This window comes from Roseovarius nanhaiticus, from assembly GCF_900156535.1.
In the GTDB taxonomy this organism is placed as follows: Bacteria; Pseudomonadota; Alphaproteobacteria; order Rhodobacterales; family Rhodobacteraceae; genus Roseovarius; species Roseovarius nanhaiticus.
Window position 1 is genome coordinate 1,798,792 of the sequence record NZ_FTNV01000001.1, and the last position, 56,256, is coordinate 1,855,047.

The 56,256-nt window shown below is 63.7% G+C and carries 54 protein-coding genes, 1 tRNA gene and 1 pseudogene (1 of these 56 only partly in view); 33 read left to right on the forward strand and 23 right to left on the reverse strand.

Going from position 1 to position 56,256, the window contains the following annotated elements:
- On the forward strand, positions 1 to 527 hold the 3' portion of the coding sequence (locus BW975_RS08715; RefSeq protein ID WP_076533574.1) for an enoyl-CoA hydratase-related protein. The gene continues 253 nt to the left of window position 1, outside the view; 527 of the gene's 780 nt are visible here — the last part of the coding sequence; its start codon lies off the left edge, out of view; its stop codon occupies positions 525 to 527.
- Positions 528 to 1,144: 617 nt separating this feature from the next.
- On the opposite strand, the gene gltA is transcribed toward BW975_RS08715, so the two are convergent.
- Together gltA and gltX are read right to left on the reverse strand one after the other, a co-directional pair.
- Positions 1,145 to 2,440 carry a citrate synthase gene (gene gltA, locus BW975_RS08725; RefSeq protein ID WP_076532726.1) on the reverse strand — a complete coding sequence of 432 codons (1,296 nt, stop codon included), beginning with the start codon at positions 2,438 to 2,440 and terminating at the stop codon, positions 1,145 to 1,147.
- 76 nt (positions 2,441 to 2,516) lie between these two features.
- Positions 2,517 to 3,926, reverse strand: coding sequence for a glutamate--tRNA ligase (gltX, locus tag BW975_RS08730; protein ID WP_076532728.1), 1,410 nt, complete (start codon positions 3,924 to 3,926; stop codon positions 2,517 to 2,519).
- Positions 3,927 to 4,003: 77 nt separating this feature from the next.
- Between gltX and BW975_RS08735 the strand changes: the two genes are divergently transcribed.
- Positions 4,004 to 6,085, forward strand: coding sequence for a ComEC/Rec2 family competence protein (locus tag BW975_RS08735; protein ID WP_076532730.1), 2,082 nt, complete (start codon positions 4,004 to 4,006; stop codon positions 6,083 to 6,085).
- Here BW975_RS08735 and lexA read toward each other — a convergent pair.
- The 6 genes from lexA to BW975_RS08765 all read right to left on the reverse strand — a co-directional run bounded on the left by lexA (position 6,079) and on the right by BW975_RS08765 (position 10,961).
- Complete coding sequence (gene lexA, locus BW975_RS08740) at positions 6,079 to 6,777, reverse strand: transcriptional repressor LexA (protein ID WP_076532732.1); 699 nt, start codon at positions 6,775 to 6,777, stop codon at positions 6,079 to 6,081. The genes BW975_RS08735 and lexA overlap by 7 nt on opposite strands.
- A 71-nt stretch (positions 6,778 to 6,848) precedes the next feature.
- Complete coding sequence (locus BW975_RS08745) at positions 6,849 to 8,021, reverse strand: molybdopterin molybdotransferase MoeA (RefSeq protein ID WP_076532734.1); 1,173 nt, start codon at positions 8,019 to 8,021, stop codon at positions 6,849 to 6,851.
- 38 nt (positions 8,022 to 8,059) lie between these two features.
- Positions 8,060 to 8,536 (reverse strand): cyclic pyranopterin monophosphate synthase MoaC, encoded by a 477-nt coding sequence (gene moaC, locus BW975_RS08750; RefSeq protein WP_076532736.1) that lies wholly within the window; start codon positions 8,534 to 8,536, stop codon positions 8,060 to 8,062.
- The gene (gene trpC, locus BW975_RS08755; protein ID WP_076532738.1) at positions 8,537 to 9,352 is read right to left on the reverse strand and encodes an indole-3-glycerol phosphate synthase TrpC; all 816 of its coding nucleotides are present in this window, start codon (positions 9,350 to 9,352) and stop codon (positions 8,537 to 8,539) included.
- Complete coding sequence (gene trpD, locus BW975_RS08760) at positions 9,349 to 10,371, reverse strand: anthranilate phosphoribosyltransferase (RefSeq protein WP_076532740.1); 1,023 nt, start codon at positions 10,369 to 10,371, stop codon at positions 9,349 to 9,351. The genes trpC and trpD overlap by 4 nt, the downstream gene beginning before the upstream one ends.
- Positions 10,368 to 10,961, reverse strand: a complete 594-nt coding sequence (locus tag BW975_RS08765; RefSeq protein ID WP_076532742.1) for an anthranilate synthase component II — start codon at positions 10,959 to 10,961, stop codon at positions 10,368 to 10,370. Before BW975_RS08765 ends, trpD begins: the two co-directional genes overlap by 4 nt.
- 179 nt (positions 10,962 to 11,140) lie before the next feature.
- Here BW975_RS08765 and BW975_RS08770 point away from each other — a divergent pair, with 179 nt between their 5' ends.
- Entirely contained in the window at positions 11,141 to 12,622 is a 1,482-nt protein-coding gene (locus BW975_RS08770; RefSeq protein WP_244512459.1) for a divergent polysaccharide deacteylase family protein, read from the forward strand.
- Here the strand turns inward: BW975_RS08770 and BW975_RS08775 are convergent.
- The 7 genes from BW975_RS08775 to fabI all read right to left on the reverse strand — a co-directional run bounded on the left by BW975_RS08775 (position 12,619) and on the right by fabI (position 19,791).
- Positions 12,619 to 13,155: an rRNA large subunit pseudouridine synthase E gene (locus BW975_RS08775; protein ID WP_076533576.1), complete on the reverse strand. Its 537-nt coding sequence runs from the start codon at positions 13,153 to 13,155 to the stop codon at positions 12,619 to 12,621. The two genes, BW975_RS08770 and BW975_RS08775, sit on opposite strands and share 4 nt — an antisense overlap.
- 64 nt (positions 13,156 to 13,219) lie before the next feature.
- Positions 13,220 to 14,728, reverse strand: coding sequence for an anthranilate synthase component I (gene trpE / locus BW975_RS08780; protein ID WP_076532744.1), 1,509 nt, complete (start codon positions 14,726 to 14,728; stop codon positions 13,220 to 13,222).
- A gap of 13 nt (positions 14,729 to 14,741) precedes the next feature.
- Entirely contained in the window at positions 14,742 to 16,583 is a 1,842-nt protein-coding gene (locus BW975_RS08785; RefSeq protein WP_076532746.1) for a peptidyl-prolyl cis-trans isomerase, read from the reverse strand.
- A 51-nt stretch (positions 16,584 to 16,634) separates the two neighbouring features.
- A complete protein-coding gene (locus BW975_RS08790) occupies positions 16,635 to 17,849 on the reverse strand; it encodes an aminotransferase (protein ID WP_076532749.1) in 1,215 nt (404 codons plus the stop codon).
- Positions 17,850 to 17,863: 14 nt separating this feature from the next.
- On the reverse strand, positions 17,864 to 18,364 hold the full coding sequence (gpt, locus tag BW975_RS08795; RefSeq protein ID WP_076532751.1) for a xanthine phosphoribosyltransferase: 501 nt from the start codon (positions 18,362 to 18,364) through the stop codon (positions 17,864 to 17,866).
- Positions 18,365 to 18,378: 14 nt separating this feature from the next.
- Entirely contained in the window at positions 18,379 to 18,978 is a 600-nt protein-coding gene (locus BW975_RS08800) for a LysE family translocator (RefSeq protein WP_076532753.1), read from the reverse strand.
- A gap of 6 nt (positions 18,979 to 18,984) precedes the next feature.
- The gene (fabI, locus tag BW975_RS08805; RefSeq protein ID WP_076532755.1) at positions 18,985 to 19,791 is read right to left on the reverse strand and encodes an enoyl-ACP reductase FabI; all 807 of its coding nucleotides are present in this window, start codon (positions 19,789 to 19,791) and stop codon (positions 18,985 to 18,987) included.
- A gap of 176 nt (positions 19,792 to 19,967) precedes the next feature.
- On the opposite strand from fabI, the gene pdxH reads away from it, so the two are divergent.
- From pdxH to BW975_RS08830, 5 genes are all read left to right on the forward strand, one after another.
- The gene (gene pdxH / locus BW975_RS08810; protein WP_076532757.1) at positions 19,968 to 20,573 is read left to right on the forward strand and encodes a pyridoxamine 5'-phosphate oxidase; all 606 of its coding nucleotides are present in this window, start codon (positions 19,968 to 19,970) and stop codon (positions 20,571 to 20,573) included.
- A gap of 217 nt (positions 20,574 to 20,790) precedes the next feature.
- On the forward strand, positions 20,791 to 21,366 hold the full coding sequence (locus BW975_RS08815) for a cold-shock protein (RefSeq protein WP_083687069.1): 576 nt from the start codon (positions 20,791 to 20,793) through the stop codon (positions 21,364 to 21,366).
- Complete coding sequence (locus BW975_RS08820) at positions 21,363 to 21,827, forward strand: DUF192 domain-containing protein (RefSeq protein WP_076532758.1); 465 nt, start codon at positions 21,363 to 21,365, stop codon at positions 21,825 to 21,827. The genes BW975_RS08815 and BW975_RS08820 overlap by 4 nt, the downstream gene beginning before the upstream one ends.
- A gap of 66 nt (positions 21,828 to 21,893) precedes the next feature.
- Positions 21,894 to 21,970, forward strand: a tRNA-Pro gene (locus tag BW975_RS08825).
- A 616-nt stretch (positions 21,971 to 22,586) separates the two neighbouring features.
- Positions 22,587 to 26,285, forward strand: coding sequence for a vitamin B12-dependent ribonucleotide reductase (locus BW975_RS08830; protein ID WP_076532760.1), 3,699 nt, complete (start codon positions 22,587 to 22,589; stop codon positions 26,283 to 26,285).
- Positions 26,286 to 26,474: 189 nt separating this feature from the next.
- Here BW975_RS08830 and BW975_RS08835 read toward each other — a convergent pair whose 3' ends face one another.
- Positions 26,475 to 26,891 carry a MerR family transcriptional regulator gene (locus tag BW975_RS08835; protein WP_076532762.1) on the reverse strand — a complete coding sequence of 139 codons (417 nt, stop codon included), beginning with the start codon at positions 26,889 to 26,891 and terminating at the stop codon, positions 26,475 to 26,477.
- Positions 26,892 to 27,209: 318 nt separating this feature from the next.
- Between BW975_RS08835 and BW975_RS08840 the strand changes: the two genes are divergently transcribed.
- On the forward strand, positions 27,210 to 28,388 hold the full coding sequence (locus tag BW975_RS08840) for a permease (protein ID WP_083687022.1): 1,179 nt from the start codon (positions 27,210 to 27,212) through the stop codon (positions 28,386 to 28,388).
- 31 nt (positions 28,389 to 28,419) lie between these two features.
- On the forward strand, positions 28,420 to 28,893 hold the full coding sequence (locus BW975_RS08845; RefSeq protein WP_076532765.1) for a DUF411 domain-containing protein: 474 nt from the start codon (positions 28,420 to 28,422) through the stop codon (positions 28,891 to 28,893).
- A gap of 95 nt (positions 28,894 to 28,988) precedes the next feature.
- Here BW975_RS08845 and BW975_RS08850 read toward each other — a convergent pair whose 3' ends face one another.
- On the reverse strand, positions 28,989 to 29,906 hold the full coding sequence (locus BW975_RS08850) for a LysR substrate-binding domain-containing protein (protein ID WP_076532767.1): 918 nt from the start codon (positions 29,904 to 29,906) through the stop codon (positions 28,989 to 28,991).
- A 92-nt stretch (positions 29,907 to 29,998) separates the two neighbouring features.
- Between BW975_RS08850 and BW975_RS08855 the strand changes: the two genes are divergently transcribed.
- The 9 genes from BW975_RS08855 to bktB all read left to right on the forward strand — a co-directional run bounded on the left by BW975_RS08855 (position 29,999) and on the right by bktB (position 37,751).
- On the forward strand, positions 29,999 to 31,138 hold the full coding sequence (locus BW975_RS08855) for an NAD(P)/FAD-dependent oxidoreductase (protein WP_076532769.1): 1,140 nt from the start codon (positions 29,999 to 30,001) through the stop codon (positions 31,136 to 31,138).
- Positions 31,104 to 31,421 carry a (2Fe-2S)-binding protein gene (locus BW975_RS08860; protein WP_076532770.1) on the forward strand — a complete coding sequence of 106 codons (318 nt, stop codon included), beginning with the start codon at positions 31,104 to 31,106 and terminating at the stop codon, positions 31,419 to 31,421. Before BW975_RS08855 ends, BW975_RS08860 begins: the two co-directional genes overlap by 35 nt.
- On the forward strand, positions 31,418 to 32,809 hold the full coding sequence (locus BW975_RS08865) for an FAD/NAD(P)-dependent oxidoreductase (protein WP_076532772.1): 1,392 nt from the start codon (positions 31,418 to 31,420) through the stop codon (positions 32,807 to 32,809). The genes BW975_RS08860 and BW975_RS08865 overlap by 4 nt, the downstream gene beginning before the upstream one ends.
- Positions 32,806 to 33,576, forward strand: coding sequence for an ABC transporter ATP-binding protein (locus BW975_RS08870; RefSeq protein WP_076532773.1), 771 nt, complete (start codon positions 32,806 to 32,808; stop codon positions 33,574 to 33,576). Before BW975_RS08865 ends, BW975_RS08870 begins: the two co-directional genes overlap by 4 nt.
- A gap of 30 nt (positions 33,577 to 33,606) precedes the next feature.
- A complete protein-coding gene (locus BW975_RS08875; RefSeq protein ID WP_076532774.1) occupies positions 33,607 to 34,398 on the forward strand; it encodes an ABC transporter substrate-binding protein in 792 nt (263 codons plus the stop codon).
- 60 nt (positions 34,399 to 34,458) lie between these two features.
- The gene (locus BW975_RS08880; RefSeq protein ID WP_076532775.1) at positions 34,459 to 35,148 is read left to right on the forward strand and encodes an ABC transporter permease; all 690 of its coding nucleotides are present in this window, start codon (positions 34,459 to 34,461) and stop codon (positions 35,146 to 35,148) included.
- 2 nt (positions 35,149 to 35,150) lie between these two features.
- Positions 35,151 to 35,903, forward strand: coding sequence for an ABC transporter permease (locus tag BW975_RS08885; RefSeq protein ID WP_076532776.1), 753 nt, complete (start codon positions 35,151 to 35,153; stop codon positions 35,901 to 35,903).
- Between the two features lie 18 nt (positions 35,904 to 35,921).
- Positions 35,922 to 36,266: a RidA family protein gene (locus BW975_RS08890; RefSeq protein WP_076532778.1), complete on the forward strand. Its 345-nt coding sequence runs from the start codon at positions 35,922 to 35,924 to the stop codon at positions 36,264 to 36,266.
- Positions 36,267 to 36,566: 300 nt separating this feature from the next.
- Positions 36,567 to 37,751: a beta-ketothiolase BktB gene (gene bktB, locus BW975_RS08895; RefSeq protein ID WP_076532779.1), complete on the forward strand. Its 1,185-nt coding sequence runs from the start codon at positions 36,567 to 36,569 to the stop codon at positions 37,749 to 37,751.
- Between the two features lie 19 nt (positions 37,752 to 37,770).
- Here the strand turns inward: bktB and BW975_RS08900 are convergent, their stop codons facing one another.
- Positions 37,771 to 38,661 carry a LysR family transcriptional regulator gene (locus tag BW975_RS08900; RefSeq protein ID WP_076532780.1) on the reverse strand — a complete coding sequence of 297 codons (891 nt, stop codon included), beginning with the start codon at positions 38,659 to 38,661 and terminating at the stop codon, positions 37,771 to 37,773.
- 160 nt (positions 38,662 to 38,821) lie between these two features.
- Positions 38,822 to 39,688 carry a dioxygenase family protein gene (locus BW975_RS08905; RefSeq protein WP_076532782.1) on the reverse strand — a complete coding sequence of 289 codons (867 nt, stop codon included), beginning with the start codon at positions 39,686 to 39,688 and terminating at the stop codon, positions 38,822 to 38,824.
- Positions 39,689 to 39,904: 216 nt separating this feature from the next.
- Here BW975_RS08905 and BW975_RS08910 point away from each other — a divergent pair, with 216 nt between their 5' ends.
- The 14 genes and pseudogenes from BW975_RS08910 to BW975_RS08975 all read left to right on the forward strand — a co-directional run bounded on the left by BW975_RS08910 (position 39,905) and on the right by BW975_RS08975 (position 52,963).
- Positions 39,905 to 40,285 (forward strand): hypothetical protein, encoded by a 381-nt coding sequence (locus tag BW975_RS08910; protein ID WP_076532783.1) that lies wholly within the window; start codon positions 39,905 to 39,907, stop codon positions 40,283 to 40,285.
- A complete protein-coding gene (locus BW975_RS08915; RefSeq protein WP_076532785.1) occupies positions 40,282 to 41,130 on the forward strand; it encodes an alpha/beta fold hydrolase in 849 nt (282 codons plus the stop codon). Before BW975_RS08910 ends, BW975_RS08915 begins: the two co-directional genes overlap by 4 nt.
- Positions 41,131 to 42,348 carry a benzoate/H(+) symporter BenE family transporter gene (locus BW975_RS08920; protein ID WP_244512457.1) on the forward strand — a complete coding sequence of 406 codons (1,218 nt, stop codon included), beginning with the start codon at positions 41,131 to 41,133 and terminating at the stop codon, positions 42,346 to 42,348.
- Between the two features lie 38 nt (positions 42,349 to 42,386).
- A complete protein-coding gene (locus BW975_RS08925; protein WP_076532786.1) occupies positions 42,387 to 43,232 on the forward strand; it encodes a 3-oxoadipate:acetyl-CoA acetyltransferase in 846 nt (281 codons plus the stop codon).
- Between the two features lie 125 nt (positions 43,233 to 43,357).
- On the forward strand, positions 43,358 to 44,518 hold the full coding sequence (locus BW975_RS08930) for a muconate cycloisomerase family protein (RefSeq protein ID WP_076532788.1): 1,161 nt from the start codon (positions 43,358 to 43,360) through the stop codon (positions 44,516 to 44,518).
- Positions 44,519 to 44,566: 48 nt separating this feature from the next.
- Entirely contained in the window at positions 44,567 to 45,961 is a 1,395-nt protein-coding gene (gene benA, locus BW975_RS08935; RefSeq protein WP_076532789.1) for a benzoate 1,2-dioxygenase large subunit, read from the forward strand.
- A gap of 5 nt (positions 45,962 to 45,966) precedes the next feature.
- Positions 45,967 to 46,497, forward strand: coding sequence for a benzoate 1,2-dioxygenase small subunit (gene benB / locus BW975_RS08940; RefSeq protein WP_076532791.1), 531 nt, complete (start codon positions 45,967 to 45,969; stop codon positions 46,495 to 46,497).
- Between the two features lie 92 nt (positions 46,498 to 46,589).
- A complete protein-coding gene (gene benC, locus BW975_RS08945) occupies positions 46,590 to 47,606 on the forward strand; it encodes a benzoate 1,2-dioxygenase electron transfer component BenC (protein WP_076532793.1) in 1,017 nt (338 codons plus the stop codon).
- Complete coding sequence (gene benD, locus BW975_RS08950; RefSeq protein WP_076532795.1) at positions 47,603 to 48,382, forward strand: benzoate diol dehydrogenase BenD; 780 nt, start codon at positions 47,603 to 47,605, stop codon at positions 48,380 to 48,382. Before benC ends, benD begins: the two co-directional genes overlap by 4 nt.
- A gap of 42 nt (positions 48,383 to 48,424) precedes the next feature.
- The gene (locus BW975_RS08955) at positions 48,425 to 49,600 is read left to right on the forward strand and encodes an ABC transporter substrate-binding protein (protein WP_076532797.1); all 1,176 of its coding nucleotides are present in this window, start codon (positions 48,425 to 48,427) and stop codon (positions 49,598 to 49,600) included.
- Positions 49,601 to 49,667: 67 nt separating this feature from the next.
- Positions 49,668 to 50,531 (forward strand): branched-chain amino acid ABC transporter permease, encoded by an 864-nt coding sequence (locus BW975_RS08960; protein ID WP_076532798.1) that lies wholly within the window; start codon positions 49,668 to 49,670, stop codon positions 50,529 to 50,531.
- A 3-nt stretch (positions 50,532 to 50,534) separates the two neighbouring features.
- Positions 50,535 to 51,539 carry a branched-chain amino acid ABC transporter permease gene (locus tag BW975_RS08965; protein ID WP_076532800.1) on the forward strand — a complete coding sequence of 335 codons (1,005 nt, stop codon included), beginning with the start codon at positions 50,535 to 50,537 and terminating at the stop codon, positions 51,537 to 51,539.
- A gap of 52 nt (positions 51,540 to 51,591) precedes the next feature.
- Positions 51,592 to 52,275 (forward strand): annotated as a pseudogene (locus tag BW975_RS08970) (ABC transporter ATP-binding protein); the annotation flags it as partial.
- Complete coding sequence (locus BW975_RS08975; protein WP_076532804.1) at positions 52,268 to 52,963, forward strand: ABC transporter ATP-binding protein; 696 nt, start codon at positions 52,268 to 52,270, stop codon at positions 52,961 to 52,963. The pseudogene BW975_RS08970 and the gene BW975_RS08975, both read left to right, overlap by 8 nt.
- Positions 52,964 to 53,049: 86 nt before the next feature.
- On the opposite strand, the gene BW975_RS08980 is transcribed toward BW975_RS08975, so the two are convergent.
- The 4 genes from BW975_RS08980 to BW975_RS08995 form a co-directional block, all read right to left on the reverse strand.
- The gene (locus tag BW975_RS08980) at positions 53,050 to 53,748 is read right to left on the reverse strand and encodes an RES family NAD+ phosphorylase (protein ID WP_076532806.1); all 699 of its coding nucleotides are present in this window, start codon (positions 53,746 to 53,748) and stop codon (positions 53,050 to 53,052) included.
- Positions 53,745 to 54,134 (reverse strand): antitoxin Xre-like helix-turn-helix domain-containing protein, encoded by a 390-nt coding sequence (locus BW975_RS08985; RefSeq protein ID WP_076532807.1) that lies wholly within the window; start codon positions 54,132 to 54,134, stop codon positions 53,745 to 53,747. The genes BW975_RS08980 and BW975_RS08985 overlap by 4 nt, the downstream gene beginning before the upstream one ends.
- Positions 54,135 to 54,232: 98 nt before the next feature.
- The gene (locus BW975_RS08990; protein WP_076533583.1) at positions 54,233 to 54,820 is read right to left on the reverse strand and encodes a VOC family protein; all 588 of its coding nucleotides are present in this window, start codon (positions 54,818 to 54,820) and stop codon (positions 54,233 to 54,235) included.
- Positions 54,821 to 55,006: 186 nt separating this feature from the next.
- Entirely contained in the window at positions 55,007 to 56,191 is a 1,185-nt protein-coding gene (locus BW975_RS08995; protein ID WP_076532809.1) for a LytS/YhcK type 5TM receptor domain-containing protein, read from the reverse strand.
- Between the last annotated feature and the right edge of the window lie 65 nt (positions 56,192 to 56,256).

Below are 56,256 nucleotides of genomic sequence, written 5' to 3' on the forward strand. Positions count from 1 at the left end.
ACGCGCCGATGCTGCGCATGATCTGGGACTGCCCCATTCCTACGGTTGCCGCCGTGAACGGCGTTGCTGCAGGGGCAGGGGCCAACCTGGCATTGGCCGCCGATGTCACCATCGCCGCCCAGAGTGCGAGGTTTATACAGGCTTTCACCCGGATCGGCCTGATGCCCGACGCGGGCGGCACCTATTGGCTGCCGCGCCAGATGGGCGCCGCTAAGGCGATGGGTGCGGCTCTCTTTGCCGAGCCGATCAGCGCGAAGGATGCCTCGGACTGGGGCATGATCTGGGAGGCGGTGCCGGATATAGACTTTAACGCGCATTGGCGCGCGCGCGCCGCGCATCTGGCAAACGGCCCAACCGAAGCGTACCGCCATCTGAAATCCGCGCTGCGCGGAAGCTGGAGCCAGAGTGCCGAAGCGCAACTGGATATAGAGGCGCGCTTGCAGGGCGCCTGCGCGCAGACCCGCGATTTTCAGGAGGGCGTCGTCGCCTTTCTAGCGAAGCGCAAGCCCGAATTCGAAGGCCGCTAAGCGGTTCGTCAGCGACGCCGCGCGCGACACGATCAACGCGGACACCAGTATCATTGCTCAGTCGATAAAGGGCCAGCGCGGTGAACCACTTCGGCGTATCTGCCTGCGGGGCAAGCGCCTCCTGCACAAGACGGGCACTGCGATGGGACAACTCTCTGCCGGGGTGCGGCCGGCTTGGTCGTGGCGTTCAGCGCGGAGGGCCAAAGCATGACAACAGCGCACGCCGCCCTCGCTTTCGGCCGGTTTGAAGCGCGTTTTCAAAGGTTTGGCATTCCCGCGCCGCATGGCGCTGGCCACGCGTCAATCCTGTCCGCATCTGACGAAAATCACAGCGATCGACATGGCACGATATGCCACCGCGCCCCCCGCCGCCGGAACTGGCGGTCACCGCAATAGGCATCGTCTCTTTGATCAGCTGCAAGCCGATGCCAAGGCGCAGGGGCGGCGCAATTGCGAAGCGCAGACCAAGGCCAAACCAACTGCGCGCCTGCAAGCCGAGGTGGATGCAAAGCTTGCGGGGCGACGGGGCGATTAAGCAGGCATGAAAATGGCGCAACCGATATCGATTGCGCCACTCTATCTCTGGATGGGGGAGATGTAGGCCCCGCCATCTGCGGTCAGCGGTTTTCGATATCGACGTAATCGCGCAAGGCAGAACCAGCGTAAAGCTGACGCGGGCGACCGATCTTCAGCTGCGGATCGGCGATCATCTCTTTCCACTGGGAAATCCAGCCGACCGTGCGCGACACGGCGAAGATCGCGGTGAACATCGAGGTAGGAAAGCCCATCGCTTCGAGGATGATCCCCGAGTAGAAATCGACATTGGGAAACAGCTTCTTGTCGGCGAAATAGGGATCCGCCAGTGCCTGCTTTTCCAGCTCCTTGGCGACTTGAAGGGTCGGATTGTCCTCAATGCCCATGAGGTCCAGAACCTCGTCCGCCGATTGCTTCATCACCTTCGCGCGTGGATCGAAATTCTTGTAGACGCGGTGGCCAAAGCCCATCAGGCGGAAGGGATCGTTCTTGTCCTTGGCGCGGGCGATGTATTCGGGGATGCGGTCCACTGTCCCGATCTCGCGCAGCATCTCGAGGCAGGCCTGATTGGCGCCGCCATGCGCCGGCCCCCAGAGGCAGGCGATGCCGGCCGCGATGCAGGCAAACGGGTTCGCGCCCGAGGACGAAGCAAGGCGCACCGTCGAGGTCGAGGCATTTTGCTCGTGATCTGCGTGGAGGGTAAAGATGCGATCCATCGCGCGGCTGAGGATCGGGTTTACTTCATAATCCTCGGACGGAACGGCAAAGCACATGCGCAGGAAGTTCGAGGCGTAATCAATATCGTTGCGGGGATAAACGAAAGGCTGGCCGATCGTGTACTTATAGGCCATTGCAGCGATTGTCGGCATCTTGGCAATCATGCGTACGGATGCCACTTCGCGCTGCCAAGGATCGTTGATATCGGTGCTGTCGTGATAGAATGCCGACAGCGCGCCGACTACACCCACCATGATCGCCATGGGCGGCGCATCGCGGCGGAAACCGCGGAAAAGAAACTGCATCTGCTCGTGCAGCATCGTGTGGTTTGTCACGCGATGCTCGAAATCCTCCAGCTGTGCAGCCGAGGGCAGTTCGCCGTAAAGGAGCAGGTAACAGACCTCGAGATAATGGGATTTTTCTGCCAATTGATCGATCGGATAGCCGCGGTGCAACAGCTCACCCTTCTCGCCGTCGATGAACGTGATCGTGCTGTCGCAGCTTGCCGTCGAGGTGAATCCGGGATCGTAGGTAAACACCCCAGCCTGGCCATATAGCTTGCGAATATCGATCACGTCGGGGCCCGCCGTCGGCGAATGCACCGGGAATTCATATTCCTTGCCGTCGATGCGGAGCGTTGCTGTCTTCTTGTCGTCGGCCATGAGGCATTCTCCCTTTTGCAGCACTCAAACCGGCGTTCCGGTCAGGGCTGGATAAACTAATGGCCTTAGGGCGAGGTTAATCGCCGCCCTGACCTGCATCCTCGAGGCGGGCGACCGTTTCGGCCTGTCCCAGCACCAGCATCATGTCAAAGACACTGGGCGTCGCGCTGCGCCCGGCCAGTGCGGCCCTCAATGGGCCCGCCATCTTGCCGAATTTCATATCCCGCGCGGCGGCAAAGTCATTCATGAACGCCTCAAGATCTGCCCGGTTCCACTTAGCATTTCGCAACTGCGGCGTCAATTCTAACAGCATACCACGGGATACCGAATCGAGTTGCGAGGCCGCCTTTTCGTCCATCTGGACAGGCCGGGACGCAAGAATAAATTGCGCTTTTTCAATAAGTTCCGGATAGGTTCTCGCGCGTTCTTTGAGATGCGGCATCGCCTCCAGAAACATCGCCGCCTGCTCGGGTGTGAGGCGCGGAGCGTCTGTGACGGCCAAGAAATCTTCAAGCTGATGCAGCAGTGCAGCATCTGGCGTGCTCGCCATATGTTGACCACAGATATTCTCGAGCTTCTTGAAGTCAAACCGCGCTGCGGATTTGCCAATTCCGTCCAGATCGAACCACTCCAGCGCTTCGTCATCGGTGAAGAATTCGGCATCCCCGTGGCTCCAGCCCAGACGCGCGAGGTAGTTGCGCATGCCCGCGGCAGGATAGCCCATCTGGCGGTATTCATTGGTCCCAAGCGCGCCATGACGCTTGCTCAGCTTCTTGCCGTCGGCGCCATGGATCAGGGGGATATGCGCATAGACGGGCAGGGGCCAGCCCATGGCGGTATAAATGAGCATCTGGCGCGCGGCGTTGTTGAGGTGATCGTCGCCCCTGATGACATGGGTGACGCCCATGTCATGGTCGTCCACCGCCACTGCCAGCATGTAAACCGGCGTGCCGTCCGAGCGCAGCAGTACCATATCGTCCAGCTGATCGTTACGAATGGTCACATCGCCCTGCACCGCATCATGAATGACCGTGCTGCCCTCAAGCGGAGCCTTGATGCGAATGACATAAGGCAGGTCGGGATGCGTCGCCGGATCCGCATCGCGCCACGGGCTGCGATAGAGGGTCGAGCGGCCCTCTTCCTTGGCCTTGTCGCGAAAAGCCTGGATCTCGTCCTGCGTGGCAAAGCATTTATAGGCTTGGCCCGCCTCCAGCATCTGGCGCGCGACCTCGGCATGGCGCGGCGCACGCTCGAACTGGCTGACGACCTCGCCATCATGATCGAGGCCCATCCACGCCATCCCGTCGAGGATCGCCTGCGTCGCCTCGGGGGTGGAGCGGGCGCGGTCCGTGTCCTCGATCCGCAGGAGGAACGTGCCGCCATTGGCCCGCGCATAAAGCCAATTGAAGAGCGCCGTCCGTGCGCCCCCGATATGCAGATAGCCAGTGGGCGAGGGGGCAAAACGGGTGACGGGCCGTTGGGACATGGGGCGCATTAACCTTTCGGTAACGATGTCGGGGATAGGTTCGGCGTCTGTCTACCTATCGGCGGGAAGGGAAACAAGTGGCGGCGCTTCGGCAGTCCTTTGCGCAGCTGCTGCTATTGCAGCGCGGGCACCTGATCGGCTGGGCGCCGGTTTGCCTTGCCACAGGCATCGGGCTCTACTTCTCGCTTCCGGTCGAGCCGGGCTGGCCCGCCTACGCGGCGCTGGCGACGCTTGGCCTGTCAATGCTGATGCTTTCGCGCTGGATCGGGCAGGCAGCGGCGCCGCTTGCCATCGGCGTGGCCCTCATCCTTGCAGGTGCGATTCTGGCAGGCGCGCGGGCGCATCACGTGGCGGGGCCGGTGCTGGGCTGGCGCTATTACGGGCCGATCGAGGGGCGCGTCGTCGGGATCGACCGCTCGGCCTCGGACGCGGTGCGCGTGACGCTGGACCGGGTCAAGCTGGCGCGCGTACCGCCGCACCGCACGCCGGGCCGGATACGCCTGTCGCTTCATTCCAAGATCGAAGGCGCCGCGCCGCGCCCCGGCCTCTACATGGGTGCCACAGGCCACCTGTCGCCGCCCTCGGGCCCGGTGGAACCTGGCGGTTTTGATTTCCAAAGACATGCGTGGTTTCAGGGGCTTGGCGCCGTCGGTTACACGCGGGTGCCGCTCGTCGCGCTGGCGCCGCCCGAGGGCGGTCAGTGGATGTTCCGCATCCGCATGGCGCTGTCGGCGCGGGTGCAGGCCGCGCTTGGGGGCGAGACTGGCGGATTTGCCGCGGCCATCATGACAGGCGACCGCTCGGGGATGGGGCAGGACACGCTGACGGCGCTGCGCGTGTCGAACCTTGCGCATCTTCTGGCGATTTCGGGCCTCCATATGGGCCTGCTAACCGCCTTCGTCTTTGCGGCTCTGCGTTACGGGCTGGCGCTCATCCCCTTCATCGCCCTGCGCGCCCCGGTCAAGCCTGTCGCCGCCGCGCTGGCCCTTGTCGTTGCGGCCTTTTACCTGGGCCTGTCGGGCGGCAGCATCGCGACCGAGCGCGCCTTTATCATGGTCGCCGTCATGCTGGTCGCTGTCATGCTGGATCGCCGCGCGCTCAGCCTTCGCGCTGTGGCGCTCGCGGCGCTGATCGTTCTTGTCCTGCGGCCCGAGGCGCTGATGGGCCCCGGCTTTCAGATGAGCTTTGCCGCGACCACGGCCCTCATCGCGGTTTTCGGTTGGCTGCAGCACGACGCACTGCCGCGCGGGCCAAAATGGTTGCGCCCTGTCATTGCGGTCGTTGTATCGTCGGGGGTGGCCGGCTTTGCCACAGCCCCCATCGCGGCCGCCCATTTCAACCAGATCGCGCATTATGGGCTGATCGCGAACCTTGCCTCTGTTCCTTTGATGGGCGTGCTCGTCATGCCGGCGGCGGTGCTTTCGGTCTGCCTCATGCCCTTCGGCCTCGAGTGGGTCGGGCTCTGGATCATGGGGCTCGGCCTCGATTGGATCCTTCTGGTCGCGCACTGGATTTCCATGCAGGAGGGGGCGCGCGGGATGGTACCCAGTCCCGGGCCTCTGGTGCTGCCTCTATTGTCGCTGGGCGCGCTGACGGTGATCCTCTGGCAAGGTCGCGCGCGGCTGATAGGCGCACTCCCCATCGCGGTGGCCTTTTTGCTATGGGCCGGGGTAGAGCGCCCCCGCGTGCTGATTGCTGACACAGGCGGGCTGGTGGGTATCATGACACCGGAGGGGCGCGCGCTCAGTACCGCCAAGGGCGACGGATTCGCAGCTCTCAACTGGCTGGAAAACGATGGAGATCCAGCAACGCAGGAAGAGGCTGCAGCGCGTTGGCCCGCCGCGCAGCAGGCCGAGGATTGGCCGGACATTCTGGCGCTTCGTGGTAAGCGCGGGCTACAAGAGGTCGCGGGATGCGGCGACGCAGAGTGGATTGTCCTGAACATCAGCGCGCCCGAAGACTGGCATCGGGGGCGGGCTGGCCCGGATGCACCGCCTTGCCACATCCTGGACCCGAAGGCGCTGCGTGTAACGGGCGCATTGGCTATGCATGGCTCGGATCTGTCGGTTATCACTGCCCGCCAAGTCACAGGTGCGCGCCTGTGGAATACAGCCCGAAGCAGCCCCGAAAAGCGCTCAAAGATCGCTTCAAATCAGTAAGTGCGAATGAGCCCGACAAGCCGGCCCTGAACCTTGACCTTGTGATCCGGTAGAACACGCGTCTCGTAAGCCGGGTTTGCAGCCTCGAGCGCGATAGCCCCGCCACGGCGGAAGAACCGCTTGAGCGTCGCTTCCTGATCCTCGACCAGAGCCACAACGATATCGCCGTTATCGGCGGTCGATGTCTCGCGAATGACCACAACATCGCCGTCATTGATGCCGGCGTCGATCATCGAGTCGCCTTTGACTTCCAGAGCGTAATGCTCGCCCGCGCCTGCGATCATGCCGCCCGGCACGGCCACATTGTGCGATGCATGCTGAATTGCCTCAATTGGCACACCCGCCGCGATACGGCCCATCACCGGGATCTCAAGCGCGTCGACCACAACGCTCCGCGCATTGGCGGGCGGCGCCTCATCAGGCAAATCGCCGTCAATGACCTGTGCGGCAAAGCCATGCGACGCGCTACCACCGAGTGACTCGGGCAGTTTGACGATCTCCAGCGCACGCGCACGATGCGCGAGACGCCGGATGAAGCCACGCTCTTCCAGTGCTGTGATAAGGCGATGGATACCGGATTTGGAGCGCAGGTTCAGAGCGTCTTTCATCTCATCGAAACTGGGCGGTACCCCGTCGCGCTGCACGCGTTTGTTGATGTATTCCAGCAAATCCAGTTGCTTTTTCGTCAGCATTGCATGTGTTCCTCCGGGGTTGTATCCGCCTTTGTTCTATTCATGTTCCTGTTTTGTGTCAACGGCGTTGATCAAATTGGAAGTATTTGGACGGTTTCGCCGGCAAGAGCGGCGGGCGCATGCGCTTGTCGCACCAAAAGTGCGTTCGCATCGGCCAGCACCGACAGAAGGGCGCTATCCTGGCTTGCTGCGGGGGTTACTGTGCCGTTCGTTACGCGTGCGCGCATGTAGTGCGCCCGGCGCCCATTGGCAGGCAAGTCCGTGCCCAGCCTCGCCTCTTGATATGAAGGTGCCATGGCGCCCAAACCCATCATCGCACGCAACATGGGGAGCATGAAGATATGCCCGCAAACCATTGCTGAAACAGGATTTCCGGGGAGACCAAGCATGACGGCCTCGCCCATGCGCCCCGCCATCAGCGGTTTGCCGGGACGCATGGCGATTTTATAAAAAGCGCGCTCCATCCCTTGGGCCTGCGCGACCGCGCCCACAAGGTCATGATCGCCGACCGATGCGCCCCCGACTGTCACAATCAAATCAGCGTCCTTGGCAAGCGAAAAGGCCGACTTGAGCGAGGCTTCGGTGTCGCGCGCGATAGGAAGGATGCGGGCCTTGGCACCTTCCGCTTCGGCGAGGGCGGCAAGACCGAAGATGTTGGATGCGGTGATCTGATCCGGGCCCGGCGCCTCGCCTGGCATGACCAGTTCGTCCCCTGTGGCGATTATGGCAACCGTGGGTTGGCAAGTGACCCAAACCTCGCCAATGCCCATTGCAGCAAGCAGCGCCACGTCACTGGGGCCAAGGCGACGCGGTGCACTCACCTCGTGGCCGGCCTTGAAATCGGCGCCGGCGGGGCGGATATGCGTGCCGCTCTCCAAGTCTGAATTGAGAGTTAATTGAGATGAGCTTCGTGTCACATCCTCTTGAATAATAACGCGATCGGCGCCGGGCGGAAGAGGGGCTCCCGTAAAGATGCGCAGCGCCTCTCCGGTGCCGAGACGGCCCTCCCATCTGTGGCCCGCCGCGGCCTCGCCCACGACGTTCAGCACCGCGCCCGGATGCGCGTGGCTGGACCCTAATGCATAGCCATCCATCGTCGAGGCCGCGAAGGGCGGCTGGTCGCGCAGAGCCGAAACAGGCTTGGCCAAGACGCGCCCTGCAGCCGCGCGGAGTGGAACCAACTCCGCCTCGCGTGGAGGGCTCAGCGCGAAGAGGTGCGACAGGGCCTCGTCAACGCTTATCACTGTGCGACTCCATTTGCCCTGAGTGCAGACATCGACATTCAGATCGCCTCGTATCGGCCTGATTTTCCGCCATCTTTCAGAACAACGCGCAAGCCGCCAATTTCCATCGCACGATCGACAGCCTTGGCCATGTCATAGACCGTCAGGGCTGCAACGCCAGCAGCTGTCAGCGCTTCCATTTCGACGCCGGTCTGACCTGTGGTCTTGACCGTCGCCGCGATCTGCAGGCCAGGCAGGTCCGGATCGAGAGTAAGGTCCACACTTGCCTTGGAAATGGGCAGGGGATGGCAGAGCGGAATGAGGTCCGATGTACGCTTGGCGCCCATGATCCCGGCAAGGCGCGCAACCGCGATCACGTCGCCCTTCTTGGCGCGGCCTTCTGCAATGATATCATAGGTTTCGCGCGCCATACTGATATGGCATGCGGCGGTCGCCACGCGGGCCGTCACGGCCTTGTCCGACACGTCGACCATGTGGGCGTCGCCCTTGTCGTCGAAATGTGTGAGGCCGCTCATTCACATGCCCCCGGCGGTGAGCGGATTGGCCAGGATGTGACGTGTTGCGCTGGCGACATCATCGGCGCGCATAAGCGTCTCGCCGATCAAGAAGCATCGGGCACCGTAGCGGGCGATATCGGCCAAGTCTTCGGGTGTTTCCAAAGCACTCTCGCAGATGATCAGCCGGTCCTCGGGAACGTAGCGCGCAAGGGTCCGCGTCGTATCAAGAGTGGTCTCGAACGTATTGAGATCGCGGTTATTAATACCAATGAGGGGCGATGTCAAAGCCTCGGCGCGCTTCAGTTCCTCGGCGTTATGCACCTCGATAATCGCGTCCATCCCCCAGTCCGACGCCGCCTGTTCCAGCGCGGCGGCTTCGGCATCGGTGACGCTGGCCATGATGATCAGGATGCAATCGGCTCCGAGGCTGCGCGCCTCGACGACCTGATACGTGTCGTACATGAAATCTTTGCGCAGGACGGGTAGCTCGCAGGCCTCGCGTGCCTGGGTCAAGTACTCCTTGGCGCCTTGGAAACTGGGCGTGTCCGTCAACACCGACAGGCAGGCGGCGCCGCCCTCGGCATAGGCTGCGGCAAGCGCGGCGGGGTCGAAATCCTCGCGGATGAGGCCTTTGGAAGGGCTTGCCTTCTTGATCTCGGCGATAAGACCGTAGCCGCCGTTCGCGGCGTTGAGAAGCGCCTCGTGGAAGGGGCGCACAGGCGGGGCGGCGCGGGCGCGGTCCTCCATTTCTTCAAGCGGAACATCTGCCTTGGTTGCGGCAACCTCTTCAAGTTTATAGGCTTTGATCTTTTCGAGGATCGTGGGCGTTGTCATGACGTCTCCGATGTAATTTTGGCAAGCTTTGCGAGGCAGTTACGTGCCGCGCCGCTGTCGATGCTATGGGCAGCCTGCGCAGCGCCCTCGGTCAGCGACTCTGCGTGGCCTGCGACCAAAAGTGCCGCCGCGGAATTCAGGAGCACGGCGTCGCGATAGGCGCCCTGCGACCCGTCCAATAGCGCACGGAAGGCGGCACCATTTTCCTGTGGCGTACCGCCTAGGATATCCTCAAACGGGTGCAGCGGCAGGCCCGCCTCCTCGGGATGCACCTCGAATTCGGCGATGCTTCCGTCTTCGTTCAGGGCCGCGACCCAGCTGTGCCCGCTAATGGCCAACTCGTCCGTGCCATCGCTGCCATGCACCAGCCACGCGCGGGTGGATCCCAGTCGGCCCAGTGTTTCGGCCATGGGACGGATCAGGTCGCGGCGATAGGCGCCGGTCAATTGGCGTTTTACGCCCGCAGGGTTGGTGAGCGGCCCGAGAATGTTGAAGATGGTGCGCGTGCCCAACTCGGCCCGGACGGGTCCGACATGCGCCATGGCCGGGTGGTGCATAGGCGCCATCATGAAGGCGATTCCCGCCTCTTTCAGCGCTTTTTCAACGACTTCCGGGCCGATCATCACGTTGACGCCCATCTGCCCCAGCGCATCCGCCGCGCCCGATTTCGAGCTGAGATTGCGGTTGCCATGCTTCGCCACCGGCACACCAGCGCCCGCCACGACAAAGGCCGTCGCGGTCGAGATATTGAGCGTGCCCTTGCCGTCGCCGCCGGTGCCGACGATGTCCATCGCGCCTTCGGGCGCGTGCACCTTGTTGCATTTGGCGCGCATCACGGCGGCGGCCGCGGCGTATTCATCCACCGTCTCGCCGCGCGTGCGCAGCGCCATCAGAAAGCCGCCGATCTGGCTGGGCGTTGCCTCGCCATCGAAGAGGATGCCAAAGGCCTGCTCGGCCTGCGCGCGGCTGAGCGGGCCATTCGCGGCGGCGTCAATGAGGGGTTTGAGCGCGTCGCTCATGCGGGCACCTGTTGCAACTCGGGAAGCGTGTCGAGGAAATTCTTGAGCAGGGCATGGCCGTGCTGCGATGCGATGGATTCAGGATGGAACTGCACGCCCTCGATGGGCAGCTCGCGGTGGCGCAGGCCCATGATGGTGCCGTCCTCCAGATGTGCTGTCACCTCCAGGCACTCGGGCAGGCTCGCGCGTTCGACCACGAGGGAGTGATAGCGCGTCGCCTCGAAGGGCGAGGGCAGGCCGGCAAAGACGCCCTGGCCTTCGTGATGCATCAGCCCCATTTTGCCATGGACGATTTCGGAGTGTCGAATGACGCGCCCGCCAAAGGCCTGCCCGATGGTCTGATGACCGAGACAAACACCCAAGAGGGGAATTCCCTCGCGCGCGGCGGCCAGCGTCAGGGGCAGGCAAATGCCCGCCTGATCCGGATCGCACGGGCCGGGCGACAGCAAGATCCCCGAGGGCTTCATCGCCAATGCGGCCTCGACGTTCAGCGCGTCGTTGCGGCGCACGACCACTTCCGCGCCCAGCTCGCCGACGTAATGGACCAGATTATAGGTAAAGCTGTCGTAATTATCGATGAGCAGCAGCATCTTGGCAGATCCGTGTTTGAATTGCCCCGCTGTGCCCGCGCCCCATGATTTGGGGTGGAGGCCGGGGGGCCGGTCGCGGTATACTTGTTCAGGCTTGGTCCCGAGGGTCAAGGGGCCGAAAGCCCGAAACGCTGCGGCAGACAGTGACATTCGGGCGCGATTGCAGGAGGGCCAAAGGCATGGCGAGCGGATTTTTGTCTGGGTTGGTGGCGGGTGCGGCCGTCTCAACCGTGGCGCTTGGCGCGGCTTCGGTGCTGACAGGCGGCGCCGAAGGGCGGCTGCCGGAAACGGCGGCGGTCGAGGTGCCCGCAGGCTCGGAGTTCAACCAGTCGCTGGTCGATGGCCCGGCGCAGATGCCGCAGGCCGATGGCGCGCCCGCGCTATCGGGCGAGGCGCCGCAGGTGGATGCCGCCGCGCCCGATGATCTGAGCGCCATCGGTGCGGGCGGCACGCAGCCCTCCCAGCGCCCCCAGCCGGGCAGCATCGACGCCGATTTGAGCGCGCCGCAGGTGCCCACGGGCGGCAGTGGTATCACGCCCAGCCAGCCGGATGGCGCCAGCATCGCTGCACCGGACATGCAGGCGGATCCCGCTCTCGATCGCGCACAGGAGGCGCAGGGCGCTGAGAGCGCAGGGATCTCGACAGATCCCGCGCAGCCCAGTGTGCCGGAGGTCGAAACCGGAGCGGGCCTGGTGAGCGATATGGACCAGGGTTCTGCTGCGGAAATGGCTGAGCCAGGCTCGGACATGCTTGAACCGGACATGCCCGCGCCGGAACTGCGTGACCCGGACACCACTGATCCCGAACCCGCCGCGCCCGAAATCGCCTCGGCCCTGCCGCAGCCCGAGATGGACGCAGAAGACACCCGATCCAGCACCATTGGCGATATCGCCACCAATATCGAAACCGGCCGCCTGCCGTCTGTCGGCGCCGAGCCCGAGGGGACAAGCGGGGATGCGCCCGTTGATGAGCCCGTCGATACGCGCGCCATCATTCGCAACGCCGCACCTTTCGACAATTCCGAGGGCAAGCCGCTGATGTCGATCGTGCTGATCGACGATGGCAGCAGCCCCATTGGCCTTGAGGCGCTGGACGCTTTTCCCTATCCGCTGAGCTTTGCGGTCGAGGCCACCGCGCCGGGCGCGTCCGAAAGGATGGAGCGTTATCGCAATGCGGGCTTCGAGGTGCTTGCCATCGCCGATCTGCCCGAGGGCGCCGATGCGCGCGACACCGAGACCGTCATGCAGACCGTCCTTGCTGCCGTGCCGGATGCGGTGGGCATCCTCGAAGGCACCGGAACGGGCCTGCAGATCAGCCGCGACGCAAGCGAGCAACTGGCTCCGATCCTGCTCGAGTCGGGCCATGGCCTCGTGCTTTTTGCCAAGGGGCTGGGCACCGCGCCCAAGCTGATTGCGCGCGAGGGGGTTCCGGTGGGAACGGTCTTTCGCGATTTCGACAGCAACGACCAAAGCCCGACGGTCATCCGCCGCTTCCTGGACCAGGCCGCCTTCAAGGCGGGCCGTGAGGAGGAGGGCGGCGTGATCATGCTGGGCCGCCTGCGCGCCGACACGATCAGCGCGCTCTTGCTATGGGGTCTGCAGGACCGCGCCAGCAGCGTGGCACTAGCGCCCGTCTCGGCGGTGCTTTTGGACGGCAGCTAGGCCTCGCGCCATGTGCCGGGCGCGATCCCGTCCAGTGACCACTCCCCGATGCGCCAACGCACGAGGCGCAAGGTGGGATGCCCAACATGCGCCGTCATGCGGCGCACCTGCCGGTTGCGGCCTTCGGTGATCGTCAGCTCGATCCAGCTGTCTGGCACGGATTTGCGAAAGCGTACGGGCGGCACGCGCGGCCACAGCTCTGGCGGCGCGATCCGGCGCACTGTGGCGGGCCGCGTCGGCCCGTCCTTGAGCGTAACGCCTTGGGTAAGCGCGATCAGCGCCGCATTGTCCGGCACGCCCTCGACCTGCGCGAGATACGTCTTGGGTTTCTTGAACTTCGGATCCGCAATCCGCGCTTGTAGCTTGCCATCATCAGTCAGGAGCAAAAGACCCTCGCTGTCCCGGTCAAGCCGCCCGGCAGGATAGACGCCCGGCACGTCCACATAGGCGGCCAGCGTCGGATGGCCGCTGCCTTCATCGGTAAATTGCGACAGGACGCCATGAGGTTTGTTGAAGAGGATCAGGCGGGGCATCAGTGCCTCGTGCAAATTTCGCACGAAATTTGCCTGCCGAACTTCATGCGAAATTCGCTTTGCATCAGCTGTTGCCGCTGCCGCCGAAGCGGGCCGCATCCGCCGCCGCGCGGCGGATGGCATTGGATTTATGGACCGTCTCCATATATTCCGCCTCGGGGTCGCTGTCATAGACGACACCGCCCCCGGCCTGAATATAGAGCTGCGCGTCCTTGACCACCGCTGTGCGCAGCGCGATGCAGATATCCATATCGCCCCCGGCGCTGAAATAGCCCACGCCGCCGCCGTAGACGCCGCGCTTTTCCGGCTCCAGCTCGTCGATGATCTCCATCGCGCGCACCTTGGGCGCGCCCGAGACCGTCCCGGCGGGTAGGCCGGCCAAGAGCGCGCTCAGCGCGTCCTGATCCTCGGCCAACTCGCCCACGACGTTCGAGACGATATGCATGACGTGGCTGTACCGCTCGATGATGAATTCCTCGGTCGGGCGCACGGTGCCCACCTTGCAGACGCGGCCCGTGTCGTTTCGCCCCAGATCCAGGAGCATCAGATGCTCGGCCAGCTCCTTGGTGTCGGCCATCAGATCCGCCTCGTTCGCGCGGTCTTCCTCGGGCGTGGCGCCGCGGGGGCGGGTGCCTGCAATGGGGCGGATCGTGACCTCATTGCCAAAGACGCGCACGAGGATCTCGGGGCTGGCGCCGATCACCTGGAAGCCGCCGAAATTGAAGTAGAACATGAAGGGCGAGGGGTTCGTTCGCCGCAAGCTGCGATACAGCGCGAAGGGCGGCTGTGCAAAGGGTTGCGTCCAGCGCTGGCTGGGCACGACCTGAAAGATATCGCCCGCCTTGATATATTCCTTGGCCTGTTCCACCGCGGCCTTGTAGCCCTCGCGCGTGAAGTTCGATACCGCCTCGCCATCCTCGGCGGCCTCTCCCAGCCCTCGGCTTTGGGGCAGGGCGCGGTCCAGATCGCGCACGGCATCCATCACCCGCTCGGCGGCGCGCGCATGGGCGGCGCGGGCGCTGGTGCCCGGCTCGTGCCATGCAGGGGCGACGACAATCACCTCGCCCTTCACCCCGTCCAGCACGGCGATGACCGAGGGGCGCAGCATCAGCGCATCGGGCAGGCCCAGCGGATCGGGATTCACATTCGGCAAATGCTCGACCAGGCGGATCATGTCGTAGCCCAGATACCCGAAGAGGCCCGCACTGGCGGCGGGCAGATCGCCCGGCAGGTCAATCTTGCTCTCGGCGATCAGCGCGCGCAGATTCTTCAGCGGATTGCCGTCCTGCGTTTCCCACGCCTCGGGATCGAAGCGGGCGGCGCGGTTGATTCGGCTGGCCTTGCCGTGGCACTGCCAGACGAGGTCCGGCTTCATTCCGATGATCGAATAGCGTCCGCGCACCTCGCCGCCGGTGACCGATTCCAGCATGAACGCATCGGAGGCGCCGCCCGCAAGCTTCATCATCAGCGATACGGGCGTATCGAGATCGGCTGCAAGGCGGGTATAGACCAGCTGGCTTTTGCCCGCGTCATAGCCTGCGGCGAAATCCTCAAATGCTGGGGTCAGCTCCATTGTCCTGCCGTCCTTACTGGAAATTGGCGTGAACGGCGGCGATCGCCTGCTGGTCCAGCGTGATGCCTGCGCGGGTGCGGATATCCTCGGCCAGCGCCTGGTAGAGATCCTGCGCGATGTCGCCCGCCGCCGAATCCTGCAAGGTCGTACGCAAGCGGTCCATCTCGCCGCCCGCCGTCTGGGGAACCGTAGTGCCGTCGAGGCGGACGATGTAGAGACGGCCATCACCAGCCACCGTCTCGACCTCGCCTTCTTCCATGCCGAAGATGGTGGGGATCGTACCCGGAGGCGTGCCCGCCTGAAAGCCTTGGCGCGTGATGCCCTCGGCGGTGCGCGGGCTGAGGCCCACATCCTCGAAGCTGGCACCGTTCTCAAGTTCGGTCACGATGCTCTCGGCTTGGTCGCGCAGCGCCTCGATCAGCGCATCGCGGGCCCATGCGGCGGCCACCTGCTGTTCCACCTCTTCCAGGGGCTGCACCGTCGGCTCGACCACCTCGTCGAGGCGCATGGCAAAGATACCGCCATCGCCGAGGGGCATGACTTCGGGAAAATCATCCTCTTGCAGTTCGGCGGCGGCCTCGCGGAAGGCGGCGTAGCCTGCGATGCCCTCGCTCATGCCCGGGCGCCAGTCGATGGTGCCGACCTCCATCTGGGTTTCGGCCCCGAGGTTTTCGATGGTGGCGCCGCCTGCCAGACGGTCGCTGATATCCTCGACCGAGGCGTCGATAACGCGCGCTGCGCGGTCGTTGGCCAGCGCATCGCGCAGCTCACTCTCGGCCTCCTCGAAGGAAGTGATCTGTTCTTGCAATACGGCGTTGATGCGGAAAAGGGCCGGGCCTAGATTTGTCTGAACCGGACCCACGACATCGCCCGATGCGGCGCTGAACACGGGCGCGCCCGCGGCGCCCAGCTCGGCCTCGTCCACATCGCCCATATCCACATCCTGCAAGGTCAGTCCGCGCGCCTCGACCAGCGCGTCGAAGGTGGTCTCGCCGGCGTCCAGCTGCGCACGCGCCTCATCGGCGGCCTCGGCGCTGGAATAGACCAGACGCTCGACCAGGCGCCGCTCGGGTTGATTGAACTCAGCCTCGCGCGCCTCATACGCCTCGCGCAGCGCGGCCTCGTCCACCTCGACCTCGTCGATGATCATCTCGGGCGTCAGCCAGGCATAGGTGATGCGCTGCGTCTCGGGCGTGGTGAACTGAGGGATGTTGGCCTGATAGTAGGTCTCGAGATCCTCGTCAGTAGGCACCGGCAGGCCGGTCTTGAGATCGCTGCGCCCGATCGAGGCGAAGGTCACGGCGCGCTCCTCGGCGATATAGTCCAGTAGCGTATCGGTATAGGCGTCCGGAGTGTTGATTCCCGCGATCACGGCGCCTTGCACCAACGTGCTGGCGGTCTCGGCGCGCACGTCTTCCTCGAACTCGGTCTCGCTCAGACCAGCGCGCTCCAAGGCAAATCGGTATCCCTCGCGGTCGAACTGGCCGTTCACACCCTGGAATCCGGGAATGTCCATGATCTGGCGCCCCAGCGCGGCATCGCCGATGGAGATGCCCATGCGCGCCGACTCATCCTCGAGTGCGGCCTGGCTTACAAGGCGCGACAAGACCTGTTGCGGCAGGCCCTGCGCCTGCGCCTCGGAAAAGGGCAGGGGCCGGCCTGTCTCGGCGACGACCGCGTTGACCTCCTGCCGCAGGGCGCGGGCATAGTCATTGATCCCGATCTCGGTATCGCCGACCGTGCCAATGCGGGTAATGTTGCCGCCCAGATTGGTCACGCCAAAGCCGCCAAGGCCAAGGATCAGAAGGCCCATCAGGACCCACATCGCGGATTTGGAAATGCTGCTGGATCGCATGTTTTGGGCGCCTTTGTCGGGAATGGAGTGCGGTTTCGCGTTGCGGTTTGTCTATGCGTTCGGTGCTTTAGGGGCAAGGGGCCAGCCGCCATCCTCATATACGCCAAGCCCGGCAAGCCGGTCGAAGAGCGTGTCGATCCCGGCGCGGTCCACATTGGCAAAGGCGATACGGAAATGGCGCGCGCCAGAGGGATCGCCATTGGGCGTGAACATCGTGCCGGGCAGGGTCAGCACACCCGCATCGCGCACAAGGCGCGGGGCCAGAGCGTCCGAGCCTTCCGCGAATGGATGCGCGAGATAGGCGAAATAGGCGCCGACGCCTTTGAGTTCCCAGCCTTGGGCGGCGAGTTTCGGCATTCCATCCGCGATGGCGGCGCGGCGGTCCAGAATCTCGGCCCGCTCGCCTGCCAGCCATTGCGCGAGGTTCTGCATTCCCCAGAGCGCGCCGATCTGGCCCAGCTGATTGGGGCAGATCGCCACGCAATCGAGGAATTTCTCGGCCTCCATCAGCCGCGCGGGCGACGTGACCATCGCGCCGACGCGGTGGCCGGTCAGCCGGTACGCCTTGGAGAAGGAGTAGAGCTGGATCAGCGTCCGGTCCCAATCGGGATCGGTGAAGAGGTCATGCGGCGCGCCGGTTCTGGCGTCGAAATCGCGATAGGTTTCGTCGACCATCAAGGCGATGCCGCGCGACTTTGCCAGCTCGTAGAAGGCGCGGACCAGATCCGCCGGGTATTCCACCCCGCCCGGATTGTTCGGCGTGACCAGCACGATGGCGCGGGTGCGCGGTGTGATAAGCGCGGCGGCCTCCTCGGGATCGGGCAGAAGGCCCGCGCGCGCGGGCAGCGGCAGGGTACGCACGCCGTTCATGTCGCACCACATTTTATGGTTGAAATACCATGGGGTTGGAAGAATGACTTCATCCCCTTCGTCGCAAAGCGTCGCCAGCGCCGCGCAGAAGGCCTGATTGCAGCCCGAGGTGATGGCGACATTGCCCGCAGAGATGGCCCCGCCATAGGCCGCACTCCACTGCGCCGCCACTTCGGCGCGCAGGTCGTCGCGGCCCAGCACCGCGCCATAAAGATGCGCGTCCGCCTCATTCATCGACGCTTCGGCCATCGCGCGCCGCAGCCCCTCGGGCGGCACTTCGACCGGGGCGGCCTGGCTGACATTGATCAGCGGGCGGTCGGGTGTGAACTCCACCCCTGCCAACCAACGGCGGGCTTCCATGACGGGCGGGGCGAAACTATGCGCGGTGCGGCTCATGTCGATGTATTTCCTTATTTGCCGCGATAGGGCTGGACGTATTGCAGGGCGAGATCCCAGGGGAAGAAGATCCAGGTATCCTGGCTCACCTCGGTGACGAAGGTCTGGACGCGCTCCTTGGCCATGGGCTTGGCATAGACCGTGGCGATATGCGCTTTCGGCATGTGCGCGCGTACCACATCGAGGGTGCGCCCGGTATCGACCAGATCGTCAATCACGAGAATGCCGGTGCCGTCCCCGATGATGTCCATATCGGGCGATTTCAGGATCTGCGCCGCGCCTTGGGTCTGGTGATCATAGCTTTTGACGCTGATCGTATCGACGGTGCGGATATCAAGCTCGCGCGCGACGATCATCGCAGGCGCCATGCCGCCGCGCGTGATGGCAACGACCGCCCGCCATGCCCCGTCATCCGGCCCCTTGCCGTCAAGGCGCCACGCCAGCGCGCGCGCGTCGCGGTGCAGCTGGTCCCAGCTGACATGAAAGCCTTTTTCGTGGGGCAGGGGTTCGTACATGGAATGCCTTTCGGTCAGATCGCGATGCGGGCGGCCATGGCGCCCAGCAACAGCGCGGCGCAGCGATCAAATTTCGATTTCAGCCGGATATAGCCGGCGCGCATCGGCGCCGTGGTCAGGATCATCGCGGCCATGGCATACCACGCCAACTCCAGCGCCAGATGATTGGCGAGGACCATCGCCGACGTGGTCCAGTCAAGATCCGCGGGCAGGATCGTGGAGAAGATGGAGCCGATGAAAAACACGAGCTTGGGATTTGCCAGATTGGTGATGAGGCCCAGCCGGAATCCCTGCGCGATGCCGGGCAGGGCGGTGTCCACGGGCTTGTCCGCGCCGCGCCAAAGTCCGATGGCAAGCCAGATCAGATAGGCCGCGCCCAGCAGCTTGAGCGCGGTATACGCGGCGGGAATTGCGGCAAAAATCGCGCTGAGGCCCAGCAACGCAACGAGGGACCACAGCACGGCCGAAAGCGACAATCCCAGCCCGGTCATCAATCCTGCGCGCCGCCCGCCGACAAAGGACGAGCGTATCATCGCGATGAAAGCGGGGCCGGGGCTGGCAAGCGCGCCGAGTATGGCCGCGTTGAACAGAAGGAGCGTCGCCGCGTCCATCATCGCCCTCTAGGTATTGTCGATATCGGGCGCGTCGACGGCCTTCATGCCGACCACGTGATAGCCCGCGTCGACATGCAGGTTCTCCCCGGTGGTGCCGCTGCCCAGATCGCTCAGCAGATAGAGCGCGGCCTTGCCCACATCGTCGATGGTCACGTTGCGGCGCAGGGGCGAGTTCAGCTCGTTCCATTTCAGGATATAGCGGAAATCACCGATGCCCGACGCCGCCAGTGTCTTGATGGGTCCGGCGGAAATGGCGTTGACGCGAATGCCGTCGCGGCCCAGATCCTCGGCCAGATACTTGACGGACGCCTCGAGTGCCGCCTTGGCGATGCCCATCACATTGTAATGCGGCATGACCTGCTCGGCGCCGTAATAGGTGAGGGTCAGCATCGAGCCGCCTTCGCCCATCAGCTTTTCCGCGCGCTTGGCCACGGCGGTAAAGCTGTAGCAGCTGACATCCATCGTATCGAGAAAGTTCTGGCGGCTGGTGTCGATATAGCGCCCGCGCAGCTCGTTTTTGTCGGAAAAGCCGATGGCGTGAACCAGGAAGTCGATCTTGCCCCAGACACGCTCGATTTCGGCGAAGGCCGCGTCGATCGAGGCGGGATCGCTGACGTTGCAATCGATCATAACGTCCGAGCCGAGGGATTTTGCCAGCGGCTCGACCCGCTTCTTGAATGCGTCGCCCATATAGGTAAAGGCCAGCTCGGCCCCCGCGTCGGCGCAGGCCTGGGCGATGCCCCAGGCGATGGATTTGTCATTGGCGAGGCCCATGATAACGCCGCGCTTGCCCGCCATAAGGTTGTTTGACATATCCCGTTCCCGACCCGATTAGCTACCTTTTCTGACCTTTAGGCGATTGGCCGGGGTGCATCAAGGGTTGCCGTGCCGGGCGGCCGCCGCGCGGTGCTGGAAATGGTGCGGGCTTTGCGCCATATCTCGATCATGTGCAGCAAAGGGCGCGGGCAGTATGCAAGGGAGCGGACAAGATGAGCGATAGAACAGGCAAATTCGCGGGCGACGACCCTTTCGCCATCGCGCGCCGCTGGCTGAAGGAGGCCGAGCAGACCGAGCCGAACGATCCCAATGCCATTGCGTTGGCCACCGTCGACCCGGACGGCCTGCCGAACATGCGTATGGTCTTGCTCAAGGAGATCGCGGACGACGGCTTTGTCTTTTATACCAACTATGACAGCGCCAAGGGGCAGGAGTTGGCCGCCAGCGGCAAGGCGGGTTTCGTCATGCATTGGAAAACGCTGCGCCGCCAGATCCGCGTGCGCGGTCCCGTCTCGCGGCAGGACGGCCCGGAGGCGGATGCCTATTATGCGTCGCGCTCGCTAAAAAGCCGGCTGGGCGCGTGGGCGTCGCAGCAGTCGCGCCCGCTGTCCAGCCGCGGGGCGCTGATGGCCGAGGTCGCCAAAGTGTCGGCGCGCCATGGGTTGAACCCGCCGCGCCCGCCTTTCTGGGGTGGCTTCAAGATCACGCCTGTCGAGATCGAGTTTTGGGCCGATGGTGACTATCGCCTGCACGATCGCTTTGTCTGGCGCCGCGCAGAAGAGAGCGCGACGTGGGATATCACGCGCCTGAACCCCTGAAGTGCCGCACTCTCTGCGGGGGCGGTTGGCGATGCCCGGCGGCTGACCGCCGCCGCATTGTGACGTTTTAGCGATATTTCGCCCAAAATTACAGGGCATGCGGGTTTTGGGTGTAGCAATGCACGCTAAACGTGCAAAGGTAACGGAACGGGCATGGACGGATAAGTCAGTCGCGCTTATACGAGAGCCTGTTTTGTGGGAGTGCGCGTATATGGGCATGTTCGATGTCAAGCAGACCGGCGCGGCGTGGGCCGCAACGAATGCCGATGACAAGGCCGACAGCGTCACCCGCCGCGTGCAGGGGCGCGTCAAATGGTTCGATCCGGTGCGCGGCTTCGGCTTTGTCCTCTCAGAGGATGGCGGCGCGGACATCCTGCTGCACGCCAATGTGCTGCGCAGTTTCGGCCAAAGCTCGGTCGCGGATGCGGCCTTGGTCGAGCTTGACGTGCAGGCGACCGAGCGCGGTGTCCAGGCGACGGCCGTCCATAAAATCGTGCCGCCGGAAACAACAAATTTGCCTGCGATGCCTGATTTCGAGGATATCGATCCCGAGACATTGGCGAACGCCCCCCTGCTTCCGGCGCGGGTCAAATGGTTCGACAAGGCCAAAGGCTTCGGCTTTGCCAACACCTTTGGCGAGGACGCGGATGTGTTCGTTCATATCGAGGTGCTGCGCCGCGCTGGCCTGGCGGATCTGCAACCAGGCGAGGCGTTGGCGATGCGTGTGATCGATGGTAAGCGGGGTCGCATGGCCAGTGAGGTCAACGGCTGGGAGAGCGCTGTTCCATCATGAAATTCGCCGCGGTTCTTCTATCGCTCATCCTCTGCGCGCCCGCGTTCGCGGAGGAGTGCAGCCCCGATGTCGTGCAGTTGCGCGGAGAGTGGGGGCAGGCGCGCTTCGCAGTCGAGCTTGCCGACGATGAGGCCGAGCGCGCCCAGGGGCTGATGCACCGCGAATCGATGCCGCAATCGGCGGGCATGCTCTTTGTCTATCCCGAGCCGCGCATGGTTGGGTTCTGGATGAAGAACACACTGATTCCGCTGGACATGATATTCGTCGATTCCACGGGCACAGTGCAGCGCGTGCATTCCAACGCGGTTCCGGGTGATCTGACCCCGATCATGGGCGGGTCGGACACTATTCTGGCCGTGCTCGAGATCAATGGCGGCCTTTCGCGCAAATTGGGAATCGCCCCCGGCACCCAGCTGCGTCATCCGGCCTTCGCGCCTGATCGCGCGGCTTGGAGCTGTTAGGCGGGTTTGCCGCGTCATTCGCCCTTTTCATCGGCGTGATTCCTGCGTATGCACCGGCGTATGGTTCGGGGTGTGGCGCAGTCTGGTAGCGCACCTGTTTTGGGTACAGGGGGTCGTAGGTTCGAATCCTGCCTCCCCGACCATAATCTTTCCTTTATCACGTGACGCCGTCCTGAGTGCGGCAGGCAAAGCGCGGGCCGCGCGCGGCCCAATGGGCGCTTGCCTGTGGCGCGGATACATCTAAACCGCAGGTTGCGCGATTTTTGTCACGGATGCACGCGGCCGCGAGATGCGCACAGGCCTGCCGTGCGGAGGCGCGGGATAACCTTGAACCTTTTTGTGAAGCGTTCGCCCTAAACCAGCCGAAAAACAGCGGTTTTGAAAACCACGCTTCCCTCGCGTCATCTGCGCGTCGCCTGTGGATATGCTGTGCATGAATCGGCTGGCCCAAGCCGGGGTCCGAAGGCGCCGAAAAGGTCAACGGAAAAGAGATGAATTTTGGGTAAATTTGGCGTTGACTGGGTATGTCCAAATGCGTCAGGTTGTGCAGGTCGCTGACGCACACACAAGATATAGTGGGCCGAGGGCGGCAAGGGACATTCTCGATACCGGCCGGATACAAGGCTAGCAGACGGGTGCCGATGGGCGCGCGGCAGCTGTATTTCGGGGTGCGCCCAGTGGTCAGGGCCTGACGCGGAACGGCGCGTTTGGACAGTCAACAACAGCAATTGGTACCCAAGCGGGGCGAGAGGCAGCGACATGAAAATCGACAGAAAGTTCACGAAGGCCGGTCAGGACGCATATGCGGAGATGGACTTCACCGTGACCTCCTCGGAGATTCGCAATCCGAATGGCAGCTCGGTCTTCAAGCTGGACAATGTCGAAGTGCCCGCGGGCTGGAGCCAAGTCGCCAGCGACGTCATTGCGCAGAAGTATTTCCGCAAGGCGGGCGTTCCCGTGCGTCTGAAGAAGGTCAAGGAAAAGGGCGTCCCGGAATTTCTGTGGCGCTCGGTCCCCGATGGCGAGAATGTCGAGACCACGGGCGAGACGTCGGCCAAGCAAGTGTTCGATCGCCTTGCCGGCGCCTGGACATATTGGGGTTGGAAGGGAGGCTATTTCACCACCGAGGAAGACGCGCAGGCCTATTTCGACGAGATGCGCGTGATGCTGGCGGGCCAGATGGGCGCGCCCAACAGCCCCCAGTGGTTCAACACCGGCCTGCATTGGGCCTACGGCATCGACGGTCCGGGGCAGGGGCACTACTATGTCGACTACAAGACCGGCAAGCTGACCAAATCCTCCTCGGCCTACGAGCATCCGCAGCCGCATGCCTGCTTCATCCAGTCGGTCGCCGATGATCTCGTCGGCGATGGCGGTATCATGGATCTCTGGGTCCGCGAGGCGCGCCTCTTCAAATACGGTTCCGGCACCGGCACCAACTTCTCGAGCTTGCGCGCTGCGAACGAGCCGCTGTCTGGTGGCGGCAAGTCCTCGGGCCTCATGGGCTTTCTGAAAATCGGTGACCGTGCAGCAGGCGCGATCAAGTCGGGCGGCACCACGCGCCGCGCGGCCAAGATGGTGATTTGCGATGCCGACCATCCCGATATCGAGGAATTCATCAACTGGAAGGTCAAGGAAGAGCAGAAGGTTGCCAGCATCGTCGCCGGCTCCAAGATGCACGAGGCCAAGCTGAACGATATCTTCGCCGCGATCCGCGCCTGGGATGGCAGCCTGGAGGATTCGGTTGACCCCAAGAAGAACGCGGGCCTCAAGGATGCCATTCGCGGCGCCAAGAAGTGCTCGATCCCCGAGACATACGTCAAGCGCGTGCTGGACTATGCCAAGCAGGGCTATGAGAGCATCGAATTCCCGACCTACGACACCGACTGGGATAGCGAGGCCTATGCAAGCGTTTCGGGCCAGAACTCCAACAACTCGATCCGCGTCACCGACGCCTTCCTGAAGGCCGTCAAGGACGATGCAGATTGGGCGCTCTTGAACCGCACCGACGGCAGCGTTGCCAAGACGATCAAGGCGCGCGATTTGTGGGAAGACGTGGGTCATGCCGCATGGGCCTGCGCCGATCCGGGCATCCAGTATCACGACACGGTCAACGCGTGGCACACATGCCCCGAGGATGGCGAGATCCGCGGATCGAACCCCTGCTCGGAATACATGTTCCTCGACGATACGGCCTGCAACCTGGCGTCCATGAACCTCTTGAAGTTCTACGACGATGGCCGTTTCGACGCCGAAGCTTACATGCACGCATCGCGCCTCTGGACCATCACGCTGGAAATCTCGGTGATGATGGCGCAGTTCCCGTCCAAGGAAATCGCGCAGCGCAGCTATGACTTCCGCACGCTGGGCCTGGGATATGCCAATATCGGTGGCCTCTTGATGAACATGGGCCTCGGCTATGACAGCGACGAAGGCCGCGCCCTTGGCGGCGCGCTGAGCGCGATCATGACCGGTGTTGCCTATGCGACCTCCGCCGAGATGGCGGGCGAGCTGGGTGCCTTCGCTGGCTACCAGCGCAACGCCAAGCACATGCTGCGCGTCATCCGCAACCACCGCAACGCCGCCTACGGCAAGGAGGATGGCTATGAGGGGCTGGAAGTGAAGCCCGTCCCGCTGGACATCGCGGGTTGCCCCGACAGCCGTCTTGTCGAGCTGGCCATGTCCACCTGGGACGAGGCGCTGGCACTGGGCGAGCAGCACGGCTACCGCAACGCGCAATCCACCGTCATCGCGCCGACCGGCACGATTGGCCTTGTCATGGATTGCGACACGACCGGGATCGAGCCTGACTTTGCCCTCGTGAAGTTCAAGAAGCTGGCCGGCGGGGGTTACTTCAAGATTATCAACCAGTCGGTGCCCGCCGCCCTCGAAATGCTGGGCTATGGCTCGGCGCAGATCGAGGAGATCATCAGCTATGCCGTGGGCCACGGCACCATCGGGAACGCGCCCGGCATCAACCACACCTCGCTGGTGGGTCACGGCTTCGGCCCGAACGAGCTGGCCAAGGTGGATGCGGCGCTGGGCAGTGCCTTCGACATCCGCTTCGTCTTCAACCAGTGGACGCTGGGCGCCGAGTTCTGCACCAATGTGCTCGGCATCCCCGAGGCCAAGCTGAACGACCCGGCCTTCGATCTGCTGGCGCATCTGGGCTATTCCAAGAAGGATATCGACGCGGCCAATGACCATGTCTGCGGGACAATGACGCTTGAGGGCGCACCGCATCTGCGCGAAGAGCATTACAGCGTCTTCGATTGCGCCAACCCCTGCGGCAAGAAGGGCAAGCGTTACCTCAGCGTTAACAGCCACATCACCATGATGGCAGCCGCGCAGTCCTTCATCTCGGGCGCGATCTCCAAGACGATCAACATGGCCAATGACGCCACGATCGAGGATTGTCAGAAGGCGTATGAGCTCAGCTGGTCCTTGGGCGTCAAGGCAAATGCGCTTTACCGCGACGGCTCCAAGCTGTCGCAGCCTCTGGCCTCCGCGCTGGTCGAGGATGACGATGAGGCGGCCGAGATTTTGGAGAGCGGCAGCAACCACGACAAGGCGGTCACACTGGCCGAGAAGATCGTGGAAAAGATCGTCATCAAGGAAGTGAACAAGTCGCACCGCGAGAAGATGCCTGAGCGCCGCAAGGGCTATACCCAGAAGGCGGTCATCGGTGGTCACAAGGTCTACCTGCGCACAGGCGAATATGCCGACGGCCAGCTGGGCGAGATCTTCATCGACATGCACAAGGAAGGTGCGGGCTTCCGCGCGATGATGAACAACTTCGCCATCGCCGTGTCCGTGGGCTTGCAATATGGCGTGCCTCTCGAAGAGTTCGTCGATGCCTTCACCTTCACCAAGTTCGAGCCGTCGGGCATGGTGCAGGGCAATGACAGCATCAAGAACGCGACCTCGATCCTCGACTACATCTTCCGCGAGTTGGCGGTCAGCTATCTCGACCGGACCGACCTTGCGCATGTGAAGCCCTCGGGCCACAGCTTTGACGATCTGGGCCGGGGCGAAGAGGAAGGCGTGCGCAATATCAGCGAGATGAGCGAGGCGGCGGCGTCGAAGTCGCTCGAAGTGCTCAAGCAGATCAGCTCGACCGGCTATCTGCGCAAGCGTCTGCCCCAAGACCTCTACGTGCTGAATGGCGGGCAGGCCCGTGCGGCCAGTGCGACCGGTGCGGCCAGTGCCGATCCGGTCAGCAGTCTGCAAACCCTGGTCCCCGAAACGGCGGGCGCGGCAATGGCCACGGCCACCGTGACCAGCCAGGTCTCGAGCGCGACAATGACCTCGGGCGCGATGTCGATGGATGCGCGCACCAAGGCCAAGATGCAGGGTTACGAGGGCGAAGCCTGCGGCGATTGCGGCAACTACACGCTGGTGCGCAACGGCACCTGCATGAAGTGCAACACCTGCGGCGCGACCTCGGGCTGCAGCTGATCGCGGGGGATGTCCCTCGACACCGGACCAAAGGGGCGCTCTAGTGGCGCCCCTTTTTTATTGTGGGCAATGCAGACGCGCGCATATTCGTTTGGTGACCGTCAACTGCGAGGGGCCGTGTGAGCGCCTCTTCGTCGACTGGCGTAGCCCAGAGGATCCAACAACCGCACTCGCTCAATCCCGAATGCGCTATCCGTGATCCGTCAGGCACGCGGCATGATCGCGCAGAACCTCAAGCACGCGGCAGTCGGCGACCGTGTCACGGCTGCATTCACACAGCATGCGCTTAAGCTCTTTGCGCAGCGCCTCCAGCCGGGTGATGCGGACCTCGACCTCCTTGAGTTGGCGCAGGGCGATGCTGTCGACATCGGCGCAGGACCGGTTCGGGTTGTCGGACAGGTCCAGCAACTCGCGGATCGCGTCGAGCGTAAAGCCAAGTTGCCGCGCGTGACGGATGAATGACAGGCGGTCAAGCTCTGCGTCGCCGTAGCGGCGCTGACCGCCTTCCGTGCGTCCCGGCTCAGGCATGAGGCCGATCTGCTCGTAATAGCGGATGGTCTGCACTTTGGTGCCGGTGCGCTTGGCGAGCGTGCCTATGGACAGCATGACGGGCCTCCTTATTTCTACAGCCCATGTAGGTTTTAGGCCGGCGGTTCACAAGGCGCCCGAAAGGGGCGTCAGGTTAACTGAAGACCTGCCGTCTCACGCTTGGCTTTAGGCCGGTATTTGTAAGGCGCCCTGCACGTCGAACCTGCCGCCGCCGCCCGTCGCCGTGTGTGCGTGCGCCAGCCAAACCCGGTATTCGGCCAAGTTTGCAGCGCGCATGGCCAAGGCCGGTCAGCCGATTGGAAAATATCATGAAAGGCGGTTGAACCTAAAGTGGCTAGAGGTCCTATATGCTGAGTCGTTGATGGAGATGATGAGATGACCGAAAGCCGCGCCGACGCAAAACCGACCTCCTGTAACGTGGGAGGCTTCGTCCTGCCGGGCGATCCGCCTCCGCGGGCTGCGTCTGCGGCGGCGTGCTGTGGTGGGGGGGCGCAGACGGTTCAGGTCTCGTGTTGTGGCCCATCGGCAAGCCAGGATGCACCGCTCTGGCGGCGCTTCGACTGGATGCTGTGGGGCTCGGGTGCGGTCATCCTTGTGTCATACCTTGCGGCGTTCGTAATGCCCCATGACGCGCCACTTGGTCTCGGTGTCTTTACGCATGGCGTGCAGGAAATGATGAACCTGATGTGGTGGGGCATCTTGGTCGGCATGCTGGCCGTCGGCCTGATCGACCGCGTGCCCCGGCAATTCGTCATCGGCATCATCGGGCGCGATCAGGGCGCGACGAGCCTTGTCAGGGCGGTGCTGGCCGGCGTTCTGCTCGATTTGTGCAATCATGGCGTGCTGATGGTTGGCGCCAAGCTGTACGAGCGCGGCGCGAGCCTTGGCCAGGTGTTCGCCTTCCTCATCGCCTCACCGTGGAATTCGCTGTCGTTGACCATCATCATCGGCGTGCTGATGGGCTGGGAGTGGATGGCGATCTTCCTCGTTGCCTCGCTGGTCATTGCCTTCGCCACTGGCCTTGCCGTCGAGGCATTGGAGCGCGCGGGGCGGGTCAAGCCGAACCCGAACCGGGTTGAGTTGCCGGGCGACTTCCATCTCTGGCGTGAGGCAAAGGCGGGTCTGCGCAAGACGCGCTATGATGCGGCCTTCGTGCAGGACATCGCGCGCCGTTCCGTCACCGCCAGCCGCATGGTCCTGCGCTGGCTTTTCTTTGGGGTCGTGCTGGCTGCGCTGATCCAGGCGACCGTGCCGACCGAGATTTTCGAGACGTGGTTCGGCGCCACGCTTATCGGCCTTTTTACCACGCTGCTTGCCGCCACGATCATCGAGGTCTGCTCGGAAGGGTCGGTGCCGATCGCCGCAGACCTGATGACGCGCGCCGCTGCGCCGGGCAATGCCTTCACCTTCCTGATGGCAGGCGTGGCCACCGACTATACCGAGATCCTCGTGCTGAGGGAGGTGACGGGGCGGCTGAAGGCGGCTCTGCTCTTGCCGCTCCTGACCGTGCCTCAAGTCCTTGTGATCGGCTGGGCGTTGAACGTCGCAGGATGAAGACGCAGAAAAACACGATAGGAGATTGATCATGCAGAAACTGACCCGCCGCGGCATGCTGTTGGGCGCCGCTAGCCTCGCAGCCGCCGCGCCGCATGTCGGCCTTGCCGGGGCCGCGCCTAAAATCCATGTGTTGAAAGACCGCAATTGCGGCTGTTGCGGTGCTTGGGTGGATATCCTGCGCGCCGATGGCTTTGATGTCTCGAGCGAGAACAGCTTTGGCACTCTTCTGATCCGCCACAAACTGGACAACGGTATTCCGCAGGCCATGACGTCCTGCCACACCGGCGAGATTGCAGGCTATTTCATCGAAGGCCACGTCCCACCCGCCGATATTCGCACGCTGCTGGACGAGCGCCCGGATGCGGTTGGCCTGGCCGTGCCGGGGATGCCCTATGGCTCGCCCGGAATGGGCCCCGAGGACAAGCGCGAAGCCTATGACGTGTATCTGATCCGGCGGGATGGCAGCACCGAAATCTTTGCGCGCTACGAGGCGGCAGCCTGACACCGCTCGGCGCCTGTGGGCATGGACGTGACGCATCGCGCCAAACGAGGCGGCGATTGCCGGTGGCACGTGGGGTGTGTCGCCGTAACTTGGCCTCAGCCGCTTTCTGTCCCGAGCAAAGTCTCAAAGCGGTGTTCGACCAGTTCCAGAAAGCGTGAGGCCACCCGAGAGGGCCGGCGCAGCGCCGGCAGCAAAAGATCGTATCGAAACCGCTGCTCGGGATCGAGAAGCCGTGTCGATACCCGCCCCGCACTGGCAAAATGCGTCGCCGTGACAGGCTCGACAATGGAAATCCCGGCGCCGCTGGCAACAAGCTCGCAAATGGAGGCGGATAACTGCGCCTCGGCGACGATCCGTGGCCGGGCGTTTCCAGATGCCAGAAACATATCGGTCTCCGAGCGGGTGCCGATTTCGGCGCCGAGCGCTATGAAAGGCTGCTGGTCGAAGTCCGATGGGGCAAGACTGTCCTTTCGCTCCAATGCGTGACCACGGGGCAGCACGGCCAGCATTGGCGCGGTAAAGATGGGCGCGCGGGTGACGGCGGGATGATCGCTCTCAAGCGCCGCGAACCCGAGATCGAACTGTTGCGAGCTGAGATGGCGCAGCACGGCCTGCGAGCTGCGGGCGCGCAGCGAGACGGTGATGCCCGGCTCTTCGGCAACGAACTGCGCGATCACGTCCGGCAGAAGTTTGAGCGCAAGCGCAGGCATGCCAGCGACCAACAGGCTGCCTTTGCGGAAATCGCGAATATCCTCGATCACGCGCGAAATTTCGGCCATGCCGACGAAGGATCGCTCGACCTCTTCATAAAGGGCCAGCGCCTCGGATGTGGGAATGACCTGCCGTGCGCGCCGCTCGAACAGGGCGAAACCGGCGGCACTTTCGAGATCGGCGATCAGCTTGCTGATGGAGGGCTGTGTCGTCGCCAGAACCTCGGCGGCCGACGTGATTTTGCCGGTCTCTATGACCGCGCGAAAGGCTTCGATCTGGCGATGGGTGAGACGCGGAAGCATCCGCAATATATACCCTGGGAGAATGTATATCGCAAATATTAAGATTATTCTTATGCCTGCGGATCTGTCATAACGTCAGGCGGAGGACAGTCATGGATCGCAACGCGCCCGATATCAACTTGCCTGACATCACCGTCATCGGAGGCGGCGTCGTCGGTCTTTCGGTTGCGCTTGGCCTGCTGCTGGACGGGCGGCGGGTGCAGGTGCTGGACGGGGCCGATGGCGATGCACGCGCGTCGCAGGGCAATTTCGGGCTGGTCTGGGGGCAGGGCAAGGGATGGGATTACCCGCCCTATGCCCGGTGGACCGCCGATGCACTGGCCGCTTGGCCCGATTTCGCGCAGCGGCTGCAGGATGCGTCGGGCATCGATGTGGCGCTGGATCAATGCGGCGGGTTCGAGTTTTTCACCTCGGAGGAGGAGCTGCGCGCATTCACGGGCATGCTAACGCAACAGCAGACGCATCTGGGCAACCGATTTGCCTATGATACGCTCAGCGGGGATGATTTGCGCCGGGACATGCCGGGCATAGGGCCGGACGTGGTGGGCGCCACCTATTCGGACGCCGACGGGCATGTGAACCCGCTGCGCCTGCTGCGCGCGCTGCGGCGCGCTGTGCTGGCCGCCGGAGGGCGCATCAGCGCCGGCGCGCATGTGACGGGCGTTGCGGCGCAGCCCGGTGGCGGCTTTGAGATCGCAGTTTCCGGCGCCGCGCCGGTCCGCGTCGACAGGGTGGTTCTCTGCGCCGGGTTGGGAACAGCGCCGCTGGCCGCGGATCTGGGATTTGCCACCAGGGTCGCACCGCAGCGGGGCGAGCTGCTGATCACCGAGAAGCTGGCGGACCGCCTGCCGTTCCTGTCCAGCACGATCCGGCAGGCCGATGAGGGGGGTCTCCAGATCGGCGGGACCAAGGCGGATGCCGGCCATGACGATAGCGAAACGCTGGATGTGATGGCGGGGCTGGCGGCGCATGCCGTGGCCGTCCTGCCCGCCCTTGCCGATCTGCGCGTGATCCGCTCATGGGGCGCGCTGCGGGTCATGTCGCCGGATGGATTTCCCGTCTATGCGCGCTCGGCCACTTGTCCCGGCGCGTTTCTGGTCACCTGTCACAGCGGCATCACGCTTGCGCCGCTGCATGCGGCCGTTCTGCCCGGCTGGATCGAAGGGCGCAGCGATGCACCGGAACTGGAGGCATTCGATGAACGTCGTTTCGCGCTTTCAAGCGCCGCCTGAGGCGGGCGCGCGGGTCAGCTTCGATTTCGAGGGCACGCCCGTCACCGCGCCCGCTGGCGCATCCGTGGCCGCCGCCCTGCTGGCGCAGTCCGGCGCATTCACCCGGCAGACCGCGAGCGGCGCGCCGCGCGCGCCCTATTGCATGATGGGCGTGTGTTTCGAGTGCCTGGTGGAGGTGGACGGCAGGTCCAACGTGCAGGCCTGCCTGACACCCGTGCGCGAGGGCATGCGCGTCAGGCGCCAGATCGGCCTGCGCGGGCTGGCCGGGGAGGGCGCAGGATGACGCACCCCGATATCATCATCATCGGAGCGGGACCCGCCGGTATGACGGCGGCCCGCATCGCCGCCGAGGGCGGTCTGCAGGTTCTGCTGCTGGATGAGCAGCCGCGCGCCGGGGGGCAGATCTTCCGCGACGCGGCGCAAAACGGCGATCGCCGCGCCTGGCTGGGCCAGGAGTACCGGGCGGGCGCCGCGCTTGCCCTGGCGCTGGATCATCCGCATATCGACCACCGCCCCGGCGCCCGCGTCTGGCGGATCGAGGCCGGTCCGCGCGTCGTCTGGTCGAATGGCGAGGCCAGCCATGTCGCCGCCGCGCCGCATGTCCTCATTGCCAGCGGCGCGCAGGAGCGGCCCGTGCCGTTTCCGGGCTGGACGCTTCCGGGTGTCATGACCGCCGGCGCGGCGCAGATCCTGATGAAGACGTCGGGCATGCTGCCGCGGCGCGCAGTTCTGGCGGGGTCGGGGCCCTTGCTCTATCTGGTGGCGGCGCAGATGATCGCTGCGGGCTGCCCGCCCCTGGCGCTGGTCGAGACGCAGAGCCTGCCCATGCTGCTGCGCGCGGCGCCGCACTTGCCAAAAGCGCTCTTTGGCGCGAAAACGCTTGTGAAGGGGCTTGGCCTGCTGGCCAGGATTCGCGCGGCGGGCGTGCCGCGCCATACTGGCGCCTCGAACTTCTGCGCCAGCGAGGATCAAGATGGCAGGATCGCGTTCAGGTTTCAAGCCAAGGGGCGCGCGCAGCGCATCGCCTGTGACCTTTTGCTGACGCATCAGGGCGTGATCCCATCGACCCATATCAGCCGATCTGCCGGAATCGATCATGCGTGGAGCCGCGCGCAGGTCGCGTTTCAGCCTGTCTGCGATGACTGGGGCCGCACCGGGCGGGACGGGCTTTATGTTGCCGGCGATGGCGCCGGGATCGGCGGCGCGGATGCGGCGGCGGCGGCGGGCGAGATGGCCGCGCTGGACATATTGCGCAGCAGCGGCCGCATCAGCGAGGATGCGCGCGACCAGCGATCGGCGCCTGCGCGCGCGGCGCTGTTTCGGGCGCGCGCCATCCGGCCCTTTCTGGATGCCGCCTACAGCCCGCCCGCCGACATCCTGTCGCCCCCCGACGAGACCATCGTGTGCCGCTGCGAGGAGCTGAGCGCAGGCGCAATCCGGCAGGGCATCGCCGAAGGCGCAGGCGGCCCGCGCCAGATCAAGACGGCGCTGCGCGCGGGCATGGGCCCTTGCCAAGGCCGCATGTGCGAGGGCACCATACGCGGCATCCTTGCAAATGGCGACGCATCCGAAATGGCGCGCATCGATCCACCCAGGGCGCGCACGCCGGTCACGCCGGTCCGCCTCGGAGAATTGGCCACCCTGAAAACCCGACTGGAGCAAAGCGCATGAGCGATCCCGCCGCATTGAAGGTCAAGGACCTCCACAAGAGCTTTGGCGCACATGACGTCATCAAGGGTGTCTCGCTCGAGGCGCAAAAGGGCGAGGTGATCGCGATCCTCGGCGCGTCCGGTTCGGGCAAAAGCACGTTCCTGCGCTGCATCAACCTGCTGGAGACCCCCAATTCTGGCGAGGTTTGGCTGGCTGGCGAGCAAATGCGGATGACACGCAACCGCCGCGGCGAGACGGTGCCCGAGGATATCCGCCAGGTCGAGCGGATGCGCGCGAAGCTGGCCATGGTGTTCCAGGGCTTCAACCTTTGGTCGCACATGACGGTCATGGAGAATGTCCTCGAAGGGCCGCTCTATGTGCAAAAGACGCCGAAGGCCGAGGCCCGCGAAAAGGCGGCGGCTTTGCTGGAGAAGGTCGGCCTGTCGGACCGCGCTGACTATTACCCCGCGCATTTGTCGGGCGGCCAGCAGCAGCGCGTGGCGATCGCGCGCGCGCTGGCGATGGACCCCGATGTGATGCTCTTCGACGAGCCGACCTCGGCGCTCGATCCCGAATTGGTGGGCGAGGTGCTGAGCGTGATGCGCGATCTGGCCGATGAGGGCCGCACGATGCTGGTGGTCACGCATGAGATGGGCTTTGCCCGCGACGTGTCGTCCAAGACCGTGTTCCTGCACCAGGGCGAGGTCTGCGAGCAGGGCCCGCCCGCGCAACTCTTTTCCAACCCGGAAACGCCTGAATTTCAGGCGTTTCTATCCCGCATGAACTGACCCTGACGAACACAGCAAAAGGATATTCCAATGTTTCGCAGAACCCTGATGACCACCGCCGCCGCAGCCGCCCTGGGGCTGATGGCACTCCCCGTCGCCGCGCAGGATACTCTGCGCATCGGCGTCGAGGGCGCCTATCCTCCGTTCTCGTCCAAAGAGGCGGACGGCACGTTGGTTGGCTTCGACATCGAGATCGCGCAGGCGCTCTGCGCCGAGATGCAGCGCGAATGCGAGCTGGTCGAGCAGGAATGGGACGGCATGATCCCCGCGCTCAAGGCGCGCAAGTTCGATGCCATCGTCGCGTCCATGTCGATCACCGAAGAGCGCAAGCGCCAGATCGACTTCTCGGACAAGTATTACCAGACACCCGCGCGCATCGTCGCGCCGAAGGATGCGGATTTCGAAGGCACGCCCGAGGGCCTGGCCGGCAAGCGCATCGGCGTTCAGCGCGGCGCGACGCATCAGTGCTACGCCGAAAAGACGTTCCCCGATGCCGAGATCGTCCTTTACGGCACGCAAGAAGAGGTGTTCCGTGACCTGGCCCTGGGCCGCATCGACGTGCAGCTCTCGGACAGCATGATCGCGCAAGAGGCGTTTCTGGCCAAGGAAGAGGGCGCCGATTACGCCTTTCTCGGCGGCGATCACAACGATCTGGAATGCTATGGCGAGGGCGTCGGGATTGCCGTGCGCCAGGGCGAGGAAGAGCTGAAGCAGGCGCTGAGCGATGCCATTCTGGCGATCCGCGAGGACGGCACCTATGCGCAGATCAACGACAAGTATTTCCCCTTCGACATTTACGGCGCTCGCCCCGAGGGCCGGTAAACCACCCGCCGGAGCGGCCCCCGTGCCGCTCCGGCCACCCATGACCCCGAAGGACGCGCGATGGACCTCATACTGGAATATCGATCCCAGCTGATCGACGGCACGTTGATGACGATCCAGCTGGCGCTGTCATCGCTGGCAATCGCGCTGGTCTTTGGCCTGCTGGGCGCCTGGGCCAAACTTTCGGCCAGCCGCGCGGCCCGGCGCATTGCGGGGCTTTATACGACGGTCGTGCGCGGCGTGCCCGATCTGGTGCTGATCCTGCTGGTCTTTTTCGGCGGTCAGGTGACGCTGAACAATATCGGCGCCGCCACGGGCCTTTGGGGCTATATCGAGGTCAGCCAGTTCGCCGCCGGCGCCTGCACCATCGGCGTCATTTTCGGCGCCTATTTCACCGAGACATTTCGCGGCGCCATCATGGCCATCCCGCGCGGCCAGATCGAGGCCGGCATCAGCTGCGGCATGCCCAGATCGCTGATCTTTCGCCATATCATCTGGCCCCAGATGGTGCGTTTCGCGCTGCCCGGTTTCACCAATAACTGGCTGGTCCAGCTGAAAACGACGGCGCTCGTCTCGGTGATCGGGTTGCAGGATCTGGTTTACAATGCCTTCACCGCGGGCCGCTCCACCGGGCAGCTTTTTACGTTTATGGCGGCCGCTTTTGTCATCTATTTGGCGCTGACCGGGATCTCGGATCTGGTCCTGCGCGCGGTCGAGCGGCGCTATAGCCGCGGTGTGGTGAGGGCATAACGATGGAAGCGCTGCTGGACTTCATCCCCCTCGATATCGCGCTCATCGCCGAGAATTTCGACCGGTTCCTTTATGGCGTGTGGACCACGCTGAACCTGACCTTTCTGGCGCTGCTTCTGGGCGGGCTGCTGGCGATACCGATGGCGATCGCGCGGGCCTCCGCGCATCCGGTCTTTAACCCTCTGGTCCAGACCTACACCTATGTCTTTCGCGGCACGCCGCTGTTGGTGCAGACCTACCTGATCTATTACGGCGTCGGCCAGTTCGAGGTGATCCGCGAAAGTTTCCTGTGGGATCCGATCCTGTCATCGGCCTGGTGGTGCGCGCTGATCGCCTTCACGCTCAACACCGCCGCCTACACGACCGAGCTGTTGCGCGGCGCCATCGCCGACACGCCCAAGGGCGAGGTCGAGGCCGCCATCGCGACAGGCCATTCCTATCGCAGCCGCATGCGCCGCATCATCCTGCCATCGGCCTTTCGCCGCGCGATCCCCGCCTATTCCAACGAGGTGATCTTCATGCTGCATGGCTCGGTTATCGCCAGTACGATCACGCTGCAGGATATTCTGGGCGTCGGGCGCTGGCTGAACGGGCGCTATTACCTTGCCTATGAGGGGTTCATCACTGCTGCGGTCCTTTATTTTCTGATCGTTCTGTGCATCGCATGGGCCTTCCGCTGGTTCGAGCGGCGCTATCTGCGCCACTTGGCCACCCGGCAAACCACCGCAGTTCCCACCGCCGATCCGGCGGCCTGACCCTAAGGAGACCTATCCATGATCGAACGTATCGAAACCGGCCCGCGCATGAGCCGCATCGTCAAACATTCGGGCACTGTCTACCTCTGTGGGCAGGTCGGCAGCGGCGCGGATGTCGCCGAGCAGACGCGCGATTGCCTTGCGCGTGTCGATGCCCTTCTGGCCAAGGCCGGCTCGTCACGCGAGCACATTTTGCAGGCCATCGTGTGGCTGGCCGATATGTCGGATTTCGATGCGATGAACGAGGTGTGGGACGCGTGGGTGCCCGAAGGTCACGCACCGGCCCGCGCCTGCGGTGAGGCAAAGCTGGCGAATGCGGACCTGCTCGTCGAGGTCATCGTGACGGCGGCGGTGCGCGACTGACGCTAAGGTCGGGCCTGCGGGCAGTGGGCCAACGCGCTGTGTCAGCGGGCCGCCGTGACAGCGGCGGGCTTTCCTGAAGTCGCTCGATGATCCCGCATCCGATCCGGGTGTGGGATATTCGGTTGCTCAGCCGGGCAATCCTGCGCATCTTGACGTTGGCTATCGTAACCATTCGGATGCAAAATGAGGCGGGGATAAACATTCGATATCGCGCAATAATTCAGAAGTGATATCGAGCCCTTTGACAAGGTTTCGGCATGACAAAAAGTGCCGCTGCGCCATCCGCAAAAGGAGACTCCCATGACCAGATCCGTCGTCATCGCCTCAGGCGTTCGCACCGCCATCGGAACGTTCGGCGGTGCGCTATCGGGGCATAGCCCATGCGATCTGGGCGCCGCCGTGGCTGCCGAGGCCATTGCGCGCGCCGGGGTCGAGCCGGGCGATGTGCAGCAAACCGTGCTGGGCAATGTTCTGCACACCCAGCCCGAAGATATGTATATCAGCCGCGTCGTCGCCATGCGCGCAGGCGTGCCCGAGACCTCCCCGGCGCTGACGCTGAACCGGCTTTGCGGCTCGGGCCTGCAGGCGGTGGTGACCGCAGCCGAGCAGATCGTGCTCGGCAATGCCGATATCACGCTGGCCGGCGGCGCCGAGAGCATGAGCCGCGCGGGCCATTTGCTGACCCAGGCGCGCCACGGCGCCAAGATGGGCGACGTGCGTGCCGTGGACATGATGATCGGCGGTCTCACAGATCCGTTCGGCAATGGCCATATGGGCGTGACCGCCGAAAACATCGCGGCCCGGCATGGCATCGACCGCGCCGCGCAGGACGCCTTCGCCCTCGAATCGCACCGCCGCGCTGCTGCCGCGATTGCCGAAGGCCGGTTTGCCGATCAAATCCTGCCGCTGACGGTCAAGCAGGGCCGCAACGAGATCACATTCGACACCGATGAGCATGTGCGCAGTGATCTGACGCCCGAGCGTCTGTCGGGCCTGCGCCCCGCCTTCGCCAAAGAGGGCAGCGTCACCGCGGGCAACGCTAGCGGCATCAACGACGGCGCCGCCGCGCTGGTGCTAATGGAGGAAGGCGCGGCTGAGGGCAGGGGCGCCAAGCCGCTCGCTCGCATCGTTTCCTACGGCCTTGGCGGCGTTGCGCCGGAAATCATGGGCATGGGCCCGGTGCCCGCGACGCGTCAGGCGCTGGCGCGCGCGGGGCTGCGTGTGAGCGATCTCGACGTGATCGAGAGCAACGAGGCTTTTGCCGCGCAGGCCTGCGCGGTAACGGCGGAGCTGGGCTTTGATCCGGCTCGCGTCAATCCCAATGGCGGCGCCGTTGCCTTGGGCCATCCTATCGGCGCATCGGGCGCGATCATCCTGGTCAAATTGCTGCATGAATTGCAGCGCGGTGGCGGCCGTTACGGCCTTGCCACCATGTGCATCGGCGGCGGGCAGGGCATCGCGGTCGTCGTCGAGCGCATGGCATGAGGTGCCAGCGCGCCGCGCCCTAGAAAATCTTGCGCGCGACCCGCTGGGCGATGTTTATGAAATGGCGCACATGCACGCCCTGCTCGTCCAGTCGGTAATTCACCGACAGGGCAGTCTGCGCCAAATCCGGCTCGATCCGCAGGAACTTGATCCCGTTGCGCTTGGCATTGCCGACCGAGGCGGGAACGATGCAGACGCCTTCGCCAATGGCCACGAGGCTGAGCGCGGTCTGAAGGTCCATGGTAAAGACGCGGTTGCGGATCTCGACCCCCTTGGCCGCGCAGGCGTCCAGAACGAAATCTGCGTAGCTGGGGCGCGGATATTCGGGATAAAGGATCATGTTGTACTGGGCGATCTGCGCAAGGCTGGCGCTGCGCCGCGGCCCGGTGTCGATCGTATCGGGAGCGGCCAAGACCAGTGGCTCTTCGCCCAGCTTCTTGACAGTGATCTCGACATCGACAAGCGTGGGGCGCGCAAAGGCGACGTCAATGGCCCGGTTGACCAGCTGCCGGTGTAGCTGCGCGTTGTTCATGGGCAAAAGCGACAGGTTGATCTGCGGGTAATTCGCGCGAAAGGATTTGATGATGTTGGGCAGGATCCCGTAAGTCGCGGAGCCGACGAAACCGATCCTCAGCCGCCCCTCGGCGCCTTGGCCGATGCGCCGAACTTCCAGTTCGGTATCCTCGATCTGGCTGAGGATATCGCGGCCCCGCACGTGCAGACGCTCCCCGGCCTGCGTCAGGGTGATCGAGCTGCGGCCACGACTGAAGAGAACCGCGCCCATATCCTCTTCCATCTGCTTGATCTGGCGCGACAGGGGCGGTTGCGCAATGCCCAGCCGCTCGGCCGCGCGGCCGAAATGCAGCTCGTCGGCGACGGCCATGAAATAGGTCAGCTGTTTGAGGTTCATGCATCACTTTCCAACAGTCGGACGACTGTATCCCAGGTTTGTCGGAAAGGCGTTAACTTTTTGCGGCGATCTCGCCGCTTTGACCGGTCTTGCATCCCAACAAAAAAGAGCGGCCCTCGGGGGGCCGCTCTTTCGCTTGGTATCATAAGGGACGCGGCGATCAGGCCGCCTTGGCTGCGGCTTCGGCCTTGAGTTTGAAGTCGAACTTCATGTGCAGGTCCGTGCCCAGCGATGGATCGGCCTTTTCGAACTTGCCGATCAGGCTGTCTTTGACGGCAAACACGCTGTCATCCTCCAGCCAGCCGCTATCGGCGTCAAAGATCTGGCTGACCAGGGGGCGATAGCCCTCCTTGGAAATGATGAAATGCATATGGCCGGGGCGCATCGCGTGGTGGCCCATATAGCGCAGTAGCTCGCCCGCGGTCTCATTGTCGGGGATGGGGTAGGGGACGGGGCGCACGGCGACAAACGCGTAATGGCCGTTCTCGTCCGTCTCGAAGCGACCGCGCAGGTTATATTCGGGCTGATCGGGATCGAGATTCTCGTAGATGCCGTTGGGCGCGTCCTGCCAGACATCCATCGTCACACCGGCCAGCGGATTGCCGTCGGTGTCGTGGATATAGCCTTCGTAATAGGCGGTTTCCTCGTTGTCGAAATGCTTGATGATCGTCGACGCACCCTTGGGCAGGACGGGGGGATTCTCGCGGTAGAAGGGGCCAAGGACGGTCGACGCGCTCTCGCCCTTTTCAACAGGGTTGGTCAGCATGTCGGCCAGCACTTCGATGCCAAGGATATCGCCCAGAAGGATGAATTCCTGGCGGTTGTCGTCACAGGTCTGGCCCGCACGCTTGAGGAATTCGCAGGCCTGGATGAATTCGCTGTGCTGCAAGTTCACCTCCTTGCAGAAGTCGTGCATGTGGCGGATGAGCGCGGACATGATCTCGCGCTGGCGGTCGCTGATATCGCCATTCTTGCCCAGTGCGGCGACGACGACGTCGGTGATGTTGTCTTGTGATACGATGCCCATTTGGATGCTCCTCAAACGATACGGACTGACACATGAGGGCGCATGCGTCCCTCCTCCCTAGTGCTGCGCCACCTTCGACCAAATGACCGCCCGGCCCAATACCCGGACCGGTATCAGGCGATACTTTGACCGGACGGCGCGGATGCTGTCGGGTCGACGGTGAACGCCCGCGGCGCGCCCCAGGGCCCTGCGGAACGCGAAAGAAGGACGCTGCGCATGATCGACACACTCAAGACAATGCAAGAGGCGCTGAACGGCACGCCCCATCTGCGGCGGCTGGGCCGGCTATTCTCGGAAACGGTCCTCTTGGGCGTGGACGAGGACGAGTATTACCTGACCTTCGAGAAGGGCGAGCTGGTGGACATCTCCGAAGGCCCCAGCCGCAAGACGCCTTACAGGTTCTCGTATCACACGGACAAGGACGCGCTGCAGAGGTTCTGGGAGCCGCTGCCGGCGCCCGGATTTCACGACATTTTTGGCCTGGTCAAGATCGGGCGCGGGCGCATTGCCGGGGATATCCTGGTGCTGGTCAAGAACCTGCGCTTCTTCAAGGAATTCATGATGTTGCCGCGCGACATGAAGGGAGGCCAGTCATGAGCGTCGAGCCAATCACCGGCCGCTACCTGACGGCCATGGTCGAGGGCGCCCCGCGCCGTATCTATTTCGAGGAGGCGGGTGAGGGTACTCCGGTGCTCTGCCTGCACACGGCGGGCGCGGACACGCGGCAGTGGCGCCATCTGATGAACGACGCCGAGATCACCGCGCAGCACCGCCTGATCGCCTTCGACATGCCGCTGCACGGCAAATCCCTGCCGCCCGAAGGGTTCGAGACCGAAGAGTACCTGCTGACCACAGACGCCTATATCGAGACGATCCTGGCGGTGATGGACGGCCTCGGCCTGGATAAGCCGATCCTTGCGGGCTGTTCGATGGGCGGGCGCATCGCGCTGCAACTGGCCGCGCTGCACCCGGATCGCTTTGCCGGCTTCATCGCCATCGAGGCCAGCGATTTTCAGCCCGCTTGGTACGATATCGACTGGTTCCACCGCCCCGATGCGCATGGCGGTGAAATGGGTGCGGCGCTGGTCTCGGCCAATATCAGCCCCCATGCCCCCAATTCCGAGCGATGGAACACGCTCTGGATGTTCATGCAATCGGGGCCGGGCGTCTTTCGCGGTGACCTCAGCTTTTATACCCGCGACGACAGCCTGATCGCGCGCCTCGGCCAGATCGACACCGCAAAAACGCCGGTGCATATCATCGTCGGCGCCTACGATCTGACCTGTACGCCCGAAGATGCCAAGCGGACGGCAGATGCCATCCCCGGCGCCACGCTCGCCGTCATGGACGAGTTGGGCCATTTCCCGATGTCCGAACATCCCGAAGGCTTCCGTCCATTTTTCATCGAGGCATTGGCCAAGATGCCGAAGAGCGCCGCCTAAGTGAGCGCCCCCGCCGATACCAGCGCGGCCCCGGCGCATGGCCGCAGCCTGATGCGCGATGCTTCGGCCTCGGCCATCGCGGCGGGGTTCCTGGCGGTGCTGGTATCGAATGCGGGACCGCTCTTGATCTTCTTGCAGTCGGCGCGGGCAATGGGCGTGTCCGAGACGGTGTTTTCCGGGTGGGTCGCCGCGATCTCGCTGACGGCGGGGCTGGCCTCGATCGGGCTGAGCCTTGCGTTTCGGGCGCCCGTTCTGGTGGCCTGGTCGGCGCCGGGCGTGGTCCTGTTGGGCACCGTGGGGCCGGGCCTGCCGTTTTCGGATATCGTGGGTGCCTATCTGGTCTCGGCGGCCATTATCCTGATCATCGGGGTCAGCGGGCTCTTTGACCGGCTTTTGTCCCTGGTCCCTCCGGCAGTGGCGAGCGGGATGATGGCGGGTATCCTTTTCACCTTCGGCGCCAGCGCGATGGGCGGCTTTGCGACGGCGCCGCTGATGGTGGGCATTCTCTTGCTGGCCTTCGTGGTGCTGTCGGTCATTACGCCGCGTTTTGCGCTGATCTGGCTGCTTGCGGGCGTTCTGATCCTGACATTTGCGTCCGCTGAGAGCGGACAGGGCGCGCCGCGGATCTTTCCGCAATTGACCGCGACGTGGCCGACCTTTTCGACTGCCGCGCTTTTGGGGCTGGCGCTGCCGCTGACGCTGACCACGTTGACGGGGCAGTTCCTGGCCGGGCTCGCGATCTTGCGGACATACGATTTTCACCTGCCCGCGCGGCCCGTGCTGGTGGTGGCCAGCCTTGCCTCGTTTGCCGGGGCTTTTTTCGGCGGGATCACCACTGCGCTGGCGTCAATCACCATGGCCCTTGGCGCCAGCGCCGAGGCGCATCCCGATCCGCGCCGCCGCTATGTGGCGGGCGTAGCAACGGGCGGCTTTTTCGTGCTCTGCGCCATCTTCGCTGGCACCATCGGCTGGGCCATGCTGCGCATCCCCGCCGAGCTGATCGCACTCTTGGCCGGTCTGGCCCTTCTTGGCGCCATCGCCAAGGGGCTGTCGGACATGCTGGGCAGCGGGGCCGATATGCAGGCAGGCCTGCTGACCTTCATCACAACGGCCTCGGGTGTGACCATTCTCGATATAGGCTCGGCGTTCTGGGGCATCCTCGTCGGTGTCATCGCCGTTCACACGGCCCGTCTGACCAACCGCCTGCGCGGCGCCTGAATGCGCGCTCCTTCACCTTCAACGACAGGACGATCCACATGACAAACCCATGTATCCTATGTGTCGCGATCACCGGCTCCTTGCCGACCAAAGAGAACAACCCCGCCGTGCCGATCACGATCGAAGAGCAGATCGAAAGCACGCATGAGGCCTTCGAGGCGGGCGCGAGCATCGCCCATTGCCATGTGCGCGACGATGCGGGCAAACCCACCGCCGACCCCGAGCGCTTTGGCCGCCTTCTGGAAGGGTTGCGGCAGCATTGTCCCGGCATGATCGTCCAGCTGTCGACCGGCGGGCGCTCGGGCGCGGGGCACGAGCGGGGCGGCATGCTGCCGCTGCGGCCCGACATGGCGTCGCTCTCTGTCGGGTCCAACAACTTTCCGACCCGCGTTTACGAGAACGCGCCCGACCTGGTCGATTGGCTGGCCGGCGAGATGCGCACCTATGATGTGCTGCCCGAGATCGAGGCGTTCGATCTAAGCCATATTCATCAGGCTGTGGCGATGCATGCCGACGGACGTCTGCCGCGCAAGCTCTATGTGCAGTTCGTGATGGGCGTAAAGAATGCGACGCCCGTCGACCGCGATATCTTTGACTACTACGTCAAGACGATGCAGCGCATCGCGCCGGATGCCAACTGGTGCGCGGCGGGGATCGGGCGCCACCAGCTGACGGTGAATGAATGGGCTATCGCGGCAGGCGGGCACACCCGTACCGGCCTTGAGGATAACGTGCGCCTCGACAAGGACCGGCTGGCGCCCTCGAACGCGGCATTGGTCGCCCGCGCCGCAGCGCTTTGCGAGAAATACGAGCGCCCCGTCGCCACGTGGCAGCAAGCCCGCGATATCCTGGGTCTGGCGCAGCCGCGCCAGGGCGCCCGGTAACGAGTTCGCGCCTTTGGGTATCAGGCCTTACCGAAGCGGTATTGGACTTGGCCCCCGCAGAGGCGCAACCTCTTAACCAGCACAAAGAGCGCTAAGACAAGCGAAGATCAAAAGGGGATACGGCTTTGCCCAAGATCGAGAACATCAGCACGAGGATCGTCGATTTGCCCACCATCCGGGGGCATGTCCTGTCGATGGCGACGATGACGGTTCAGTCCGTGGTGCTGGTGCATGTCCACTTCTCGGATGGCTCGGTCGGTATCGGCGAGGGCACGTCCATTGGCGGGCTCAGCTATGGCGCCGAAAGCCCCGAAAGCATCGCCTCGGCGATCGAGACCTATATCGCCCCGGCCATCATCGGCCGCGACGGCGATAACGTGAACGCCGCCCGCCACGCCGCTGAGCGCGCGGTCACGGGCAACCCCATCGCGCGCTGCGCAGTCGAAAACGCCCTTTGGGACGGCCTCGGCAAGCGCGCGGGCAAGTCCGTGGCCGAGCTTTTCGGCGGTGCGCTGCATACCGGACTGGAAGTGGCGTGGACGCTGGCCTCGGGCAATGCGGCGCAGGATATCGAAGAGGCCATGTCGATGCTCGAGCAACGCCGCCATCGCCAGTTCAAGCTGAAGGTCGGCAAGCGCGCGGTGCGCGAAGATATCGCACACGTGGCCCGCATCAAAAGCGCGCTGGGCGACCGGGCCAAGGTAACGGTCGACGTCAATCAGGCCTGGAGCCTTCATGACGCCCGCATCGGCCTGGCCGGTCTGCAGGAAATCGGCGTCGACATGGTCGAGCAGCCCATCGCGGCCTGCCATCGCCATGCGCTGGGCACGCTGACGCGTGACTACCAGATCGCCGTCATGGCCGATGAGGCGCTGCGCGGTCCCGAGGATGCGCTGAACCACGCGTGCGAGCATGCGGCGGACGCTTTTGCGGTCAAGATCGCGCAATCGGGCGGCCTCAGCCGTGCGGCAGAGGTGATCGCCATCGGGCAGGCCGCCGGCATTGGCCTTTATGGCGGGACCATGCTGGAATCGGGCGTTGGCACTGCCGCTGCGCTGCAACTTTTTGCGACTGTGGGCCATCTGGCCTGGGGGACCGAGCTGTTTGGTCCGCTCCTGTTCAAGGACGACATTTTGACGACCCCGCTGGTTTATTCGGACTTCCAAGTCCATGTTCCGGCGGGACATGGCAGCGGCGTGACGCTGGATCAGGACAAGGTTGATTTCTACACGCGGGGCAAAACCCGGGCGGTGCCTACGCACACACACATGAAGGCAAGCGTCTGAAACCCGGAGGAGGGGACAGACAGTGACCAACGAGGAGGAGAAGACATCATGCTGACACTGCCAAAACTGGACGAGCTTGATCGCCGTTTGGAGAACATCGTCGAGGACGATCCCGAGAATGGCGTCTTTCGCGCACGCCGCGACATGTTCACCGATCCGGACCTTTTCGAGCTGGAGATGAAGCACATCTTCGAGGGCAACTGGATCTACATGGCGCATGAAAGCCAGATCCCGAACCCCGGTGACTATTTCACGCTGCATATGGGCCGCACGCCTGTCGTCATCACCCGAGACAAGGACGGCGAGCTGCACGCGCTGGTCAATGCCTGCTCGCACCGGGGCGCCATGCTCTGCCGTTTCAAGCGCCGCAACCAAAAGACATTTACCTGCCCCTTCCACGGCTGGACCTTCTCGAACACCGGCAAGCTTCTGAAGGTCAAGGACCCCAAGGGCGCAGGATATCCCGAGCAGTTCAACCAGGATGGCAGCCACGATCTGACGCGCGTTGCCAAATTCGGCAATTATCGCGGTTTCCTCTTCGGCTCGCTCAACCCTGATGTGGAAGAGCTGGAGGATTACCTGGGCGAGGCCAAGAAGATGATCGACATGGTCGCCGACCAGTCGCCCGACGGTCTCGAAGTGCTGCGCGGCGCGTCAACCTACACCTACGATGGCAACTGGAAGCTGCAGGCCGAAAACGGCGCCGATGGCTATCACGTCTCGGCCGTGCATTGGAACTATGTGGCCACCACCGGCCGCCGCACGCAGGACGGCAAGGAAGACAAGATCAAGGCCACCGATGCGTCCAAATGGGCCAAGCAGAAGGGCGGCTTTCATTCCTATGTGAACGGTCACCTGCTGCTCTGGACGACCTGGGCCGACCCTACCAATCGCCCCAACTACGCCAAGCTGGGCGAGTGGACCGAGCAGTTCGGCAAGGAAAAGGCCGAGTGGATGACGGGCGTTCTGCGCAACCTTTGCCTCTATCCCAACGTCTTCCTGATGGACCAGTTCTCTAGCCAGCTGCGTATTTTCCGGCCCATTTCGGTCGATCAGACCGAAGTGACGATCTATTGCATCGCCCCCAAGGGCGAGAGCAAGGAAAGCCGCGCGCATCGCATCCGCCAATACGAGGATTTCTTCAACGCCTCTGGCATGGCGACGCCGGACGATACCGAGGAATTCCGTGCAACCCAGCGCGGCTATCAGGGCAGTGCCCACGCCAAGTGGAACGACCTGACCCGCGGAGCGACCCAGTGGATCGAAGGCCCCGACGAGGACGCCAAGGCGCTGGGGATCAACCCGATCCTGTCGGGTGCGCGCACCGAGGATGAGGGCCTTTTCGTGATCCAGCACAGCCAATGGGCCGAGCGGATGCGGGACGCGGTCAGCGCCGAGCGCGAGACCCTTTCGGGCGAAGAACAGCAAGTGGCAGCGGAGTGAATGATATGAGCACCAACACCATGGAAAAACCCGCCTCGGACGCCAAAGCGATCAGCTATGACGAGATCCAGCAATTCCTCTTTGCCGAGGCGCGTTGCCTTGATGATCGGGACTGGGATGCGTGGCTGGAATTCTACCACGACGATTGTGAATTCTGGATGCCCGCCTGGGATGATTTCGACACGCTGACCGAGGATCCGCAATCGGAGATGTCGCTGATCTGGTATCCGGACAAGTCCGGCATCGAGGATCGTGTGTTCCGCATCAAGACGGACCGCTCTTCGGCCACGTCGCTGCCCGAGCCGCGCACGGCGCATTACCTCGCCAATATCGAGGTGCTTTCGCGCGAGGGCACGCAGATCAAGCTGCGCTTCAACTGGCAAACGCTCAGCTTCCGCTACGGCCAGACCGACCGGCATTGGGGTACGTCGTTCTATACGCTGGATGTCAGCGGCAAGACGCCCCTGATCGCGGCCAAGAAAGTGGTGCTCAAGGACGATCACATTCACCACGTCGTCGACGTGTATCACACCTGAGCCCGGCCAGTTTCCCGGACCAGACCCACCATCACGTCAAGACCTGCGCGATCCGGCCCGATGCCGGATCGCGGCGGGGGAGGAGTATGCAAATGGCCTATCAGGTCGCACTGAATTTCGAGGATGGCGTCACCCGCGTGATCGACGTGGATGAGGACGAGAAAGTCACCGACGCCGCCTTCCGCAACAAGATCAACTTGCCCATGGATTGCCGCGATGGCGTCTGCGGCACCTGCAAATGCAAGTGCGAAGAGGGTGAGTACGAGCTTGAGTTCTACATGGACGAGGCGATGACCGAGGAAGAGGCCGAAGAGCGCTTTGTTCTCGCGTGTCAGATGACGGTCGAGAGCGATTGCATCATTTCTGTCCCGGTCTCGTCCGAGATCTGCAAGACCGGCGCGCAGACCGTTCGCGGCGCCGTGCAGGCCATCGACGCGCTGTCGGACACCTCCTACAACCTCACGGTCAAGCTGCAGAAGGCGATGGGTTTCCTGCCCGGCCAATACGTCAATATCAGCGTGCCGGGCACCGACGCGCACCGCTCCTACTCATTTTCGTCGCGCCCCGGCGCCGAGGAGGCGACGTTTCTTATCCGCAACCTCAAGGGCGGCGTGATGTCCAGCTATCTCGAAGCCGGATCGACCGGCGACGAGGTCGAGCTGACCGGCCCGATGGGCGCGTTCTATCTGCGCAACCTGGAGCGGCCCCAGCTGTGGCTGGCGGGCGGCACCGGCCTGGCGCCGTTTCTGTCGATGCTGGAGGCGTTGGCCGAACAGGGGACCGAGCAGCAGATCACGCTCTATTACGCCGTGACGAACGCCGCTGACCTGGTGGAATTGGCGCGCGTGCAGGAGTTGGCCGAAAAGATCGGCACGGTGCGGGTGATCACGATCCTCGCGTCGGACGATGACGATCACGAGCGCAAGGGGTTTGTCACCGATCACGTCACCGCGGACGAGCTGAATGGCGGCGATGTCGATGTGTATCTGTGCGGCCCGCCCCCGATGGTCGAGGCAGTGCGCCAGCATTTCAAATCGCTGGGCACGGAGCCTGCAAATTTCTACTTCGAAAAATTCACGCCCAATGATGCGCTCGAGGCTGCTGCATGATGGCACGTTTCGAAGGAAAATGCGCCGTCATCACGGGCGCAGGGCAGGGCATCGGCCGCCGCGTGGCCGAGCGTATGGCAGCCGAGGGCGCCGAAGTGCTGGTGGTCGACCGCTCGGACGCGCGCCACGATACGGTCGCGTCCATCAAGGACGCGGGGGGCACGGCGCACGAGCTGGCCGTCGATCTGGAAACCTACGAGGGCTGCAAAGCGGCCATCGCCAAGGCGGTCGAGTTGTGGAGCCGGGTCGATATCCTGGTGAACAATGTCGGCGGCACCATCTGGGCCAAGCCGTTCGAGTATTACGAGCCCGCGCAGATCGAGGCCGAGATCAGCCGCTCGCTGATGCCGACGCTATATGGCTGTCACGCTGCGCTTGAGCCGATGCTGAAGGCCGGGTCGGGCGTCATCGTCAATGTCAGCTCGATCGCCACGCGCGGCCTGAACCGCGTGCCCTACGGCGCGGCCAAGGGCGGCGTGAATGCGATCACCGTCAACCTCGCCTGGGAAGTGGCCGAGCGCGGCATCCGCGTCGTTGCCACCGCGCCCGGCGGAACCGAGGCACCGCCCCGGCCCGTGCCGCGCAATCCCAACGCTTCGGAAGAACAGCGCGAGGACTGGTACCAGACGCTGGTCGATCAGACGCTGCAATCAAGTTTCATGAAACGCTATGGCACGCTCGATGAACAGGCAGGGGCGATCTTGTTCCTGGCCTCGGATGACGCGTCATACATCACCGGCGTCACGCTGCCTGTCGGCGGCGGCGACCTCGGATAACGGGTCCAACAGACCAATCTGTTTTCAGGGAGGAAACACAACATGAAGAAACTGACACAAACGGCCGCGGCGGCGCTGATTGCCGCACTCGGCACATCCTCGGCCTATGCCGAAGAGATCAAAGTGGGGCTGCTTTTGCCCTATTCCGGCGTCTATGCGTCGCTGGGCAACGAGATCGAGGCGGGCTTTCGCCTTGGCCTCGAGACATTCGGCGGCGAGACCGACGACACGTTCGAGATCGTGACCGAAGACACTGAAGTGAAGCCGCCTGTCGCACTGGGCAAGGCCAAGAAACTGGTCCTGCAGGACGAGGTTGACGTGATGGTCGGCATCGTCAGCTCGGGCGTTCTGGGCGCCGTGCGGGACTTCGTCGACGGCGCCAAGGTGCCGCTGATCGTCGCCAACGCAGGCAACGATGAGGCCACCGGCGAGGCATGCAGTGCCTATATCACGCGCCTTTCGTTCTCGAACCAGCAGGTCAACCGCCCGATGGGCCAGCACCTTTATGATCAAGGTGTGCGCAAGGTCTTTACCATGGCATCGGACTATGCGGCCGGCCACCAGATGATCGGCGCCTTCGCCGAGGCATTCGAGGCCGCCGGCGGCGAGATCGTCGGACAGGAATTCACCCCCTTCCAGAAAACGCAGGATTTCGGCCCCTATATGGCCAATGCACAGGCCAGCGGCGCGGATGCGGTCTATGTCTTCTATGCGGGCGGCGAGGCGATTTCCTTCGTCAAGCAGTATGACAGCTTTGGTCTCAAGGCCGATCTGCCGCTTTATGGTGCGGGCTTTTTGACATCGCCCCTCTACGTCAACGCAGAAGGCCCGGCGGCCATCGGCGTGATCGCGGCGCTGCACTACGTGCCGACCATCGAAAACGAGGCCAACAGCGTCTTTGTAGAGGCTTTCAAGGCACAGAACGACCGCGCGCCCTCCGAATTTGCGGTGCATGGCTATGACGCGGCCCGCGCACTTGTGATGGCCTCCGCTGGCGGGGCAAGCGACCGCGAGGCGCTGGCCACCGCGCTGAGCAAGACCTCCTTCGACGGCCCGCGCGGTGCGACCTCGATCGACCCGGCGACCAACAATATCGTCCAGCCGATCTATGTCTACGAGACCGTCGCCAATGAAAATGGCGAAGGCCTGACCCAGAAGGTGCTGGCCACGCTGCCCGCAACTGCGGATCCGGCCAACGGCTGCTCGCTGGCCAACTGAGACAGGCAATCGGGCCGCGTGCCATTCGGCGCGCGGCCTCTCTCAATTTTCCGAAAGGTGACGCAAGATGGATGTCGGTTTCTGGCTCTTTCAAACGCTGAACGCATTGCAGCTGTCGATGCTGCTCTTCCTGCTTTCCGTCGGGCTGACGGTCATTTTCGGATTGATGCATTTCGTGAACCTCGCCCACGGGTCCCTCTACGCGTTCGGCGCCTATGTCGCCGCTAGCACAGCAGGCGTGGTCGGCTATTGGGGCGCGTTCATCCTGGGGCCCATCGCTGTCGCTGCGATCGGGTTCATCCTCTACGCAACGCTGATCCGGCGGATGCGCAAATCCGGCCCGATGGCCCAGGTTCTGGTCACCTTCGGTCTGATCTTCGCCCTGTTGGACATCACGCGGATCATCTGGGGCGATCTGGCACTGGGCATCCAGCTGCCGCCGATCCTGTCGGGGCGCCTCTCGCTGGGCGCGCTGGAATATCCGCTTTACCGCGTGTTCATCATCGTTCTGGGTCTCGTTATCTTCGCTGCATTGTCCCTGGTCCTCAGCCGCACGCAGATCGGCGCCATGATCCGGGCCGGCGTCGACAATGACAACATGGCCGCCTGCCTTGGCATCAATGTCGAGAAGCTTTTTTTCGCGGTCTTCTGCGTCGGCTGCGCGTTGGCTGGCCTTGCGGGTGTCGTCGCGGCGCCCATCTTGTCGGTCACGCCCGATATGGGCCTTCAGATCCTAATCCCGACGCTGATCGTCATCGTGATCGGCGGGCTTGGCTCGCTCAAGGGCGCGTTCATCGGCTCGCTGATCTACGGCTTCGTGCAGACTTTTGGTGCGGTTCTGGTGCCGTCGCTGGCCTCGGTCATCGTCTATGCGCTGCTGGCGGTCGTGCTGGTGACGCGGCCCACTGGCCTCTTTCCGGCAAAGGTGTAACTCATGTTCAGGCACACTCCTCTTCGTATCGTGACATTGCTGTCCCTTGTTGCGGGCATGATCGTCGCGGCCTTCACCGCAGGCTATTTCGGGCTTGAAATCCTCGCCGAGATCATCGTCCTGGCCATCCTCGTCGTCGCGCTCGATCTGGTGGCGGGCTTCGGCGGCATGGTCTCGCTCTGCCACGGAGCCCTCTTGGGCTTTGGCGCATACGCCTTCGCGGTGCTCACCGGGCATTTCGGCTGGGACGCGTTTCCCGCGATGGCGGCGGCAATTGCGCTGACCGGCATGACCGGCTGGATTATCGGCGCGATCTGCTCGGGCAGTCACGGGATCTATTTTATCATGGTCACGCTGGCCTTCGGGCAAATGGCCTATTCCTTTGTTTTCGGCAGCACCTTTCTGGGCGGCGATGACGGCCTCGGGGGGATTTCGCGCCCCGATCTGTCGGCGATCGGCGTCAATCTGAACGACAGCCGGAGCTTCGTGCTCTACGCGCTGGTCTGCGCGGTGATCGCCTACCTTTTCGCCGCAGCCTTCTTGCGCTCGGGCGTCGGGCGCAGCCTTGTGGGCGTCAAGCAAAGCGAGCAGCGCATGCGCGCGCTCGGCCTCGTGCCGTGGCGCACCAAGGCGCATGCTTTCGGGGTGTCGGGCCTTATCGCAGGTTTGGCGGGTGTTCTGGCGGCGCAGCACATCATGTATATCTCGCCGGGCCTCTTGTCCTGGACAGTATCGGGCGAGGCACTGGTCGTCGTTATCCTGGGCGGTCTAGGCACGCTCGTCGGCCCGATAGTGGGCGCCGTGGCCTTCGTCTTGATCAAGCATGAGGTCAGCGCCATTACACCCTACTGGCACCTTGTCGTAGGTATCATTCTCATCGCCGTCGTGATGAGCCGGGCCAACGGCATGTTCGGCTTTGTCGAGGCGCGCCTCGAGGCGCGGCGCAAACGGTCGATACCAGGCAGCAAGGCGACGAGCGATCTGGAAGGGGAGGTGCGCGATGCTTGAGGTCAAGGGACTGGACAAGAGCTTCGGCGCGATCCACGTCACGCGGGACGTGTCGCTGAAGCTGGAAAAGGGCGAACGGCGCGTGATCCTCGGCCCCAACGGGGCGGGCAAGACGACGCTTTTCAATCAGCTGGTGGGCGAGCTGACGCCCGACAAGGGCAGTGTCATGCTGGACGGCGAGGATATCACGCCGCTGGGCGTTGCGGCGCGCGCGGGCAAGGGTCTGTCGCGCAGCTATCAGAAAAACACGCTGTTCGACGAGCTGAGCCTGCGCGACAATCTCAGCCTGGCGGCCGCGATCCGCACCGGGGCCAGCCGCTCGTTCTTTCGCGACTCGCTGAGCGATAAGGGCGTGGCCGAGATTGTGGCCGAGGTCGCCCATCAGGTGCATCTGACGCCACATCTGGATCTGATGGTGTCCGAAGTCTCCTACGGCATCCGGCGCCAGCTGGAGGTTGGGATCGCCTTGGCCACGCGGCCCCGCGTGATCCTCATGGACGAGCCGACCTCGGGCATCGGCCCCGAGATGAGCCATGCATTCCACGCCATGCTGAACGATCTGCCGCGCGATCTGACGCTGCTCATCATTGAGCATGACATGGATTTGGCCTTTGACGTGGCCGATAGCATCACTGTTCTGAACTATGGCGAGGTCGTCTTTGACGGCACGCCCGAGGCGGCGCAGGGCTCGCCCATGTTGAAAGAGATTTATCTGGGGAGTTGGGAAGATGCTTGAACTCAAAGGAATCGAGTCGGGCTATGGCGATACCCAGGTCCTCTACGGCGTTGACTTCAATGCGCAGACGGGCCGGGTTCTGGCCGTTCTGGGCCGCAATGGCGCAGGCAAAAGCACTACATTGAAAACCATCATGGGCTTGTTGCCGCTGCGCGCGGGCACGATCTCGCTGGACGGGACGGTGATGAACGGCACCGCGCCCTACGATGTGGCCCGCGCCGGCATCGGCTATGTGCCCGAGACGCGCGATATCTTCCCGTCCCTGACCGTGCGCGAAAATCTCGAATTGGCGGCCTCGCGGGGGCGGTCCGGCGATTGGACCATGCAGACGGTCACCGACCTCTTCCCGCGCCTTGGCGAGCGGATGGACAATGGCGGCCAGCAACTTTCGGGCGGCGAGCAGCAGATGTTGTCCATCGCCCGCGCGCTTCTGCTCAATCCGCGTCTTTTGATCCTCGATGAGCCGACCGAGGGCCTCGCCCCGATCATCGTCAAGCTGATCCACGACAAGCTGCAGGACCTGCGCAGTGCGGGCCTGTCGATGGTTCTGGTCGAGCAGAATTTCGGCTTTGCGACGTCGCTGGCCGATGACGTGGCCATCGTGTCGCGCGGGCAAGTCGTCTGGACCGGGACGCCAGAGGGCATTCGCGCCGATACCGAAATGCAGCACAAATGGCTGGGGGTCTGACGCGCAGCGGCGTTGACCGCGGATAAGAAGGTTTTTGTCAGCGACCTTCAGCGGGTATCTGACACGGCCGGAGTGGGGGAACTTCGTCAGGCCGCGATGTGCTGCGCCTCATACTCGGGTGAGCCCGTCCACCTGAGCGACCAGGATGCACCGGGTCGCACGTTCTGAACCGCCTGGGGATCAAAGCAGACCAGGCAATTTCCTTCGGGCGCGCGAACCGACGGATAAACCAGCCCCCGCGCGCCAGCCCGGCGCAATTCCAGCGCCAGTCGCTGGCCTTCGGGGTATCCGGTGGCCGGATCGGGATGGAGCGCAGGATGATCGGGGGTGTCCGCCATGTCGTCGAAACTGCCGATGAAATCCGCGTGCAACTCGATATAGCGCGCCTCGTCGTGGAAATATCCGGTAAAGCCCAGTTCGCGGGTGCGGTGATAGGCGACCTCGGCAATTGAGACGAGGACGTTCCACGCGCAGTACCATGCGCCGCGATCTTCGCCATTAAAGCGATTGCCGCCCTTGCGCGTATAGGTGAAGGCCGCGTTGACGTGGCTGTCGCCGTAAACGCGCAGGTCGGCGGCGCGCCGGCGCCAGGCAAGCTCGCGCGGGTCCAGATGCGCGTTGCGGCCCCGCTCGGCCACAAGGCGCGCGTTGGTCATGCCTTCGATATCGGCCAGGATATCGGCTTCGGCATCGCTATCAACCAGACCGCGCAGCGTAGGCGGCTTGTGATAGGTCGCAGGCAACAGACGGACGAGGCCGCGATCCGAGAGGTATTTCCGCCTCACGCGCCGCCCCGAAGCGCGTCAAGATAGGTTCGGATGGTCAGGATTTGGGGCAAGCCGCCGTCGATGGCGGTGTCGACGGGCCGCGCACCGCCAAAGAGAGGTCCGGTGTTGGCCCGCGTCATCCAGTCACTGGCCAACGGCGCCGAGAAATAAAGATCGAGCGCCTTGTAGATACCGATCAGCGCCGACAGGCGTAGCAGCTGATCCTTGGTCAAATCGCCGGAATATCCAGGCTTTTTCGCGCGCTTCCAAGTGCTGTCCGACATATCGGCCAGCCCAGCCGCCTCGCGCAATGTAAGCCCCCACGCATCCGTGATGCGCGCGTAGGCCTTGAGTGCGACAGTTGCGATGTCGGTAGGGTCGTGCTGTTCAAGAGCGATATGCATGGCGCTTCTCCTCGGATCAATATCGGGTCATATGATCCAAAAGTAAAGTCCAAATGATCGCATCGTGCGCGTATTGGTGCGAAAGAGAGCCGGCCTGTCTAACGCCGATACGGATTGCGTGGGCCGCGATCCTCCGACAGCGATGCGTGGCGAGTGCGGGCCAGGTCCTCGATCGCATCGGCCAGATGCTCCCTGTCGATGTGATCATCGCCGCGCGCCACGCGAATGCGGTGGGCCGTGATCATCACATCCGCATGGCGGCAACCCTCGGGCGGCTCAAACCGATAGCTGGCAAGCTCGAGCCGCAGGCCCAGCGGATCGCGGAAATAGATCGAATCCATGAACCCACGGTCGACCGGGCCTGAATGCGATACGCCCCGCGCGTCCAGCCGCGCCGGCACCTGCCAGAACGTTGCCTGACTGACATTGAGGGCAAGGTGATGCAGACCGCCGACCGTATCGCGCACTGGGGTGGCATCGGGCGTGCGGCCCTCATTGGTGAAGATCGTAATCAGGCGGCCGTCGCCGGGATCGAAATAAAGATGCCCTTCCTCGGGATCGTCCAGATTGGGCTGATCGAAAATGAATGGCATCCCCAGCACCCCCTCCCAGAAGTCGATCGAGGTCTGCCGGTCTGCACCGAGGATAGTAATATGATGCACGCCTTGCGTTTGAATTTTTCGCAGCTCTTGGTCCTGGCTCATGTCTGGGCTTCCCCCGCAGTCAATGTGTCATGCCGGGCTGGATCATCCGGCTGTGGGTGCGATTTCGCAATCCCGTCACGGCCTCAAGATACGGCTCAAGCGGCGGCTTTCAATGGTCGTGGGGCCGTGATGGCCATGGCGCCGCTATGGCCAAAGCCGAATGCGCGCTCAACTGTCCTTGGTCGCCAAGAGCACATTGGCAGCGGCAAACAGCCGATCATGCCGCACGTTCCGCCGCGCAGGGGGCAAAGAGGTGCCGCGCCCGCGCCGCTTGGTGCGGGGTGTCTTGGGGCCGACCTCCTCCGGTTCTGCCGTGATAGGGCGGCACAGTGCGATATCGTCTAGTACCTGTTCCAGATCTTGCACCGTCGGGGCAGGAAAGGCGCGCAAGGTAAAGCCGACGCGCAGGATCGCCGCATTCTCCATCTGGTAGGCCATGTCCGACAGGATGCGCCGCATTTGCGTTTCGACGTCGTCGCGCTCGGCCACTTGGCGGAACTCCAGCGGCAGGATGAGGCGCCCGTCCTCGGCCAGCGCGGCCGGGGGCATATCCGGTAAAAGGAAAGGTGCAAGCCGCAAGCGTATGGCGCCCAGCAGTTGCGCATAGGTTGCGGCGCCAAGTTCGCGCTTCAGCGCCCGGGCGCCGTGAATTTCGACGGCCATCAGCCCGGCGATCCGCCCGTTGCTGTCGCTGCGCGCGAGTGCCATCGCCTCGCGCCGGAAATGGCCGAGGCGTGCAAGACCGCTGACCTCATCGAACGGATCATACGTGGCGCGCTGCGCCTCGGAGATCATATGCATGCGCTCGCGCTCAAAAAACGCGGCCGCAAGGGGGATGGACGCGAGGTTGAGCGCCATCATTGGCAGAGCTGCGCCGCTGAAAAACGCGATGCACGCCTCCCAGGGCAGCAAGATCGCAGTGAGCATGTGGGATGACACGGCAAGCCCCAGCACCGCGAATTGGCGCAGGCTCCGTTTTTGGACGGTCAGGGTAGCGCGCGACCACAGATAGCCTGCCGTGCAGGACACCATCATGCCCGCCACGCCCGAGATCATGCCGGCGCCGCCGATGGAGATGCGCGTCATGACCGCCATCGACAGACAGAGCAGCGCGCCGCGCCACCCGAGAAAGGCACCGGCAAGGGCGATTGGGACGTTGCGCATGTCCAGGATGACACCTTCCATCAGCTCCAGAGGCGCGCTCATTTGCAGCATGGCGACGATGCCGAAAGAAAGGCCCAGAAGGGTCTGTGCCCGTGTGGTGCGCAAATGCGCGCGCGCGACTCCGTAGAGCGATGACAGAAACACGACGAGCGCGAGGGAAGCGATGAATTGAGGCAGTAGCAACAGCACGGGACACGAATCCTCCGACAAGATCCGCTCAGTATGCGCAGCCTGCGACAAGGAACGCTTAACAG

Bases quoted from the DNA above. Each gene is read 5' to 3' on its own strand.
- BW975_RS08840 (WP_083687022.1), top strand. From the start codon at position 27,210: ATGACCGAAAGCCGCGCCGACGCAAAACCGACCTCCTGTAACGTGGGA.
- gltA (WP_076532726.1), bottom strand. From the start codon at position 2,440: ATGGCCGACGACAAGAAGACAGCAACGCTCCGCATCGACGGCAAGGAA.
- benA (WP_076532789.1), top strand. From the start codon at position 44,567: ATGCTGACACTGCCAAAACTGGACGAGCTTGATCGCCGTTTGGAGAAC.
- BW975_RS08785 (WP_076532746.1), bottom strand. From the start codon at position 16,583: ATGCGATCCAGCAGCATTTCCAAATCCGCGATGTGGGTCCTGATGGGC.
- BW975_RS08765 (WP_076532742.1), bottom strand. From the start codon at position 10,961: ATGCTGCTGCTCATCGATAATTACGACAGCTTTACCTATAATCTGGTC.
- BW975_RS08865 (WP_076532772.1), top strand. From the start codon at position 31,418: ATGACGCACCCCGATATCATCATCATCGGAGCGGGACCCGCCGGTATG.
- BW975_RS08830 (WP_076532760.1), top strand. From the start codon at position 22,587: ATGAAAATCGACAGAAAGTTCACGAAGGCCGGTCAGGACGCATATGCG.
- BW975_RS08965 (WP_076532800.1), top strand. From the start codon at position 50,535: ATGTTCAGGCACACTCCTCTTCGTATCGTGACATTGCTGTCCCTTGTT.
- moaC (WP_076532736.1), bottom strand. From the start codon at position 8,536: ATGAGCGGCCTCACACATTTCGACGACAAGGGCGACGCCCACATGGTC.
- benC (WP_076532793.1), top strand. From the start codon at position 46,590: ATGGCCTATCAGGTCGCACTGAATTTCGAGGATGGCGTCACCCGCGTG.
- BW975_RS08835 (WP_076532762.1), bottom strand. From the start codon at position 26,891: ATGCTGTCCATAGGCACGCTCGCCAAGCGCACCGGCACCAAAGTGCAG.
- BW975_RS08910 (WP_076532783.1), top strand. From the start codon at position 39,905: ATGATCGACACACTCAAGACAATGCAAGAGGCGCTGAACGGCACGCCC.
- BW975_RS08775 (WP_076533576.1), bottom strand. From the start codon at position 13,155: ATGCCCCGCCTGATCCTCTTCAACAAACCTCATGGCGTCCTGTCGCAA.
- fabI (WP_076532755.1), bottom strand. From the start codon at position 19,791: ATGTCAAACAACCTTATGGCGGGCAAGCGCGGCGTTATCATGGGCCTC.
- BW975_RS08845 (WP_076532765.1), top strand. From the start codon at position 28,420: ATGCAGAAACTGACCCGCCGCGGCATGCTGTTGGGCGCCGCTAGCCTC.
- BW975_RS08860 (WP_076532770.1), top strand. From the start codon at position 31,104: ATGAACGTCGTTTCGCGCTTTCAAGCGCCGCCTGAGGCGGGCGCGCGG.
- bktB (WP_076532779.1), top strand. From the start codon at position 36,567: ATGACCAGATCCGTCGTCATCGCCTCAGGCGTTCGCACCGCCATCGGA.
- BW975_RS08985 (WP_076532807.1), bottom strand. From the start codon at position 54,134: ATGCATATCGCTCTTGAACAGCACGACCCTACCGACATCGCAACTGTC.
- BW975_RS08975 (WP_076532804.1), top strand. From the start codon at position 52,268: ATGCTTGAACTCAAAGGAATCGAGTCGGGCTATGGCGATACCCAGGTC.
- BW975_RS08800 (WP_076532753.1), bottom strand. From the start codon at position 18,978: ATGATGGACGCGGCGACGCTCCTTCTGTTCAACGCGGCCATACTCGGC.
- BW975_RS08820 (WP_076532758.1), top strand. From the start codon at position 21,363: ATGAAATTCGCCGCGGTTCTTCTATCGCTCATCCTCTGCGCGCCCGCG.
- BW975_RS08770 (WP_244512459.1), top strand. From the start codon at position 11,141: ATGGCGAGCGGATTTTTGTCTGGGTTGGTGGCGGGTGCGGCCGTCTCA.
- BW975_RS08885 (WP_076532776.1), top strand. From the start codon at position 35,151: ATGGAAGCGCTGCTGGACTTCATCCCCCTCGATATCGCGCTCATCGCC.
- lexA (WP_076532732.1), bottom strand. From the start codon at position 6,777: ATGCTGACGAAAAAGCAACTGGATTTGCTGGAATACATCAACAAACGC.
- BW975_RS08900 (WP_076532780.1), bottom strand. From the start codon at position 38,661: ATGAACCTCAAACAGCTGACCTATTTCATGGCCGTCGCCGACGAGCTG.
- BW975_RS08790 (WP_076532749.1), bottom strand. From the start codon at position 17,849: ATGAGCCGCACCGCGCATAGTTTCGCCCCGCCCGTCATGGAAGCCCGC.
- gltX (WP_076532728.1), bottom strand. From the start codon at position 3,926: ATGTCCCAACGGCCCGTCACCCGTTTTGCCCCCTCGCCCACTGGCTAT.
- trpC (WP_076532738.1), bottom strand. From the start codon at position 9,352: ATGACAACGCCCACGATCCTCGAAAAGATCAAAGCCTATAAACTTGAA.
- BW975_RS08855 (WP_076532769.1), top strand. From the start codon at position 29,999: ATGGATCGCAACGCGCCCGATATCAACTTGCCTGACATCACCGTCATC.
- BW975_RS08880 (WP_076532775.1), top strand. From the start codon at position 34,459: ATGGACCTCATACTGGAATATCGATCCCAGCTGATCGACGGCACGTTG.
- benB (WP_076532791.1), top strand. From the start codon at position 45,967: ATGAGCACCAACACCATGGAAAAACCCGCCTCGGACGCCAAAGCGATC.
- BW975_RS08915 (WP_076532785.1), top strand. From the start codon at position 40,282: ATGAGCGTCGAGCCAATCACCGGCCGCTACCTGACGGCCATGGTCGAG.
- BW975_RS08925 (WP_076532786.1), top strand. From the start codon at position 42,387: ATGACAAACCCATGTATCCTATGTGTCGCGATCACCGGCTCCTTGCCG.
- BW975_RS08815 (WP_083687069.1), top strand. From the start codon at position 20,791: ATGTTCGATGTCAAGCAGACCGGCGCGGCGTGGGCCGCAACGAATGCC.
- trpE (WP_076532744.1), bottom strand. From the start codon at position 14,728: ATGGAGCTGACCCCAGCATTTGAGGATTTCGCCGCAGGCTATGACGCG.
- trpD (WP_076532740.1), bottom strand. From the start codon at position 10,371: ATGAGCGACGCGCTCAAACCCCTCATTGACGCCGCCGCGAATGGCCCG.
- BW975_RS08875 (WP_076532774.1), top strand. From the start codon at position 33,607: ATGTTTCGCAGAACCCTGATGACCACCGCCGCCGCAGCCGCCCTGGGG.
- BW975_RS08960 (WP_076532798.1), top strand. From the start codon at position 49,668: ATGGATGTCGGTTTCTGGCTCTTTCAAACGCTGAACGCATTGCAGCTG.
- gpt (WP_076532751.1), bottom strand. From the start codon at position 18,364: ATGTACGAACCCCTGCCCCACGAAAAAGGCTTTCATGTCAGCTGGGAC.
- BW975_RS08905 (WP_076532782.1), bottom strand. From the start codon at position 39,688: ATGGGCATCGTATCACAAGACAACATCACCGACGTCGTCGTCGCCGCA.
- pdxH (WP_076532757.1), top strand. From the start codon at position 19,968: ATGAGCGATAGAACAGGCAAATTCGCGGGCGACGACCCTTTCGCCATC.
- BW975_RS08890 (WP_076532778.1), top strand. From the start codon at position 35,922: ATGATCGAACGTATCGAAACCGGCCCGCGCATGAGCCGCATCGTCAAA.
- BW975_RS08850 (WP_076532767.1), bottom strand. From the start codon at position 29,906: ATGCTTCCGCGTCTCACCCATCGCCAGATCGAAGCCTTTCGCGCGGTC.
- BW975_RS08955 (WP_076532797.1), top strand. From the start codon at position 48,425: ATGAAGAAACTGACACAAACGGCCGCGGCGGCGCTGATTGCCGCACTC.
- BW975_RS08870 (WP_076532773.1), top strand. From the start codon at position 32,806: ATGAGCGATCCCGCCGCATTGAAGGTCAAGGACCTCCACAAGAGCTTT.
- benD (WP_076532795.1), top strand. From the start codon at position 47,603: ATGATGGCACGTTTCGAAGGAAAATGCGCCGTCATCACGGGCGCAGGG.